Annotated in this window: 53 protein-coding genes and 1 pseudogene (1 of these 54 only partly in view); 22 read left to right on the forward strand and 32 right to left on the reverse strand. The window is 72.4% G+C overall.

All coding sequences use genetic code 11. From position 1 onward, the window contains the following. The 4 genes from O7605_RS26760 to O7605_RS26775 all read left to right on the forward strand — a co-directional run. Positions 1-430, forward strand: the 3' portion of a protein-coding gene (locus tag O7605_RS26760) for an FtsX-like permease family protein (protein WP_269741733.1). It extends 2777 nt beyond the left edge of the window; 430 of the gene's 3207 nt are visible here — the last part of the coding sequence; its start codon lies off the left edge, out of view; its stop codon occupies positions 428-430. Positions 431-601: 171 nt separating this feature from the next. Continuing rightward, positions 602-3283: an FtsX-like permease family protein gene (locus O7605_RS26765; protein WP_269741734.1), complete on the forward strand. Its 2682-nt coding sequence runs from the start codon at positions 602-604 to the stop codon at positions 3281-3283. Between the two features lie 2 nt (positions 3284-3285). Further along, positions 3286-4248: an ABC transporter ATP-binding protein gene (locus tag O7605_RS26770; RefSeq protein WP_269742758.1), complete on the forward strand. Its 963-nt coding sequence runs from the start codon at positions 3286-3288 to the stop codon at positions 4246-4248. After that, a complete protein-coding gene (locus O7605_RS26775) occupies positions 4245-4946 on the forward strand; it encodes an ABC transporter ATP-binding protein (RefSeq protein WP_269741735.1) in 702 nt (233 codons plus the stop codon). The genes O7605_RS26770 and O7605_RS26775 overlap by 4 nt, the downstream gene beginning before the upstream one ends. Positions 4947-4949: 3 nt before the next feature. Here O7605_RS26775 and O7605_RS26780 read toward each other — a convergent pair whose 3' ends face one another. The 4 genes from O7605_RS26780 to O7605_RS26795 form a co-directional block, all read right to left on the reverse strand. Next, positions 4950-5408 carry an Rv0361 family membrane protein gene (locus O7605_RS26780; protein WP_269741736.1) on the reverse strand — a complete coding sequence of 153 codons (459 nt, stop codon included), beginning with the start codon at positions 5406-5408 and terminating at the stop codon, positions 4950-4952. A 107-nt stretch (positions 5409-5515) separates the two neighbouring features. After that, a complete protein-coding gene (locus O7605_RS26785; RefSeq protein WP_164449863.1) occupies positions 5516-5941 on the reverse strand; it encodes an Hsp20/alpha crystallin family protein in 426 nt (141 codons plus the stop codon). A 114-nt stretch (positions 5942-6055) separates the two neighbouring features. Next, complete coding sequence (locus O7605_RS26790; protein WP_269741737.1) at positions 6056-6472, reverse strand: DUF6069 family protein; 417 nt, start codon at positions 6470-6472, stop codon at positions 6056-6058. 109 nt (positions 6473-6581) lie between these two features. Beyond that, positions 6582-7052: a MarR family winged helix-turn-helix transcriptional regulator gene (locus O7605_RS26795; protein ID WP_269741738.1), complete on the reverse strand. Its 471-nt coding sequence runs from the start codon at positions 7050-7052 to the stop codon at positions 6582-6584. A gap of 214 nt (positions 7053-7266) precedes the next feature. Here O7605_RS26795 and O7605_RS26800 point away from each other — a divergent pair, with 214 nt between their 5' ends. Next, positions 7267-8049 carry an FkbM family methyltransferase gene (locus tag O7605_RS26800; protein WP_269741739.1) on the forward strand — a complete coding sequence of 261 codons (783 nt, stop codon included), beginning with the start codon at positions 7267-7269 and terminating at the stop codon, positions 8047-8049. 8 nt (positions 8050-8057) lie between these two features. On the opposite strand, the gene O7605_RS26805 is transcribed toward O7605_RS26800, so the two are convergent. After that, the gene (locus tag O7605_RS26805) at positions 8058-9056 is read right to left on the reverse strand and encodes a tyrosine-type recombinase/integrase (protein ID WP_269741740.1); all 999 of its coding nucleotides are present in this window, start codon (positions 9054-9056) and stop codon (positions 8058-8060) included. 106 nt (positions 9057-9162) lie between these two features. Between O7605_RS26805 and O7605_RS26810 the strand changes: the two genes are divergently transcribed. Then, a complete protein-coding gene (locus tag O7605_RS26810) occupies positions 9163-9630 on the forward strand; it encodes an HNH endonuclease (RefSeq protein ID WP_269741741.1) in 468 nt (155 codons plus the stop codon). 104 nt (positions 9631-9734) lie between these two features. On the opposite strand, the gene O7605_RS26815 is transcribed toward O7605_RS26810, so the two are convergent. The 4 genes from O7605_RS26815 to O7605_RS26830 all read right to left on the reverse strand — a co-directional run bounded on the left by O7605_RS26815 (position 9735) and on the right by O7605_RS26830 (position 13864). Beyond that, entirely contained in the window at positions 9735-10274 is a 540-nt protein-coding gene (locus tag O7605_RS26815) for a DUF1062 domain-containing protein (RefSeq protein ID WP_269741742.1), read from the reverse strand. Positions 10275-10768: 494 nt separating this feature from the next. After that, the gene (locus O7605_RS26820; protein ID WP_269741743.1) at positions 10769-11998 is read right to left on the reverse strand and encodes an MFS transporter; all 1230 of its coding nucleotides are present in this window, start codon (positions 11996-11998) and stop codon (positions 10769-10771) included. After that, positions 11998-13272, reverse strand: a complete 1275-nt coding sequence (locus O7605_RS26825) for an FAD-dependent oxidoreductase (RefSeq protein ID WP_269741744.1) — start codon at positions 13270-13272, stop codon at positions 11998-12000. Before O7605_RS26825 ends, O7605_RS26820 begins: the two co-directional genes overlap by 1 nt. A gap of 361 nt (positions 13273-13633) precedes the next feature. Further along, positions 13634-13864 (reverse strand): hypothetical protein, encoded by a 231-nt coding sequence (locus O7605_RS26830; protein WP_269741745.1) that lies wholly within the window; start codon positions 13862-13864, stop codon positions 13634-13636. A gap of 90 nt (positions 13865-13954) precedes the next feature. Between O7605_RS26830 and O7605_RS26835 the strand changes: the two are divergent. Beyond that, positions 13955-14331: pseudogene (locus tag O7605_RS26835) on the forward strand (ArsR/SmtB family transcription factor). A 9-nt stretch (positions 14332-14340) separates the two neighbouring features. Here O7605_RS26835 and O7605_RS26840 read toward each other — a convergent pair. Further along, positions 14341-15435, reverse strand: coding sequence for a flavin-containing monooxygenase (locus tag O7605_RS26840; RefSeq protein ID WP_269741746.1), 1095 nt, complete (start codon positions 15433-15435; stop codon positions 14341-14343). Between the two features lie 80 nt (positions 15436-15515). On the opposite strand from O7605_RS26840, the gene O7605_RS26845 reads away from it, so the two are divergent. Then, a complete protein-coding gene (locus O7605_RS26845) occupies positions 15516-15848 on the forward strand; it encodes an ArsR/SmtB family transcription factor (RefSeq protein WP_269741747.1) in 333 nt (110 codons plus the stop codon). A gap of 444 nt (positions 15849-16292) precedes the next feature. On the opposite strand, the gene O7605_RS26850 is transcribed toward O7605_RS26845, so the two are convergent. Both O7605_RS26850 and O7605_RS26855 read right to left on the reverse strand, forming a co-directional pair. Beyond that, entirely contained in the window at positions 16293-16550 is a 258-nt protein-coding gene (locus O7605_RS26850) for a glutaredoxin family protein (RefSeq protein WP_269741748.1), read from the reverse strand. Between the two features lie 91 nt (positions 16551-16641). Beyond that, entirely contained in the window at positions 16642-17097 is a 456-nt protein-coding gene (locus O7605_RS26855; protein ID WP_269742759.1) for a J-domain-containing protein, read from the reverse strand. Between the two features lie 129 nt (positions 17098-17226). Between O7605_RS26855 and O7605_RS26860 the strand changes: the two genes are divergently transcribed. Continuing rightward, the gene (locus O7605_RS26860; RefSeq protein ID WP_269741749.1) at positions 17227-17877 is read left to right on the forward strand and encodes a LysE family translocator; all 651 of its coding nucleotides are present in this window, start codon (positions 17227-17229) and stop codon (positions 17875-17877) included. A gap of 60 nt (positions 17878-17937) precedes the next feature. Here the strand turns inward: O7605_RS26860 and O7605_RS26865 are convergent, their stop codons facing one another. Together O7605_RS26865 and O7605_RS26870 are read right to left on the reverse strand one after the other, a co-directional pair. Next, positions 17938-19119 carry a phosphotransferase gene (locus tag O7605_RS26865; protein WP_269741750.1) on the reverse strand — a complete coding sequence of 394 codons (1182 nt, stop codon included), beginning with the start codon at positions 19117-19119 and terminating at the stop codon, positions 17938-17940. Positions 19120-19276: 157 nt separating this feature from the next. Continuing rightward, a complete protein-coding gene (locus O7605_RS26870) occupies positions 19277-21298 on the reverse strand; it encodes a beta-galactosidase (RefSeq protein ID WP_269741751.1) in 2022 nt (673 codons plus the stop codon). A 167-nt stretch (positions 21299-21465) separates the two neighbouring features. On the opposite strand from O7605_RS26870, the gene O7605_RS26875 reads away from it, so the two are divergent. Then, positions 21466-23814 (forward strand): TIM-barrel domain-containing protein, encoded by a 2349-nt coding sequence (locus tag O7605_RS26875; protein ID WP_269741752.1) that lies wholly within the window; start codon positions 21466-21468, stop codon positions 23812-23814. 68 nt (positions 23815-23882) lie between these two features. On the opposite strand, the gene O7605_RS26880 is transcribed toward O7605_RS26875, so the two are convergent. Genes O7605_RS26880 through O7605_RS26890 form a run of 3 tightly spaced genes read right to left on the reverse strand, consistent with a single transcriptional unit; the run spans position 23883 to position 27578 of the window. Then, positions 23883-24866, reverse strand: coding sequence for a carbohydrate ABC transporter permease (locus tag O7605_RS26880; protein ID WP_164449851.1), 984 nt, complete (start codon positions 24864-24866; stop codon positions 23883-23885). Continuing rightward, positions 24863-25870, reverse strand: coding sequence for an ABC transporter permease (locus tag O7605_RS26885; RefSeq protein WP_269741753.1), 1008 nt, complete (start codon positions 25868-25870; stop codon positions 24863-24865). Before O7605_RS26885 ends, O7605_RS26880 begins: the two co-directional genes overlap by 4 nt. A gap of 43 nt (positions 25871-25913) precedes the next feature. After that, a complete protein-coding gene (locus O7605_RS26890; RefSeq protein WP_269741754.1) occupies positions 25914-27578 on the reverse strand; it encodes an extracellular solute-binding protein in 1665 nt (554 codons plus the stop codon). A gap of 195 nt (positions 27579-27773) precedes the next feature. On the opposite strand from O7605_RS26890, the gene O7605_RS26895 reads away from it, so the two are divergent. The 7 genes from O7605_RS26895 (at position 27774) to O7605_RS26925 (ending at position 37549) form a co-directional block, all read left to right on the forward strand. Next, positions 27774-28991, forward strand: a complete 1218-nt coding sequence (locus O7605_RS26895; protein WP_269741755.1) for an ROK family transcriptional regulator — start codon at positions 27774-27776, stop codon at positions 28989-28991. Positions 28992-29244: 253 nt separating this feature from the next. Then, a complete protein-coding gene (locus O7605_RS26900; protein ID WP_269741756.1) occupies positions 29245-31689 on the forward strand; it encodes a beta-glucosidase family protein in 2445 nt (814 codons plus the stop codon). Further along, a complete protein-coding gene (locus O7605_RS26905) occupies positions 31686-32759 on the forward strand; it encodes a LacI family DNA-binding transcriptional regulator (RefSeq protein WP_269741757.1) in 1074 nt (357 codons plus the stop codon). The genes O7605_RS26900 and O7605_RS26905 overlap by 4 nt, the downstream gene beginning before the upstream one ends. Beyond that, complete coding sequence (locus O7605_RS26910) at positions 32756-34954, forward strand: glycosyl hydrolase family 95 catalytic domain-containing protein (protein WP_269741758.1); 2199 nt, start codon at positions 32756-32758, stop codon at positions 34952-34954. The genes O7605_RS26905 and O7605_RS26910 overlap by 4 nt, the downstream gene beginning before the upstream one ends. A 56-nt stretch (positions 34955-35010) precedes the next feature. Next, positions 35011-36210 carry a hypothetical protein gene (locus tag O7605_RS26915; RefSeq protein WP_269741759.1) on the forward strand — a complete coding sequence of 400 codons (1200 nt, stop codon included), beginning with the start codon at positions 35011-35013 and terminating at the stop codon, positions 36208-36210. A gap of 123 nt (positions 36211-36333) precedes the next feature. Beyond that, on the forward strand, positions 36334-36927 hold the full coding sequence (locus O7605_RS26920) for a pyridoxamine 5'-phosphate oxidase family protein (protein WP_269741760.1): 594 nt from the start codon (positions 36334-36336) through the stop codon (positions 36925-36927). Between the two features lie 280 nt (positions 36928-37207). Continuing rightward, positions 37208-37549 carry an RNA polymerase-binding protein RbpA gene (locus O7605_RS26925; protein ID WP_046564157.1) on the forward strand — a complete coding sequence of 114 codons (342 nt, stop codon included), beginning with the start codon at positions 37208-37210 and terminating at the stop codon, positions 37547-37549. 55 nt (positions 37550-37604) lie between these two features. Here the strand turns inward: O7605_RS26925 and O7605_RS26930 are convergent, their stop codons facing one another. From O7605_RS26930 to lnt, 3 genes are all read right to left on the reverse strand, one after another. Beyond that, positions 37605-38156: an FxsA family protein gene (locus tag O7605_RS26930; protein ID WP_269741761.1), complete on the reverse strand. Its 552-nt coding sequence runs from the start codon at positions 38154-38156 to the stop codon at positions 37605-37607. A gap of 148 nt (positions 38157-38304) precedes the next feature. Further along, positions 38305-39114 carry a polyprenol monophosphomannose synthase gene (locus tag O7605_RS26935; protein WP_269741762.1) on the reverse strand — a complete coding sequence of 270 codons (810 nt, stop codon included), beginning with the start codon at positions 39112-39114 and terminating at the stop codon, positions 38305-38307. A gap of 10 nt (positions 39115-39124) precedes the next feature. Then, on the reverse strand, positions 39125-40711 hold the full coding sequence (gene lnt / locus O7605_RS26940) for an apolipoprotein N-acyltransferase (protein ID WP_269742760.1): 1587 nt from the start codon (positions 40709-40711) through the stop codon (positions 39125-39127). A 215-nt stretch (positions 40712-40926) separates the two neighbouring features. Between lnt and O7605_RS26945 the strand changes: the two genes are divergently transcribed. After that, entirely contained in the window at positions 40927-41610 is a 684-nt protein-coding gene (locus O7605_RS26945; RefSeq protein ID WP_269741763.1) for a helix-turn-helix domain-containing protein, read from the forward strand. A gap of 322 nt (positions 41611-41932) precedes the next feature. On the opposite strand, the gene O7605_RS26950 is transcribed toward O7605_RS26945, so the two are convergent. Genes O7605_RS26950 through O7605_RS26975 form a run of 6 tightly spaced genes read right to left on the reverse strand, consistent with a single transcriptional unit; the run spans position 41933 to position 48598 of the window. Beyond that, positions 41933-43264, reverse strand: coding sequence for a glutamate mutase L (locus O7605_RS26950; RefSeq protein WP_269741764.1), 1332 nt, complete (start codon positions 43262-43264; stop codon positions 41933-41935). Further along, a complete protein-coding gene (locus tag O7605_RS26955; RefSeq protein WP_269741765.1) occupies positions 43261-43653 on the reverse strand; it encodes a hotdog domain-containing protein in 393 nt (130 codons plus the stop codon). Before O7605_RS26955 ends, O7605_RS26950 begins: the two co-directional genes overlap by 4 nt. Beyond that, positions 43650-44405: an OAM dimerization domain-containing protein gene (locus O7605_RS26960; RefSeq protein WP_269741766.1), complete on the reverse strand. Its 756-nt coding sequence runs from the start codon at positions 44403-44405 to the stop codon at positions 43650-43652. Before O7605_RS26960 ends, O7605_RS26955 begins: the two co-directional genes overlap by 4 nt. Next, positions 44402-45979 (reverse strand): lysine 5,6-aminomutase subunit alpha TIM-barrel domain-containing protein, encoded by a 1578-nt coding sequence (locus O7605_RS26965; RefSeq protein WP_269741767.1) that lies wholly within the window; start codon positions 45977-45979, stop codon positions 44402-44404. The genes O7605_RS26960 and O7605_RS26965 overlap by 4 nt, the downstream gene beginning before the upstream one ends. Further along, positions 45976-47544, reverse strand: coding sequence for an amidohydrolase (locus O7605_RS26970; RefSeq protein WP_269741768.1), 1569 nt, complete (start codon positions 47542-47544; stop codon positions 45976-45978). The genes O7605_RS26965 and O7605_RS26970 overlap by 4 nt, the downstream gene beginning before the upstream one ends. A 4-nt stretch (positions 47545-47548) precedes the next feature. Beyond that, positions 47549-48598: a zinc-binding alcohol dehydrogenase gene (locus O7605_RS26975; RefSeq protein WP_269742761.1), complete on the reverse strand. Its 1050-nt coding sequence runs from the start codon at positions 48596-48598 to the stop codon at positions 47549-47551. Positions 48599-48751: 153 nt separating this feature from the next. On the opposite strand from O7605_RS26975, the gene O7605_RS26980 reads away from it, so the two are divergent. Beyond that, positions 48752-50155 carry a KamA family radical SAM protein gene (locus O7605_RS26980; protein ID WP_269741769.1) on the forward strand — a complete coding sequence of 468 codons (1404 nt, stop codon included), beginning with the start codon at positions 48752-48754 and terminating at the stop codon, positions 50153-50155. Positions 50156-50246: 91 nt separating this feature from the next. Here O7605_RS26980 and O7605_RS26985 read toward each other — a convergent pair whose 3' ends face one another. After that, positions 50247-50441 carry a CsbD family protein gene (locus O7605_RS26985; RefSeq protein ID WP_269741770.1) on the reverse strand — a complete coding sequence of 65 codons (195 nt, stop codon included), beginning with the start codon at positions 50439-50441 and terminating at the stop codon, positions 50247-50249. 335 nt (positions 50442-50776) lie between these two features. On the opposite strand from O7605_RS26985, the gene O7605_RS26990 reads away from it, so the two are divergent. After that, on the forward strand, positions 50777-51391 hold the full coding sequence (locus O7605_RS26990) for a histidine phosphatase family protein (RefSeq protein WP_269741771.1): 615 nt from the start codon (positions 50777-50779) through the stop codon (positions 51389-51391). Between the two features lie 38 nt (positions 51392-51429). On the opposite strand, the gene O7605_RS26995 is transcribed toward O7605_RS26990, so the two are convergent. From O7605_RS26995 to O7605_RS27005, 3 genes are all read right to left on the reverse strand, one after another. Continuing rightward, positions 51430-51903: an Lrp/AsnC family transcriptional regulator gene (locus O7605_RS26995; protein ID WP_269741772.1), complete on the reverse strand. Its 474-nt coding sequence runs from the start codon at positions 51901-51903 to the stop codon at positions 51430-51432. Between the two features lie 86 nt (positions 51904-51989). Further along, complete coding sequence (locus tag O7605_RS27000) at positions 51990-53132, reverse strand: acyl-CoA dehydrogenase family protein (protein ID WP_269741773.1); 1143 nt, start codon at positions 53130-53132, stop codon at positions 51990-51992. Then, positions 53129-54244 (reverse strand): M24 family metallopeptidase, encoded by a 1116-nt coding sequence (locus tag O7605_RS27005; protein ID WP_269741774.1) that lies wholly within the window; start codon positions 54242-54244, stop codon positions 53129-53131. Before O7605_RS27005 ends, O7605_RS27000 begins: the two co-directional genes overlap by 4 nt. Positions 54245-54419: 175 nt before the next feature. On the opposite strand from O7605_RS27005, the gene O7605_RS27010 reads away from it, so the two are divergent. After that, complete coding sequence (locus tag O7605_RS27010; RefSeq protein ID WP_269741775.1) at positions 54420-54647, forward strand: hypothetical protein; 228 nt, start codon at positions 54420-54422, stop codon at positions 54645-54647. A 13-nt stretch (positions 54648-54660) separates the two neighbouring features. Here the strand turns inward: O7605_RS27010 and O7605_RS27015 are convergent, their stop codons facing one another. Then, complete coding sequence (locus tag O7605_RS27015; RefSeq protein ID WP_269741776.1) at positions 54661-55041, reverse strand: VOC family protein; 381 nt, start codon at positions 55039-55041, stop codon at positions 54661-54663. 107 nt (positions 55042-55148) lie between these two features. On the opposite strand from O7605_RS27015, the gene O7605_RS27020 reads away from it, so the two are divergent. Then, on the forward strand, positions 55149-56057 hold the full coding sequence (locus O7605_RS27020) for a 5'-3' exonuclease (protein ID WP_269742762.1): 909 nt from the start codon (positions 55149-55151) through the stop codon (positions 56055-56057). A 16-nt stretch (positions 56058-56073) separates the two neighbouring features. On the opposite strand, the gene O7605_RS27025 is transcribed toward O7605_RS27020, so the two are convergent. Further along, on the reverse strand, positions 56074-57606 hold the full coding sequence (locus O7605_RS27025) for a cell wall anchor protein (RefSeq protein ID WP_269741777.1): 1533 nt from the start codon (positions 57604-57606) through the stop codon (positions 56074-56076). Positions 57607-57671 lie beyond the last annotated feature (65 nt).

Consider the following 57671-nt stretch of genomic DNA (forward strand, 5'->3'; position numbering starts at 1 on the left):
GGGTGCCCGTGGTGCCCTCTTCGTCGCCGCCCTCGCGGCGGTGCTGCTGGCCGCGGTGGGGGTAGCCGTGGACGTCAGCGCCACGGCGCGGCGCCGGGCCGGCGAACTGGCCGTGTTGCACACCCTCGGCGCGGGCCACCGCCTGGTGGCCCGGTCGCTGCTGGCCGAGCAGTCGTTGCTCGCCGGCATGGGTGTGCTGGTGGGGTTGGCCGTGGGCATCGGTGTGGCGGCGACGATGGCCCCGCTTGTCATCCTCACCCCGGCGGCGGACCGCCCCGATCCGCCGCCGCTGCTGAGCGTCGACTGGATGCCGGTGCTGGGCACCGGCGTCGGACTGCTGGCGCTGGCGCTGGCGTTCAGCGCCGCGGTGTCGGTGAACGTGCGGCGACGACTCACCGCCGCACACCTTCGTGCCGGGGAGTCCCAGTGAGCGCGAGGAGTGCAGCGCAGCGGAGCCCCGCAGTCGCGAACGAAAGGCTGGTCCCAGTGAGCGCGAGGAGTGAGCTTGCGAGCCCCGCAGCCGCGAACGAAAGGCCAGCACCGTGAGCGCGAGGAGTGCAGCGCAGCGGAGCCCCGCAGTCGCGAACGAAAGGCTGGTCCCGTGAGCGCGAGACGGATCCGGGCGTACGGCGGTCAGGTGGGCCTGTTGGCGGTGCTGGGGTTGGTGGCGGCGCTGCTGCTGACCGCCGCACCCCGGCTGACCGGGGAGTACGCCGACCGGGGGTTGCGCGCGGACGTGGCCCGGCTGCCGCACCTGGTGCGGGACGTGTCGCTGGCCGGGCCGCGGTCCGCGCCGGCCGCGGCCGGGCAGGCCGATCTGGACCGTTACGCCGCCGAGTTGCCGCGGCCGCTGCCCGGCCTGGTGGAGCGCCGGTGGTACGCGGCGTCGTTGGACGAGGAGCAGCTGTTCGCCGTCGGCGACGAGCCGCCGATGGACGGTGGTGCCCGCAAGCTGTTCGGCCTGCGCGCCCAGACCGGTGTCGCGGAGGCGGCCGAGCTGACCGCCGGACGCTGGCCCCGCACCCGTCCGGGCGGCCCGGCTGAGGTGGTGGTGTCGGGGGCGGTGGCCGAGACGCTGTCCCTGCGCGCCGGCCAGCGGCTGCGGTTCGCCGGACGCGACGGTCAGGCGGACGCGCGCGTCGTCGGGGTGTTCGAGCCGCGCGACGCCGGTGACCCGGTCTGGGACGACCTGGGCTACGCGCTGGAGGCGGTGGTCCCGGTGCTGGACGGCGAGCCGTACGTCGTGGCGGGGGTCACCGACTGGGCCGGGGTGGACGTCGTCGCCGCCGGCAGTGGTGTCGCGGCCGTCAGCGGTTGGCGGTACCGCCTCGACGAGCAGCGGCTGAACGCGGCGGGGCTGGAGTCGGTGACGGCGGCGGTGGCCGAGGCCCGACGCATGTCGTGGAGTTCGGGCGCGACGGTGCAGACGTCGCTGGACGGCGCGTTGTCGCGGTTCGCCGGGCAGTTGCGCGCCGTGCAGGCCCTGCTCGCGGTGGTGCAGGCGGGGCTGGTCGCCAGCCTGCTCGGTTTGATCGTGCTGGCGGCGCGGTTGACGGTGCTGCGGCGACGTGACGAGTTCGCCCTGCTGCGGGCCCGGGGCGCCGCCCTGAGCGCCGTCGGGCTGCGGGCCCTGGCCGAGTCGGCGCCGGTGCAGCCGTTGGCGGTGCTCGTCGGTTGGTTCGTCGGCAGCCGCGTGCCGGGGCACGACGGGGGTTTCCCCTGGGCGGTGCTGGTGTTGGCGGTGCTCACCACCGCGGTGGTGCCGGTGCTGGCGATGTATTCGCAGCGGCGGGTCGGGGTGGTCGGCGGGCGTGCCGATGTGGCGTGGCGTCGTCCGTCGGCGCGGCGGCTGACGGTCGAGGCGGGTGTGCTGGTGCTGGCCGTGCTCGGGGTGGTGTTGCTGCGCCGGCGTGGTCTCGACCCGGGTGCCGGTGTCGACGCGTACCTCAGTTCGGTGCCGGTGCTGGTCGCGGTCGCCGCCGCGTTGGTGGCGGTGCGGCTGGTGCCGTGGCCGCTGCGGGCGGCCGGTCGGTTGGCCGCGCGGGCCCGGGGTGCGGTGCTGTTTCTCGGTGTGGCCCGCGCCGCACGGGGTGCGCCGGTGGCGTTGGGTCCGCTGGCGGTGCTGATCGTCGCGGTCAGCACCGGGGTGTTCGGCGGGGTGGTCACCTCCACCGTCTCGGCGGCTCGGGACCGGGCGGCCACGTTGACGGTGCCGGCGGACGCCTGGCTGACCGGGTACACCTTCTCCCCCGACGCGCAGGACGCGTTGTCCGGGGTGGCCGGGGTGTCGGCGGTGGCTCGGGTGTGGGTGGACTCGAACCGGCGGCTGGTGCCGCAGGCGGGGTCGCCGGCGCGGCAGATCGGCACGGCCCGGGTGCTGGTGGTGGACGCTCCGGCCTTCGCGGAGGTGGTGGCGCGCAGCGGTGTCGAGGTGGACGTGCCGGCGGCCCTGCGGGCTGCCGCGCGGGGTGACGGGCCGGTGCCGGCGGTGGTGTCGGCGGCGGTGGCCAGGCAGGTCGGTGACCAGGCCGCGGTGGACGTGCAGGGCAGGTGGTACGAGTTCCGGGTCGCCGAGGTGGCCGAGGCCTTCCCGGGTGTGGGGTTGGGCACCGAACGGTTCGTGGTGCTGCCGTGGCAGGCGCTTCCGGAGTACGAGTACACGCCGATCATCCCGAACCGCTATCTGGTGGCCGGTGACGACATCGACGAGGCGGACCTGCTGGGGGTGGCCGACGACGCGCAGCGGCGGCGGCAGTCGGCGGTGCTCGGCGTGGCGGTGACGCGGACGCAGGTGCCGGCGTCGTTGCAGACCTGGCGGGGGTACCGCGAGGACCTGGACCGCACCGGCGCCAACGACGTGCTGACCCTGGCGTTCACCGCCGGCGCGGCCGGCGGCACCGCGCTGGCGGTGCTGGCCGTCGGGTTCGCGGTGGTCGCCGACGCCGCCGGGCGGGGCCGGATGCTGTCCCGCCTGCGCACCCTGGGCCTGTCCGCCGGCCGTGGCCGGCGGCTGCTGATGTACGAGCTGGTGCCGCTGGTCCTGGTCGCGGCGCTGACCGGGGCGGCGGTGGGTGCGGCCCTGCCCCGGATCCTGGGGCCGACGCTCGGGCTGTCCGCGTTCGTGCCCGAGGTGCCGGTCCGCGATCACCTGGATCCGTTGGTGCTGGCCTCGGTGCTGGGGCTGGTGGTCCTGGGCCTGGCGACCGGGCTGGTGGTGGAGAACCTGATGAACCGGCGGATGCGCCTCGGTGAGGTGCTGCGGCTGGGAGAGGAGAACCCGTGACGATGGTGTCTGATGGTCCCGACCTGGCGACGCTGCAACGACGGGCGGCGGAGCGGGCCGCCGCGCGGGCCGGTGGCGCCGACCGGCTGCGTGGACACATCGTCTGCGACGGGCTGGTACGCATCTTCACCAGCGAGGGGGTGGAGGTCGTCGCGTTGCAGGGCCTCGATCTGGTCGTGGACCGTGGTGAGCTCGTCGCCATCGTGGGCGCGTCCGGCTCCGGCAAGTCGACGGTGCTGAACATCCTGTCCGGGCTGGACACCCCGACCGCGGGCATCGCCCGGGTGGCCGGGTACGACCTGCTGACCATGTCGGCGGCCAAGCGGCTGCGGTACCGGCGGCACACCGTCGGGTTCGTGTGGCAGCAGACCGCACGCAACCTGCTGCCGTACCTGACCGCCCGGGAGAACGTGGAGTTGCCGATGCGGCTGGCGCGCCGGGGTGGGCGGGCCGCGCGGCGGCGGGCGGCGGAGCTGCTGGAGATGGTCGGCGTCGGCTACTGCGCGGACCGTCGGCCGGGGCAGATGAGCGGCGGCGAACAGCAGCGCTGTGCCGTCGCGGTGGCGGTGGCCAACGACCCGGAGGTGCTCTTCGCCGACGAGCCGACCGGTGAGCTGGACGAGGCGACGGCCGGGGAGGTCTTCGCCGCGCTGCGCACCATCAACGCCGAGCTGGGGGTGACCGTGATGGTGGTGACCCATGACCCGCAGGTCGCCTCGCAGGTGCGCCGGACCGTGTCGATCCGCGACGGCCGCACCGCCTCGGAGGTGCACCGCACCGCGCGGGTCGGCGCCGACGGCGTCGAGGAGTTGGTGACCGAGGAGTACGCGGTGCTGGACCGGGCCGGGCGGATGCAGCTGCCGGCGGGTTTCGTCGACGCGTTGGCGTTGCGCGACCGGGTGCGGTTGACCCTGGAGCCGGACCACGTGCAGGTCCGTCCCGGTGACGAGAGGAGTGCGCGGTGAGCGAGCAGGAGCTGATCCGGGTCGAGGGGCTCAGCCGCGACTACGGCGGTGGTGACCGGGTCGTCCATGCGCTGCGGGAGGTGTCGTTTCGGGCCGGTCGCGGTGAGCTGGTCGCGGTGCGAGGCCGGTCCGGGGCGGGGAAGACCACGTTGCTGAACCTGATCGGTGGCCTGGACCGGCCCACCTCGGGGCGGGTGTGGGTGGCCGGGCAGGAGGTGACGGCGGCCAGCGAGAAGGAGCTGCTGCGGCTGCGTCGGGACACCATCGGGTTCGTGTTCCAGTCCTTCGGACTGGTGCCGATCCTGTCCGCGGCGGAGAACGTGGGGGTGCCGATGCGGCTGGCGAAGGTGCCGGCGGCGGATCGTGAGCAGCGCGTGTCGGTGCTGCTGGAACTGGTCGGGTTGGGTGGGCACGCCGCGCAGCGGCCGTACGAGATGTCCGGCGGCCAGCAGCAGCGGGTGGCGATCGCCCGGTCGTTGGCCAACGATCCGGCGCTGCTGATCGCCGACGAGCCGACCGGCCAGTTGGACTCGGAGACCGGCCGGGCGGTGATGGACCTGCTGCGGGCGGTCGTGCGTGCCCGGGGGATGACGGCCCTGGTCGCCACGCACGACCCGACGCTCGTGGAGTTGGCCGACCGGGTGCTGGTGCTGCGTGACGGCCGGCTGGTCGAAGCGACCGAGCCGGTTCCGGCATGACCGTCAGTACGGGTCGCCGCAGACGCGCCAGCCACCGTCCTCCCGTACCACCGACAGGTCCCGTTGTTCGGTGCTGCCGCTGTCGCGGGTCAGCAGCACGGTGACCTTGCCGTGGGGTCGGCCGCCGCGGGTGGCCACGGACACGTCCACGATCTCGTAGTCGCGCACCACCGGTGGGGTGCGTACCCAGCTGGTGAAGCCGAGTTCGCTCCACCGGGTACGCGCGTCGGCGCAGAGCCGCTCGTAGGCGCTGCCGGTGTCACCCGTGGTGACCTCGCGCAGGAATCCCTCGGCGGTCTGGCGCACCGGGGCGGCGGCCTGGGTGACCAGTTGCAGGTTCCAGGCGCCCAGGCCGGCGACCCCGACACAGCACAGCGCCGTCCCGGCCGCGGCGACGACGAGGCCGACCCGCATCGGGTGGCGTCGCCGGGCCGGTCTGCTCCACGGCTGCGCAGCGCCCACACCAGTCGACGGTAGAGAATCGGCCGCCGCGGCGGGCGGAAAAGGGGACGTGGCCGGGCGGGGCGGCTACCGCGTCCCGTCCGGCCACGCCCTGGGCAGGTCGTCGATCAGGGCTTGATCTCCTTGCGGCCGTTGCCGGTCGCACTGATGGTGACCCGGCGGGGCTTGGCCCGCTCGGCCACCGGGATTCGCAGCGTCAACACGCCGTTGTCGTAGCCGGCTTCGAGCTTGTCGGTGTCGAGGGTGTCGCCGAGGAACAGCTGGCGGCTGAAGACGCCCATCGGGCGCTCGGCGGCGACGAGTTCGACGTTGTCGCCGGCGGGACGGCGCCGCTCGGCGCGCACGGTCAGCACGTTGCGCTGCACCGTGCAGTCGATGCTCTCCGGGTCGACTCCGGGCAGGTCGAAGGCGGCGTAGAAGAAGTCGCCGTCGCGGTAGGCGTCCATGTGCATGACGGCCGGGCGGCTGGTGCTGCCGAAGAACTGCTCGGCGAGCCGGTCGATCTCACGGAACGGGTCGGTACGCATCAGCATCGTGTGCCTCCTCGGTTCTCCTGGCCGAAGGTCCCTAGTTGAGTCCAGTCGACTCAACTTCCACTTCCTATTTAGCGCGCCCAGCCGCCACCCGTCAAGTCGTCCGGCGCGTGGTCAGTGACCGCGCTTCGGCAGCAGGGCGACCAGGGCGGCCGGTACCGCCAGGTGCATCAGACCAAGGGCGATCTTGGCTCCGCCGGTGGCATCGACCTGGAACAGTGGCACGAACGACAACAGCGTCACCACCACCACCAGACCGAACCAGATGGTGGTGGCCCGTCGCCCGGCGAACCGCTCCAGCACGGCCAGCGCCGCCCAGCCCAGCAGGGCCGAACCGAGGGAGACGACGACGACCGGAACGAGGTTGACCACCACCTCGGGTTGCCCCGGGCTGCGGACCGCGTAGTCGACGCCGCCGAGCGCGCCGACGAGCCAGATCGCGACGCAGGTCGCGACGGCCACCAGCGGGCCGAGGGCGCGACGGCGCAGGGAGGTGGCGGTGCTGACGGAATGCGCGGCGGTGCTGCTCATGGACCACTCCTCAAAACAAGGGGATACCCGAGCAGCGACCGTACCAGATAATCCCGTACGAGACTATCTGATACGGAACAAAATGCGGGCTCGCCAGCGCGAGGGATCCTCAGCAGACGGAGCCGGCCACTCCGGACGTGTGGGCACCGGAGAGCCGCTCGTCCACCAGCCGGCGGATGGCCCGGAGGAACACCTCGCGTTCGGCCTCCGGCAGTGTCGCGAGCACATCCGTTTCGAGGCGGGCGGCGACCTGCCGGGCCTGGTCGAGCACCCGCTCCCCCTGGGGTGTCACCTCGACCAGCCGGGCTCGGCGATCGCTCGGCGCGGGCACGCGTCGGGCCAGTCCGTTGGCCTCCAACTGGTCCAGGGTCACCACCATGGTGGTCTTGTCCACGCCGCACAACTCGCCGATCTGGCGCTGGGTCAGGTCACCACCGCGGGCGCGCAGCAGCACCCCGTACGCCCTGGGCGAGATCCCCAACTCGGCCAGGCCGGCGGCGTGTTCCGCGCGCAGCGCATGACTGGCCCAGCTGAGCAGGAACATCAGGTCAGACGGACGACCCGGCGACGGGGATTCCATACACCGAGGCTAACAAGATCCTCCGGATCGGGATCATCACCCGCCCGCCGGCCGGCGGGCGGTGTCCGACCTGGTGGAAGCCGCTGCGGCGAGCGTCGCACGGGTGCGGACGTCGGTGGGCCGACAGCCGGCGGCACCGGAGTGCGTCACCAGGGGTGACCGGCGGGCGCGCGGATCGCCACGCCGGGCGCGGCACGCGGGTTAGGGTGCTGCGATGGGTACCCATACCGCCGCGGTCGAGGCGCTCAAGACCGACCCGCGCACCGCCTCACTGCGCCGATCGCTCGAGGTCTACTACGGCAACCCGGACCGGGACGCGGCGATGGACGCCTTCTACGCCCGCTTCGTCGGCCCCGGCGACCTGGTCTTCGACATCGGGTCGCACGTCGGGGACCACATCGGCACCTTCCGTCGGCTCGGCGCCCGGGTCATCGCCGTCGAGCCACAACCGCTGTGCCTGCGGGCGTTGCGCGCCATCTACGCCGACGACGACCAGGTCACCCTGATCGAGGCGGCCTGCGGCGCCCAACCCGGCCGGATCGGTTTCCTGGTCAACTCGGCCAACCCCACCGTCTCCACCGCCTCCACCGACTTCGTCACCGCCGCCACCGGCGCGGGTGGTTGGGAGGACCAGGTCTGGGACGGCCAGATCGAGGTACCGGTGACCACCGTCGACACGCTGATCGCCGAACACGGCACGCCGGCCTTCGTCAAGATCGACGTCGAGGGCTTCGAGGACGCCGTGCTCGCCGGGCTGAGCCATCCCCTGCCCGCCCTGTCCTTCGAGTTCACCACGATCGGACGGGCGGTCGCGGTGCGCTGCCTGGACCGGCTCGCCGCGCTCGGCTTCGACGGCTTCGACGTGGCCCTCGGCGACGACAAGACGCTGACCCTCGGGCGCTGGGTCGATGCCGAGGCGATGGCCGCGCACCTGCTCGCGCTGCCGCACGAGGCCAACGCCGGCGACGTGTACTGCGTCCGCACGACGCGCGGCTGACCGGCGGGTCAGCCGCGGCGGCGGGCCCGGGCCGCCCAGATGGCGTACGCCGGATCCCGGTCCAGGTTGTGCCGGTCCCGGTCGTAACGCCGGGTGGTACGCGGATCGGCGTGGCCCATCGCGTCCTGCACGTCCTCCAGCGGCACCCCCTCGGACCGGGCGGTGGTGGCGAAGGCGTGCCGCAGCGAGTGCGGTGACAGCCGGGCCCACGCGGCGATCCCGGCGCTCCGGGCGAGCCGCCGGACCAGCCGGAACACCGAGTGCCGGTCGAGCCGGGCACCGCTGGCGGTGACCAGCAGCGGACCGGTCAACTCCGCCACCGGCACCCGCTGCGCGGCGGCCCGCTCGGTCAGGTACGCGTCGACGGCGTACGCCGTGCCCGGGGTCAACGCCCGGCGGCGCGACCGCCCACCCTTGCCGACGAAGCGCACGCTGCGGTGTCCCCGCTCGGCGCCCAGGTCGTCCAGGTTCAGCGACACCAGCTCCCCCACCCGCAGTCCCAGATCGGCGAGCAGCGCGACCGCGGCCCGGTTGCGGGCGGCGGTCGGCCCGGTCTCGGCCTCGGCCACCGCGAGCAGCGCGTCCACCTCGTCGGGCGCCAGACCGACCGTGGCCGAGTGGTCCCGGTCGACCCGGGGCCGGTCGGCGCCGGCCACCGGGTTCAGCTCCACCGCCCGCAGCTTGACCAGGAAGTCGTACCAGCTCGACAGCGCGGACAGCTTCCGGGCCACCGTCGCCGGGGTCAACGGACGGCCGGTCCGGGCGGCGACGGTGCTCTCCAACGCCCGCCCGTACTCGTTGACGTGCAGGAAGTTCGCCCGCAGCGGGTCCAGCCCCCGGGCGGCGCACCAGGCCAGCCAGCCGGCGACGTCCCGGCGGTACGCGTCACGGGTGTGCTCGCTCAACCGTCGGTTGCGCAACCACGCGTCGGTGACGGCCATCGGTCCGTCGGGCAGGGCCGGATAGGCCGACGGGTGGTACTGCACCGGAGTGTCGTGCGGACGCATGTGAAAAATGCTCTCAGTCCTGTGATGGGTAGACGATCAGGCGCGCCGACACATCATGATCGGCCGGACGGTACATCGCGTCGCACCCGACCCCTACGCTGGCCCGGTGCTGTCTCAGGTCACCGGTCTGTCCCGACACTTCACCGAGGACACCCTGCGGGCGTATCTGCTCGCCCGCTCGACACGGGCCGGCAACGGATGCCTGATCGTGCGCGGATACGGCAGCCGGCGCGGCGGGTACCAGAAACTCGCCGGACGGGCCTGGGCGCACATCGCGGCGTACGTGGTGTTCGTCGGCGGCTACGACCCCACCCTCGAAGTCCGCCACGACTGCGGCGCACCGGACTGCATCGAGCCGACCCATCTGCGCCAGCTCAGCCATGCGGACAACTGCCGGGAACGGACCCAGCGGCCACGCTGCCGCAACGGGCACGACCGGGAGACCGATCCGGCGACGGGGCGCTACCGGCGGGTCTGCCGGACCTGCAACCGGCTGGCGCAGCAACGCTGGCGCGAGCGTCAGGCGGCGGAGGTCGCCACAGCCCGTGCGGCGTACGGGCGAACACCCTGCTGACCCGGCCGTCCCCGCCGCCTGCCGGGGCGGTGACGGCCGCGCCTGTCGCACCAGGTTGGCTCCGCGGCCGGGCGGGTCGAGTGGGTCCCGCCCGGCCGCTTGCGTCAGTCCCCGGCCGTCACCGTGAAGGTGAACCCGGTACTCCGCGGACGGCGCAACGGAATGTCGCACTTGATCCGACGCAGTACCTCGCCCCTGCTGAGGCCGAGCCCGTGCGCGATGAGCCGCTCCGGACGCACCGGAACCGGATCGTCGAAGGCGACCGCCACCTGGACCGGCCACGTCTGGTCGGGCCACTCCGACGGGGTGTGCAGCCGCCACGCCCCCGTCCAGTCGAGAGCGAACCGGTTGCGGCGGGCCAACTGCGGATCCAACAGCCGGGACGCCACAAGTGCCGGATCGTTGAGGCGGTATCCGCGCAACTCCGCCGGATCGAAGGATCTGACCGGGGTGCGTTCGTACACGGTGAGCTTGCTGGTCCGGTCGCAGGACACGCAGCGGACCAGCAGCCACACGTCGAGCAGTTTGTGGTTGGCGTTGACGCGGAACCTGCCGGGACCGGTGGTGGCCGACCCCGACGGGCAGTCCACGCAGCGCAGCGACAGCAGCGGCAGCCTGGTCCGACGCACGACCCAGGGCAGCACGATATGAGGTTGTGAAGACATGATTGCTCCGAAAGACCTGACCCGAGGCCGATTGAGCGCGGCCTCACACGCGGTACGACCGGGCGCACAGACGCAGCCCGGCAGAGCCGACGGGAGCGTCGGCCACCAGTGAGCGGTGAATGTCAGGTCTAGAGAGCAGGTGGGGTCACGCGGTTAGTCCTCTGTCCTCACTACCGCGGGTCGCAGGCAACCTACGGGGACGACAAGGAGGGCTCAACCGAATTCGACGGTCGTCGGTTGGTCGGTGCGGGCCGGCGGCGACGGTGGCACCGAGTGTCTCCATCGGGGCCCGGCTCCACCAGGTCCTCAACCCCGGCGCGCGCCGGAACAGCAGGTACGGCCCGACGCCCTTGGCCTGCTGTCCGCCAGGCCCGCGCGGCAGCAGCACGCGGGTACGGGCGTCGCCGTCCCCGAGTGCACCGCCGACCAGAAGTACCTGATCTCTCTGAACGGGCTCGTTGCGATGCTTGCCGCTATCGATCCCTTTCCTGCCCCACTGCCCGCATGCCGATGGCGGCGAAGAGGCATGTGGTGCTCACAGCGGCCAGCAAGACGTGATACCCGCCGTGCACTAGGAGCATGGCGGCAAGCAGGGGTGCGGCGGCCTTGGCCGCGGTAACCGGTGCGGCGAGTCGTCCGGCGATGGTGGCGTAGGCGGTGGTGCCGTAGCTCTCGGCGAGGAGGGCGGGGGCGGCGAGGCTGGCGATGCCGAAGCCGAGCCCGAATCCGGTGACGGTGACCAGGGCACCCACCCTGTTGCCCGCGGTGAGGGGCATGGCGAGGACGGCGGCGGCCTGGATGGCGAACACCGTGGCGACGATGGTGGTGACCGGAAGCCGGCGGCGGGCGCCGGTGAGGACGAGTCGTCCGGTGACGGACAGGACGCCGAGGAGGCCGGCGGCGGTGGCGGCGAAGGCGGCGGGGTGGCCGCGGCTGATGAGGTAGCCGACGAGGTGGACGCCGATTGTGCTGGTGGTGGCACCGTGGGCGGTGAGGGTGGCGGCGAGGATCCAGAACCGGGGGTCGCGCATCGCCGCGCGCGAGGCGATGCGACGCGAGGTGTGATCCGGTCGCCCCGCGGGCCTGGAAGTCCTGACACGCGGCGGCTTACGGATGGCGAGGGCGTGCAGCGGTACGGTCACGACGCCGTGGACGGCGGCGAGCGTGAGCAGCGCGCCGCGCCAGCCAAACTGCGCGACGAGCAGGCCGGTGAGCGGCATGAATATGGTGCTGGCGAACCCGGCGACGATGGTGACAGCGAGCAGCGCCTTGGGTCGTCGGTCGGCGGTGAACCAGGAGACGATGACGGCGAAGGCGGGTTCGTAGAGGACCAGTGCGCCGGCGACGCCTATGCCGATCATGACGGCGTAGAGCTGCGCGGTGGTCTGGACCTGGGACCAGGCGATCAGGAGGACGGTGGCGGTGATCGAGCCAGTGGTCATGAGGGCGCGTCCGCCGTGCCGGTCGAGCCACCGGCCGACGGGAACGGCCATCAGGGCGCCGGCGAGGACGCTGGCGGTCAGCGCCCCGGTGACCGCCGTGGTGGAGGCATCGAGGCTGGCGGCCATGGGGCTGAGAAGGACAGCGTAGGCGTAGTAGAGGGTGCCGTAGCCAACAGTGGAGCTGATGGCGAGGGCGGCGACGATTCGCCACCCGTGGCGCCCGCCGACCCGACCCTCGGCGAGCGCCATCGTGGTGGTCATCAGCCGTCGGTGCCGGTGGAGTCGGCGGGGTTGCTGTTGCAGACCCCCGTCTCGGGCAGGTCGAGCTGTACGTCCCGGGCCGCCTGCCAGTCGCCGGCGAGTGCGGCGACGATGGAGCGGACCTGCTCGTAGCCGGTGGCCATGAGGAACGTCGGCGCGCGGCCGTAGCTCTTCATCCCGACGGCGAAGTAGCCGACCTCCGGGTGGGCGAGTTGGTCTACGCCGTGCGGGGGCACCGTGCCGCAGGAGTGCTCGTTCGGGTCGATCAGCGGGGCGAGCGCGCGGGTGGCCCCCATGACCGGGTCGAGGTCCAGACGCAGCTCGGCGGCGATGGAGTGGTCGGGGCGGAAACCGGTGGCGGCGACGATCCAATCCACCACAGTCGACTGCTCACCACCGTCAGCGTGCCGGACCACCACGGCGACCCTGCCGTCTGCCGGAGTGAGCGCGTGCACGGAGAAGCCACTGAGCAACCGGATCCGACCGGCGTCGACGTGCTCTCGCAGCCGGGAACCGAGCGCCCCGCGGGCGGGCAACGCGTCAGCGTCGCCGCCACCGTAGGTACGGGTCGGGCTGGCCGAGCGGATCGCCCAGGTCACCTCCGTGCCCGGCTCCTCGGTGGCCAGCTTCGCCAGGGAGAGCAGCGTGTTCGCGGCCGAGTGGCCGGCGCCGACGACGAGGACGTGCCGGCCGGCGAAGCGGTCCCGGTCGGCGCCGAGCACGTCGGGCAGGGCGTGCTCCAGGTACGCGGCCACGTTCTTCTCGCCTCGCCCGGGGAGGCCGGAGGCGCCGAGGACGTTGGGGGTGCCCCAGGTTCCGGAGGCGTCGATGACCGCGCGGGCCAGCAGCTCGTCGCCGTCGGCGAGGCGGATCAGGAACGGCGTGTGCTCGCGGCCGGCAGTGCGCAGCCGGTCCAGGCCGAGGCGGCTGATCGCCTCCACCCGCGCGTCGTAGCGCAGGTGCGGCTTGAGCTCCGGCAGTTGCGAGAGGGGCTGGAGGTAGTCGGCGACCAGCTCTGCTCCGGTGGGCAGGGCGTCCTCGGCCGGGGCGATCCAGCCGGCGTCGTCGAGCAGCCGGCGGGCAGCCCGGTCGACGTTGTACCGCCACGGGGAGAACACCCGCACGTGCCCCCACTGCCGCACTGCTGCGCCAGCGGTGTCACCGGCCTCCAGAACAAGAAAGGGCAGGCCACGCTCGCGCAGATGGGCGGCGGCGGCCAGACCCACCGGGCCCGCGCCGATCACCACGACGGGCAGCTCGTTCGGGATGCTCATCGAACAACTCCTCTGTGTTGGAAACTGTCGAATCAAGAACGTGCAGTTGTGTTGGCGCAGATGGGACACCGAAGGGGTTCAGGTGATGACGGGGCTGCGGCGCTCGCAGCACGACGTGGCGCCGCCGCCCCTGGTGTGCCGACCGACCCGCTCGCGGATGCCGGTGACAGGGACCCGGCGCGCTGGTGTAGGACGAGACTGCGGTGTCATCCGGGAAGACTCCGCCTGGTCGAGCACGACCATGCGGGGGCCGGGCCCGCCGACCTCCACGCCAGGGGGTCCGACGCGAGGATCACGATGGTGGCGGCCATCCGGTCGGCGCTGACCTGATCGAGCAGGTCCGTGAGATCGGTGCGGGTGTTCATGAGCAGCATCCCCGTCCGGCGGCGACGGCGTCGGCCTTCGCCTGCGTGTCGCAGCAGGAGCCGGCGGCCTCGGCTGCCTGGCGGGTGCCGCAGCACGGGTAGTCGGTGGCGCCGACCGGCGGGAGGCTTCCGCCTGCGGCCTGGGCGGGGCTGCCGCAGCAGGCGCTGGAGCCGGTGACCTGCAGGGCGGCGGTGGGGTCGCCGGTGACGCTCGTGTTCTCGCTCATGTCGGCCCTCTCATTCCTTCGAAACGCCTGTCTTGACGTTTGTCGAATCAGAGACTTGCACGCTGATTAGATGAATGTCAACCTAGAGGCATGTCGAATCAACAGGTCTCGCTTCCGGTCATCGACCTCAACGCCGACGCGCCGTGCTGCCCCCCACTGGCGCAGAGCCCGGTCCCAGCCGAGACGGCCGCGGTGCTCGCGCCCGCGTTCAAGGCCCTCGGTGACCCGGTGCGGCTGCAGTTGACGTCGATGATCGCCTCAGCCGAGGGCGGAGAGGTTTGCGTGTGCGACCTGACGCCGGCGTTCGACCTGACCGGGCCGACGATCTCGCACCACCTCAAGACGCTGCGCGAGGCGGGCCTGGTGGACGCCGAGCGGCGGGCACCTGGGTCTACTACCGGGCTCGACCGCAGATCCTGCGCCAGCTAGCCGCCCTGCTGTCGATCGAGGCGGCGCCCCGAGCCTGACCAGCTCCCCTACCACCGCCGCCCACTGTCTGTGGCTTGGTCCGTCCACAGCAGCTTCTGGCGGAACACGCGGGGACGGTGTGCGGCGAGTGCGGCCATGACGTGCACGGCGTCGCGTCCCACGCCGCGCAGGGTATTCGAGGCGAAGGAACGCTGGAACTCCAGGCCCAGGTAGACCAGGCCTGGATGGGTGGTGGAGACTCCGCCGACCTGCTGGGGCACGCCGCGGTTGAGAGTGGCGAGGGGTGCGAGGTAGGCGAGGTCCGGCCGGTAACCGGTGGCGAAGATGACCGCGTCGACCGCTTCGTGCCTCCCGTCGCTCCAGACGACGCCATCGGGGGTGAAGCGGGTGAACATGTCTTGCCGGGCAAGTTCGCCTGAGATGACGGCGTCGCGGTAGCGGCCGGTGTCGAGCACGGTGGCATGGTGGATGAGACGGGTGACGACCGCGCGCGGCAGCCGGTCGGCGCCGGTGAAGCGCAGCCAGTGGTGCAGATCCCGGCCCCGGATGCGCTGCGGTAGAAACCGGACTGGTTCGCGGGTCGCCAGGGTCACCCGGGCGTGCACGGTGAGCTCGTAGGCGACCTGGACGGCGGAGTTGCCGGCTCCCACGATCACGATCCGCTTGCCGGTATACGCGTCGGCGCGGTGATAGTGGGCGACGTGCCGCAGGTCCCCGCCGTACTCGTCCTGCCCAGGCAGGGTCGGCATGTACGGGTTGCCGAAGGAGCCGGTGGCGGCGACGACCCCGCGCCCGGCCAACTCGTCGCCCGTGTCGGTGCGGACGAGATAGCCCCCACCCGGGCGCGTGTGCACGGCGACGGCGCGGGTGCGGGTGCGGGTCTCGATGTCGAGGGAGTCCGCGTAGCGGCGGAGGTAGGCGACCACATCGTCACGGCGGGGGTAACGGTCCGGGTCGCCGTCGAAGGGCATACCGGGCAGGGCGCTGTAACGGGCGGGTGAAAAGAGTGTGAGGCTGTCGTAGTAGCGCGGCCACGAGCCTACCGGCTCGGCCCCGTCGTGCAGGACGACGGGTCGCAGACCGGCGTCCAAGGCGCTGCGGGCGGCGGCGAGACCGGACTGGCCGCCGCCAATGACGATCACAGGATCAGCTCTGTCCTCGTCGCAATCATATTGTCATTTCGCTTAATGACAATATGATTGCGACGAGGAAAGGTGTGACCATGAGCCAGACCGCCGACCAGCCGACCGGTCCGCAGAGCGTCCCCGCGCCAGGTCTCACGCCGCAGGCGCAGGAGTTCCTCAAGGCTCTCGGCAGTCCCACCCGACAGCGGATCATGATCCTGTTCGCCGGTGGCGCCGAGATGTCCGTAGGCGAGGTGGCCGAGCGGGTCGGCATCAGCCAGGCCACTGCGTCGCAACAGTTGACCCTGCTGCGACGCGGCGGTGTGGTCACCTCGCGACGGGACGGCAAGACCGTGTTCTACCGGGCCGACCGCGACGGCGTCCTCGCCTCCCTGGCTGATTTGCAGTCCTACCTGGCGACCTGCTGCTGACCAGCTCGCCACGATGGCAGCAGGTCGAGGCGAGCCCGCGCGGACGCAGGACAACTGCGGGATCGATGTGCAGTTGCTCGTCGCCAACTTCAGCCCGACACGTTCAACTCCATGTCAAATGCCTGCTGGCGCCCCGTGGCGGCACCAGTGACATCGAGAGGTCGCTCGACAGGACCAGCCGGCCGTCTACAACAGCCTGAGCGCTTACGCACCTTAACAGTCATTATGATGCACGCACGTAATGTCCGATTGCTCCACAGTAATTATCGGATTCGTGTAAACGGAAATTCGATAAATCACGAGGAGAGTGCCGCGACAATCCGTGGGATAGAGGATCGAGTGACCGGCGGCGGCTCGGATCCGAGCCGCCGCCGGGAACCGGTCCGGCGATCTGACGATGCGTGGCAGGCGCAGACGCGGGGCCGAGCCGACTGGTGCCCGGAGTCAGGGCCGGGCGAGGGTGGCGACGAGCGCCGCACGCGGGTTGACCAACCACTGCCCGGCGACGTGCACGGTGGGGACGGTTTCGTTGCCGTCGGCCACCGCCCGTACCGCTGCCGCTGCGGCCGGGTCCGCCCAGATGTCGACCTCGGTGAAGGCGAGCTTGCGACGCTTGAGGCTACGGCGCAGCAGGTAGCAGTAGGGGCAGCCAGGCCGGCTGTAGACGGTGATCGGCAACTGCTCCCCGGCGGTGGTGTTCATGGGCGGTCCTGTCTGGTCTCGGCGAATCGGTCGGCTCGTTGGTGGTCGACCTGCTCAGCGGACGTGCCGCGCCGGACGCGCGGCGTTGCCGTCACCTGGCCCGGCGACGGAACCAGGAACGCCGACGTGGTGCCGGCGACTGGGCGGCAGGTGCCGACGGTGGGGCGTTTCGCCGTTGCTCCTGCCAGCGGCGCACCACCGCGTCGGCGTCCACCGGGCGCACCACCACCCGGGGGCCGGACGGATTACGTAGCCAGGCCAGCACCTCGGCGTTGAGATCGGCCACGACCGCCCGCACCGCCTGCTCGGTGGGCAGATCCCGGACCTCGTCGGGTAGTTGCTCGATGCGCCGACGCAGCAGCAACGGGGTGGGCAGCAACAGGTTGGTCGGAACCTGTTCGCGCTCCAGGAAACTCTTGATCCACCAGGACTCGTCGTAGGGCAGACCCCGACCGGCGATCGGCTTGCCCGCACCGGGCAGGTTGTCGAACTCGCCGCGTTCCTGCGCCGCCCGGATCTGCGCCTCGACCGACGCCTCCCACCGCATCTCCACCCTCGCCACCTCCCCGGACAACCGTAACGTGACCACCGTCTCCCGATGGCGCAGCGTCACGGGCCCGGCCGGCATTTCCCGGTGCCCTAGGCTCAGGTGCACGGTGGGACGGGGGTCACGGACATGGTCGGTACAGCCGGGATTGTCGGCATAGCGCTTGTCGCCCTCGGGATGGTGCTGACACCGGGGCCGAACATGGTCTACCTGGTGTCGCGGTCGGTGACCCAGGGCCGACGAGCCGGGCTGATCTCGCTGCTCGGGGTCGCCGCCGGCTTCGCGGTCTACCTGGCGGCAGCGGTCGCCGGCATCGCCACCGTGTTCGTGCTGGTACCGGCGCTGTACACGGCGGTCAAGCTGGCCGGCGCGGCGTACCTGCTGTGGCTGGCGTGGCAGGCGTTGCGTCCGGGCGGGCAGTCCCCGTTCGACCCGGCGCCGCTGCCACCGGATCCGGCCCGCCGGCTGTTCACCATGGGACTGGTCACCAACCTGCTCAACCCGAAGATCGCCATCCTGTACGTGTCGCTGCTGCCGCAGTTCATCGACCCGGCACGCGGCAACGTCGCCGGGCAGAGCCTGCTGCTCGGTCTCACCCAGATCGCCGTGGCGCTGACCGTGAACACGTTGATCGTGCTCACCGCCGGTGGCATCGCCGGTTTCCTCAGCCGGCGGCCACTGTGGCTACGCGTCCAGCGGATGCTGATGGGCACGGTGCTGGCGGCGATGGCGGTGCGGATCGCCGCCGACCGTTCCCGCGCCGCCGTCGCCACCGGCTGAGCCCGCCGTCCCGCACCACCATCGACCTCAGCCGTGACCGGCTGAACTGCCGGTCCACGCTCAGCGGCGTACCGCCGCGGTGGCCGCGTCCAGCAGCTGGTCCAGGACCGCCCGGGTGGGCAGGTGCGTCAGGAGGTGCGCGACGCTGCGGTCGGCGTACCGCCGCTCCTCGTCGTCGGCTGCCGCCAGGGCGGCGTCCACCTGCCCGAAGACGTAGTTGGCGAGGCTGGTGACCGCGCCACGGAACGCGGCCAGGTCCAGCGGCGGCAGGGTGCCCGCCGTCGCTCGGTACCCGTCGAGCAACGCGCGTGCGCCTGCCACGTTGACCGACCCACCGGGGACCACGGCCCAGTCCAGCAGCGCGTTGGCCAGCTCCCAACTCGGCGGTTGACCGCCGGCATGTTCCCAGCCGACGACGACGAGGCGACCGTCGGCGGCCAGCCGGGTGCTCGCCGGACCGAGGGTGTTGTGGCACAGCACAGGTTCCGGCGTCCCGGTGTTCCCGCAGATGTCGTCGAGTTCCGTCAGGGTGCACACCGCGGCGCCGAGCGCCGCGGCCCAGCCGGCCTGGCGGGCCGCGGCGACGGCGGCGAGTTCGGGCCAGCTCCCGGTGGCCAACCGGGTGCCGTGCCACGGGCTGACCCGATCGACCGGCAGGCGCAGCCCGTGGATCGTGGCGAGGACACCGCCGAGGGCGCGGGTGACCGCCGAGCGGGCCGGGGCGAGCAGTGGTGGCCCGGAACGCAGCCCCTGGTAGACCCGCCAGCGGTGTCCGCCGATCGTCTCCACGATCCGGCCCGCACGGCTGCGCACCGGCGCGGGCAGCAGGACACCGGCGGCTGCGGCGGCCTGCTGCAACGCCACGTCGGTCTCGGCGTCGACGATGGGCCACCAGGTGTCCATCGTCCGCACCGCCCAGCGGCCCCGGTCCGTCACCAGCGACCAGCGACGCCCCATGTCGTCGGCACGGGCGACGGAGCGCATCTCGCCGACGACGTCACCGAGGCCGTAGCTGGCGGCGATCGCGTGGGCCAGGGATGCCTCGGCGGCCTCGGCCCGGCCCCGCATCCGGATGACCTCGGTCTTCAGGGCTGCCCAGGTGGGGAAGCCGTACTGGTCGGCGAGCCGTGCCTGAGCGGTGGTCAGCGTCGCGGCCGGGTCGATGTCACGCAGGCCGGCGAGCAGGTTCTTGGCCTGTTGACGCAGGTGGTCGAGGCTGGGGTTGTCGGGCAGGTCCTTCACGGGGCACCTCACTCCTCGCCCGGACTCGCCCGGACGGAACTGAGCTTCGGTGTCCGTCGCTCGACAGGTGGTGTGCGGGGGTGGCTTCGAGCCTACCGGCGAGTCTCGGCGCGTTCCCGACGCGCAGCTGCGAGGTTAGCCAGTCGGTGCCGACGGATCAACCCTGGTGCTCGCGGAGCACCGCGACACCGCCGGGTGCCAGGGTGACCGCCCGGTCGATCGGTGTCGCGGTCAGCAGTTCCACTCCGCGTGCCGGCACGCGCTGCTCGTGCCCGGTGTGGTTGAGCAGGAACAGCCAGCTCGTCTCGCCGTCGCGGCGGCGTACCGCCTCGACCCCCTCGGGTGCGTCCGGGCAGACGGTGGTGACGCCGGCCGCCCGGGCGACGGTGCCGAGCAGCCGCCGGTAGGTCGTGTCGTCGAGGCGGGTGGACAGGTACCAGGCGGTGCCGGCGCCGGCCCGGTGCCGGGTGACGGCGGGCATCGCGTCGAGTACGCCCCCGGCGTAGGAGACGATCGTGTCGGCACCGGTCAGGCGCAGCGTCTCGGCCCAGATCCGTCCGGTGCCGCCGCCGTCGAGCAGGACGTGGTCGTCGGCGGCGAGGGGGTGGAACTCCTCGGCGTACACGCCCAGCAGGTCCCGTAGCGCGCCCGGATAGCCGCCGAGGCGTACCCGGGCGTGTTCGTCGGCGACGCCGCTGAGGTAGGTGACCAGCAGATGCCCGCCAGCATGGACGTAGCCGTGCAGCCAGTCGGCGGTGGCGTCGTCGATCAGGTAGACGGCGGGTAGGACGAGCAGCCGGTGACCGTCGAGCGGGTCGCCCGGGGTGACGGTGTCGCAGGCGTACCCGCTGCGCCACAGTGCCCGGTGCGCGGCGGCGAGTTCGTCGTGGTGGTCCGGCAGGGTCGACGGCAGGCCCGGATGGCGCAGCGCCCAGCCGCTCGCCGCGTCGACCACGAGCGCCACGGCCGCCTCGACGCGGCCACGAACCTCGCCGAGCTGCCGCAGCGCGACACCGAGGGCGACGGTCTCCCGGAACACCCGACTGTCCGGGCCGGCGTGCGGCACCAGGGCGGAGTGGAAGCGCTCGGCGCCGCCGACCGGTGCCCGCCACTGGAAGAACATCGCGCCGTGGGAGCCGCGGGCCACGTGGGCGAGGCTGTGCCGCAGCATCCGCCCCGGTTCCTTGGTGTGCATCCGTCCGGCCGTGTGGATCTGGTTGGGTGCGCTCTCCATCAGCAGCCACGCCGGCGCACCGTCGGCCGGCGGTGAGCCGGGGCGCCGGCGGGCGGCGGCGTGTCGGGCCCAACCACGGGCCAGGTCGGCGACCAGCGCGGTCTGCTCCTCGGCGCCGCCGTCCACCGCGGACGGGTAGTGGTCGACCGCGACCAGATCGACCTCGGTGGCCCAGCGGGCGTGGTCGACCGGCACCCAGTCGCCCAGGACGTAGTTGGTGGTGATGGTGAGCGCGGGGTTCGCCGCCCGCAGCAGGTCACGTTGCTCGGTGTACGCGGCGAGCAGGGTGTCCGACCAGAAGCGGCGGAAGTCGAGCAACTGGCCGGGGTTGGGCAGGTACTGGGTGGCCCGGGGGGTGCTGATCTGCGCCCAGTCGGAGTAGTGCTGGCTCCAGAAGCTGGTGACCCAGGCGTCGTTGAGGGCGGCCAGCTCACCGTGGCGGGTGGCCAGCCAGCGCCGGAAGGCCCGGGCGGTGTGCTCGCAGTGGCACGTGGTGCCGTACTCGTTGTGCACGTGCCAGCCGGCCAGCGCCGGATGGTGGGCGTACCGGTCGGCCAGGGCGGCGGTGATCCGCAGTGCGGCTTCGCGGTAGGCGGGGGTGGCGGCGCAGTAGGTGTCCCGGCTGCCGTGGTGCAGCCGGACCCCCTCGGCGGTGACCGGCAGCGCGCCCGGGTGGGCCAGGGAGAACCAGGGTGGTGGCGAGGCGGTGGGGGTGGCCAGGGCGACCCGTACGCCGGCGTCGTGCAGCAGGTCGAGCACCTGGTCGAGCCAGCCGAAGGTGTACCGGCCGGGTGCCGGTTCGAGCCGGGACCAGGCGAACACCCCCACGGTGACGAGATTGACCCCGGCCTGGCGCATCAACGCGACGTCCTCGGACCAGACCTGCGCCGGCCACTGCTCGGGGTTGTAGTCACCGCCGTGGCAGAGCGGGCCGTCGGTCCACATCACCATCACCAGCCCGCCGGTTTAGTTGGGGATGCGTCCAAACTATGGATCACCCAGACCCATGTCAACAGCCCATCACCCGCTCATATCAACGATCGTCGTTGACAGTTCGTTGGATAGTTAAAGAAACTGTCGGTACCGCCGCGACCCGCCGCTGAGGAGAGCTGATGCCGTACCGACCGCCGTTGGTGCCCTACGAGACCTTCGTCGCCGACCCACCCGACCTGCCGGTGCGCACCCCCGGCGAGGGTGGCCCGGCCGTGGTGAGCCGGGCCGAGGTCGCCGGCACCGACGCACACGGCGCCACCGTCAAGGCGGTGCTGGCCGACGGGATGACCGCGGTGGTGCGCGTCGACGCGGCCGGCGACGGCGTGATCCGGGTACGGCTGGCCGAGGATCCGCAGGCCCGCAGCCGGTCGGCCCGCCTGATGCCGCTGGTGCACCCCGGTACCCACCCGGCCACCGTCACCGTCGACGACCGGCACCTGCGGATCGACGCCGGCGCGCTGGTCGCCGAGATCCGGCTCGACCCGTGGCACATCCGGTTCCTGCGTCCCGACGGCTCGCTGCTGCTGGAGCAGGATCCGGGCACGGTCGACATCAGTGGCCGGCAACGCACCCTCCCGTTCGGCCACTCCACCACCGACGGCGTCCGGGTCGCCTGGCACGAGAGCTTCGTCGCCCCCGGCGACGAGCGGTTCGTCGGCTTCGGTGAGAAGTTCACCCCGCTGGACAAGCGCGGCCAGCGGGCTCTGATGTGGAACTTCGACGCCTTCGGCAGCGAGTCCGACCGGGCGCACAAGAACGTGCCGTTCTACCTGTCCAACCGGGGCTACGGGGTGCTTGTCGACAGCGGGCTGCCGGTGCAGTTCGACGTCTGCCAGTCCACCCACAGCGCGGTGCAGATCCTGGTCCCCGACGACCTGCTCGACTACTACGTGCTGGCCGGGCCGACCCCGGCCGAGGTGTTGGACCGGCTGCGACAGTTGACCGGGCAGCCGTACCTGCCGCCGCGCTGGGCCTTCGGCACCTGGGTCTCCTCGGGCTTCTACCCGGACAGCCAGGAGCGGGTGCTGGAGCGGGCCCGGCGCCTGCGCGAGGGCGACGTCCCCTGCGACGTGCTGCACCTGGACTGCTACTGGCAGGTCGCCGGCAACTGGTCGGACCTGCGCTGGGACAACGAGGCGTTTCCCGACCCGGCCGGGATGCTGCGAACCCTGTCCGAGCAGGGCTTCCGGGTCTGCCTGTGGATGAATCCCTATCTGATGACGGCCAGTCCGCTCTACGCCGAGGCCGACGCGGCGGGCTACTTCCTGCGGCGACCCGACGGCAGCACGTACGTCGCCGACGTGTGGCACGGCAGCTACCCGGCCTCGGCCATCGTGGACCTGACCAACCCGGCGGCGGTCGACTGGTTCACCGGGCTGCTGCGGCCGCTGCTGCGACAGGGCGTGGCGGTGTTCAAGACCGACTTCGCCGAGGGGGTGCCCGCCGACGCGGTGGCCCACAACGGGATGAGCGGCGTCGAGCTGCACAACGTGTACGCCCTGCTGTTCAACGACGTGGTCGCCGGCGTCACCGAGGAGGTGGCCGGCCACCGGGCGGTGTGGGCGCGCTCGTCGTACCTGGGCGGGCAACGGCACAGCGCGCAGTGGAGCGGCGACGTCAACGCCACCTGGCCGGCCCTGGCCAGCACCCTGCGTGGGGGCCTGTCGCACGGCCTGTCGGGGGTGCCGTTCTGGAGCCACGACACCGGCGGCTTCCACGGCACCCCGGAACCCGACCTGTACGTACGCTGGTCGCAGTTCGGCGCGCTGTCGCCGCTGGTCCGGCTGCACGGCACCACCAGCCGACTGCCGTGGGAGTTCCCGGCCGAGGCGGAACAACTCGCGGTGGCCGCGCTGCGGCTGCGCTACCGGCTGATGCCGTACCTGTGGTCGGCGGCGGTACAGGCGGCCCGCACCGGCGTACCGATGATGCGGGCCCTGCTTGTCGACACCCCGCAGGATCCGACGGCCTGGACGACCGACCTGCAGTACCGGCTCGGGACCGACCTGCTGGTCGCGCCGGTCACCGACACGTCCGGGGTACGCGACGTGTACCTGCCCGTCGGCGACGACTGGTTCGACGCCGCCACCGGCGAACGGCATGCCGGTGGCCGGCATCTTCGGGTTCGCACGCCGCTGGCCCGGATGCCGCTGTACGTGCGTCGGGGCGCGCTGCTGCCGCTGGTCACGCCGGGGGCCACCGTCGGCGACGGGCCCTTCCGGGAGGTCACCCTGGTCTGCTGGGGAGCGGTGGACGGGCGCGCCGTCGTGCACGACGTGGACGGGGACACGATCATCGAGGCGGTCCGCGACGGCGACGAGTTGCGGATCGAGACCCGAGGGCCGCTGCTGGTGGGGCAGTTGGCGCTCGCGGGGGTCGGCGACGCCGACCGACCGACCCGGTCACTGCTCAACGGTGCGGCGGTGACCGTCGTGCCCTTCGCGGGGCTCTTCCCCGCGTCGGGCTGACCGTGGCCGCGCGGCGCCCGACTGGACGGAGTCGGGCACCGCGCGGCCACGGGGTCGCGGAACGGGGGTCAGCCCTTCACCGCGCCGGTGATCACGCCCTTGGTGAAGTGCCGCTGCACGAACGGGTAGATGATCACCGCCGGGATGACCGTCACCACCACCACCGCCATCTTGACCGCGAGCGTCGGCGGGTACGCGGTGACCCCGGGCAGGCTCACCGACGCGCCGGAGACGTTCGGTGACTGGCCGGCCAGGATGTAACTCTGCAGCACCCGCTGAATCGGGAACTTGTCGTTGGAGTCGATGTAGAGCACCGCGTTGAAGTACACGTTCCAGTAGCCGACCGCGTAGAAGAGCCCGACCACGGCGATCACCGCCTTGGACAGCGGCAGCACGATCCGGGTGAGGATGCGCAACTCCCCCGCGCCGTCGATGCGGGCGCTGTCGAGCAGTTCCGCCGGCACATTCATGAAGAACGCGCGGATCACCACCAGGTTGAACACGCTTATCGCGCTGGGCAGGATCAGCGACCAGAGGCTGTCCTTGAGGCCCAGCCCGGTCACCACCAGGTAGCTCGGCACCAGCCCCGGGAAGATCAGGAACGTCAGCAGGAAATAGAACAGCAGCCCCCGGTGGGCCACCGAGCCCGGTCGGGACAGCCCGTACGCGGCCAGCACGGTGAGCACCAGGCTGACCGTGGTGCCGAACACCGTGACCAGGGTGCTGACCCACACCGCCCGGGTGACGTCGCCGCCGCTGAAGATGGTGATGTACGCCGACGGGTCGAACTCCCGGGGGATCATCACCATGCCACCCGCGTCGTCGATGGTGCCGCGTGAGGCGAGGCTGGTGACCAGCACCGCCCAGAGCGGCACCAGCACCGCCGCCACCAGCAGCGTGAGCACGACCCCCTTGCCGATGGTCAGCGACGTCGACGGGCGGCCCGCCCACACCGGACGGCCGGGGTGGCGTCGCCGCGGCGGTGGCGCGGGTGGCCCTGCCGTGGTCGGTGCCGCCGGCACCGGCCCGGCACCACTGAGCTGTGCGGTCATGATTTCGCGTACACCCCCTGCTCACCGAGCCGATGGGCGACCTTGTTCGCGGTGAGGATGAGCACCAGCCCGACCACCGCCTTGAACAGGCCCGCCGCGGCGCCGAGCCCCCACTGCTGGGTGCTGATCGCCTGGTAGTAGACGAACGTGTCGAGCACCTCGGCGGCCTGCCGGCCGACCGCTTCCCGTTGCAGGATGAACTGCTCGAACCCGACCGAGAGCGCGTCGCCGAGCCGCATGATGAGCAGCAGCACGATCACCGGACGCAGGCCGGGCAGGGTGATGTGCCACAACCGCCGCCACCGGCCGGCCCCGTCGGCCGCCGCCGCCTCGTACAGGTTCTGGTCGATGGCGGACAGCGCGGCCAGGAAGACGATCGCGCCCCACCCCAGGTCCTTCCAGACCGCCTCGGCGGTGACCAGCACGATGAACGTGTCCGGGTTGGTCATGATCCCCCAGGGCTCCAGACCGGCCTGGCGCATCTCCTGGGCCAGCAGTCCGGCCCCGCCGAACATCTGCACGAAGAACGTCACCACAAGCACCCAGCTGAAGAAGTGCGGTAGGTACACGACGCTCTGCACGAAGCCACGCAGCCGCCCGGAGACGACGCTGTTGAGGATGAGCGCCAGCAGGATCGGCAGCGGGAAGAAGAACACCAGCTGGAAGGCGGTGATGCTCAGGGTGTTGCGGACCGCGTCCCAGAACAGCGGGTCGCGGAAGAGGGCCTCGAAGTTGCCGAAGCCGATCCACTCGCTGTTGAGGAACGCGTCCAGCGGGTCGTCGCCGACGAACGGGTTGTAGTCCTGGAAGGCGATGATGTTGCCGAGCGTGGGCAGGTAGTGGAAGACCAGCAGCAGCACCGCCGCCGGCGCGGCCATCGCCAGCAGCGGCCAGTCGCGGCGCAGCCGGACCCGCAGGCTGCGCCGCCCACGCCGCCGGGTGCGCCGGGGTGACGGCGTACGCCCGGCGGGTGGCCGCGTGTCCACGGCGCCGGGGGCACTCACGGCCGCACCCCGGCACCGGTCGGCGGCGCGCTCGCCTGCCCGCTCATCGGCCGTTGTCGGCGAGCGCCTTCTCGTGGAACGCGCGGCCCTCCTCGCCACCGGTGTCGAGGAACTCCTTGCGCACCTGGGCCAGGTCGCTGACCGGGCGACGGCCGCGCAGGATGTCGCGGATCTTGTCGTCGGTCGGCTGGATGATCTTCGACCAGTTCGCCGGCAGCTCCAGCTTGATCCCGGCGAACAGGTCCGGCTCCATCTGGCCGATGTGCTTGCGGTAGTACCCGATGTAGTCCTGCACGTAGTTCGGGGTGTCGCCGCTGCGCACCTTGACCGGCACCCGGCCACCGATGTGGGTGTACTGCGCGCCGAGTTCCTTACGGCCCAGCTCGGTGAGCGCCGGCGTACCGTCGGAGCCCCGGGTGAAGTGTTGTCCCTCCACGCCGTACTCGCGCAGCTCGAACTCCCGGCTGCCGAACGGGGCGGCACACCAGTTGAGCACCCGCAGCACCTCGTCGACCCGCTCGGCGGGCAGGTCCTTCTTGAGGAAGGTGTAGAAGATCGGCTTCTCGCTGCCCCAGATGACCGGCTGGGCGCCCTGCGCGCCGAAGACCGGCAGCGGCTGCATGTCGAAGGTGGGCAGCTCCTTGACCCGTTCGCTCTGCATGCCCTGCCAGGCGCCGAGGCCGTCACGGTACATGAGGATCTTGCCGGAGTTGAACAGTTGCTTCTCGTCCTCGCCCTTGCTCTCCGCCGTGTCCGGGTGTACCAGGCCCTCGGCGAACAGCCGGGCGGTGAACGCCAGCGCCGCCTCGAACGCCGGGTCCTCGAACTTGTGCTGCAGACCGCCGTCGGGCTTCTTGCGCCAGGTCTGATGGCAGCCGAAGTACTGCTGGATCATCTCGAAGACACTGCCGAAGGCCCACACGCCCTTGGCCGGGTCGGTGGCCTTCTTGCCGAACTCGTACAGCTCGTCGGGGCTGGTGGGGGTGGCCAGCCCGGCGGCGCCCAGCAGATCCTTGCGGTAGAACATGGCCCAGGCGAACGGACCGTCGGTGGGAAACGGCACGGCGTAGAGCCGCCCGCCCCAGACCGAGTATTCCCAGGCACCGCTGGGCAGCGCCGCCAGGTACGGGTACTTCGCCGCGTTGTCGCCCTGAAGGTGGTCGGTCAGGTCGGTGAACAACGCCTTGACCGCGTCGGAGAACCGGGCGACCTTGTCCACCTCCCAGTTCGGCGCGGACAGCAGCTCCGGCACGTCGCGCGCGCCGAGCATCGCGTTGAGTTTGTCGGCGTAGGTCAGGCCGTCCTGCAGGCTCGGGTTGACCTCCACGCCGAGCTTGCCGTTCACCGCGCCCAGGTAGGAGTTGCGGCCCAGCGGCGGTGGGGTCGGACCCCACCAGGGGCTCATCGTCTGGATCGGCGGGCCACCCCGCCCGGGCGGCTCGGTGACCGCGTCGACGAGTTCGCGCGGATAGCTGAGGTAGCCGTGCGGGATCGGGCCCTCGCCGGGGATGTCCGGCTTGAGCAGCTCGGCCGGCTGGTAGGTGGGCAGCACCGCCTTGATGGCGTCGGCGTTCGTGGCGCTGCCCTGGCTGCCGGCTTCCTTGCTGCAACCGGCCAGCGCACCGCCGCCCACGGTCGCGGCGGCGCCGAGGCCGATCAGCCGCAGCATGGTCCGGCGGTCGGTGGATGTGCGCGCAGCAGGCGTCACGGCGCACTCCCTTCGTCGTCGATAGCGGTTTGCGGAGCGGGGGACTCCGGCTAGGATTAGTTGGGGTTCTAGCCGAACAAACTAATCGACGGCAATGCGTCCCACAAGACAGCGCGGGCGGCCTGGTCGGTCCCGTCAGCGCGGTACGCGATGATGGACGCGCGCCACGACACCGGCGCAGGGAGCGGGCAGAGCGTGATCAGCATCCACAACGAACCGCAGCCGACCGACCTCGGTGACGTCCGCGTCGCCAACCGGGCGGTGGTGCTGCGGCACGTACGTCTGCACGCCCCCTGCTCGCGTGCCGACATCGCCGCGCGGACCGGCCTGAACAAGGCCACCGTCTCCAGCCTGGTGACCGAGCTGATCGACCAGCGGCTGGTCCGCGAGACCGGGCTCACCGAGAACCGGGTCGGCCGACCGGCCACGATGCTGGTCCTCGACGGTGAGCCGTACGCCGCGCTGGGTTTGCAGATCGGCGCCGACGAGCTGGTGGCCGTCGCCGTCGACCTCGGCGGCAACCGGCTGCTGACCTGGCGGCGGGCCTTCGCCGCCAGCACCGTCACCCCCACCGAGACACTGCGCGCGCTGACCGCGCTCGCCCGACGGGCGATCGGGCGGGTCACCGCCCAGGGCCGCACCGTCCTGGGCCTCACCGTCGGCGTACCCGGCCTTGTCGACCCGTCCGGCGCGGTACCGCTGGCCGGCGCCCTGGGCTGGCGTGACGTACCACTCGCGGCGCAACTGCGCGCCGCCCTGCGGGATCCGGAGTTCGCCGTGGGGGTCGACAGCGTCGCCAACCTCGCCGTCCTCGCCGAGCAACGGCACGGCGGACACGCGGCCACGAGCGACCTGGTGCACCTGACCGGCGGGCTCACCGTCGGCGCGGGCATCATCGCCGCCGGACGACTGCTGCGGGGCGGGCGCGGCTTCGCCGGCGAGATCGGACACCTGGCGGTGGATCCCGCCGGGCCGCCCTGCCGCTGCGGCATCCAGGGCTGCCTGACCGCACTGGTCGGCCTGCCCGCCGTGGTACGCCGGCTGCTGCCCGACGTCGAGGCCGACGGCCCGGTCGTCGACTACCTGCCGGAACTGACCCGGATCGTGGCGCTCGCCCAGCAGGACGACCCCGGCGTGTGCAGCGGCCTGGCGGAGACCGGGCGGCACCTCGGTCGTGGTGTCGCCGTCCTGGCCGACCTGCTGAACCCGGAGACCGTCGTGCTCGGTGACCACTTCGCCACCCTGGCACCCTGGCTGCTGCCGGCGGCCCGGTCGGAACTGGCCGCCCGGGCGCACGCCCCGGGTGCCGGCGGCTGCCGGCTGGAAGCCTCCACCCTGGACACCGCGGGTGCGCTCGGCGGCGCCACCGCCGCCCTGGCCACCATCGAGGCCGGGCGGCTACCCGCCCGCTGAACGACCGCAGCGTTGCCGGTCGATGTGTGCCCAGCCGGTCGGAGTCTTGACCCGACCCGCCGAGGGTGCCAACCTCGAAGCGAGCCGCTCCGCACGGGCACCCGGGGCGGCTTGCTTTCCACGGTTTGTCGAAGCGCTTCGCCAGCGTCCGGGCCGACGACCGTCACCCCACCATGACCTGCGAGGCCGCTCGGCCATCCGCCGTCGAAGCGCTTCGACCTCCGGCGCGCCGGGCACTGGAAGGCGATCCACCATGACCGACCGCACCACACCCCCGACCCGGGACCGGGTCGAGGACCTGCTGACCCGGCTCACCGTGCCGGAGAAGATCGGACTGCTGCACCAGTGGCAGGCCCCCGTCCCCCGGCTCGGCCTGCCCGGCTTCCGCACCGGCACCGAGGCGCTGCACGGCGTCGCCTGGCTCGGCCCGGCGACCGTCTTCCCCCAGGCCGTCGGCCTGGCCAGCACCTGGAACCCCGAGCTGGTACGCGCCGTCGGTGACGCCGTCGGCGACGAGGTACGCGCCAAGCACCACGCCGACCCGCAGCACGTCGGCCTCAACGTGTGGGCGCCGGTGGTCAACCCGCTGCGCGACCCACGCTGGGGACGCAACGAGGAAGGCTGGTCGGAGGACCCGTGGCTGACCGGTCGGCTCGCCACCGCCTACGCGCAGGGGCTGCGCGGCGGGCATCCCGAGCGGCTGCGCACCGCTCCGACGGTCAAGCACTTCCTCGGCTACAACAACGAGACCGACCGGGCCACCACCTCCAGCGACCTGCCACCCCGGGTGCTGCACGAGTACGAGCTGCCGGCGTTCCGCGCCCCGCTCGCCGCCGACGCGGCGGTCGCCGCGATGGCCAGCTACAACCTGGTCGACGGGGTGCCGGCGCACCTGAGCCCGCTGATCGACGGCGAGCTGCGCCGGTGGGCACCCGGCGAGGTCCTGGTCGTCGGCGACGCGGGGGCGGTGAGCAACATCGCCGGGGTGCAGGGCCACCTGCCCGACCACGTCGAGGGGTTCGCCGCGGCGCTGCGCGCCGGAATCGACAGCTTCACCGAGCACGACGCCGACAGTGAGCCCACCCGGCGATACCTCACCGAGGCCCTGAACCGTGGGCTGATCACCGAGTCCGACCTGGACCGGGCGGTCCGTCGGGTGCTCACCGTCCGGCTGCGGCTGGGCGATCTCGATCCACCGCACACCGACCCGTACGCCGGGACCGGACCGGAGGTCGTCGACTGCCCGGCGCACCGGCACCTGGCCCGGGAGGCCGCCCGGCAGTCCATCGTGCTGCTGCGCAACCGTGGCCTGCTGCCACTGTCGCCCGGCCTGCGGATCGCGGTGCTCGGTCCGCTCGCCGACGCTGTGCACACCGACTGGTACAGCGGCACGCTGCCCTATGCGACAAGCGTTGTCCAGGGGTTGGCGCGGCGGCTGCCGGAGCTCACCAGCGACCCCGGAACCGACCGGATCACCCTGCGGGTGGGTGACCGTTACGTGGGATGCACCGACGAGGCCGACGGTGGTCCGTTGACCGTCGGTGCCGACCCGACCTCGTTCGACGTGTTCGACTGGGGTCGGGACACGGTCGCGTTGCGGGCCGTCGGCAACGGCCGTCACGTCGGAGTCGACGACGACGGCGCGCTGGTCAACGACCGTTCCGGGCCCGGCGGCTGGGTGGTCCGGGAGACCTTCCAGTTCGATCCGCTGCCCGACGGCAGCGTGCTGCTGCGCCACCTGGCCACCGACCGCTACGTCACCGTCGACGAGCACGGCCGGCTGCGGGTCGACGGCGACGACCGGGCCGGCACCGGCTTCGGCATCGACGTGGTCACCGACGGTGCCGCGCGGGCCGCCGAGCTGGCCGCCGCCGCCGACGTGGCGGTGGTGACCGTGGGCAACCACCCGATGGTCAACGGACGCGAGACCGAGGACCGCCTCGACCTGGCCCTGCCGGCCCGGCAGGAGGCGATGCTGCGCGCCGTGCACGCCGCCAACCCGCGCACCGTGCTGGTGGTCACCAGCAGTTACCCGTACGCGCTGGGCTGGGCTGGGCGCCACCTGCCGGCGGTGCTCTGGTCGGCGCACGGCGGGCAGGAGCACGGCAACGCCCTCGCCGACGTGCTCCTCGGCGACGCCGACCCGGGCGGTCGGCTCACCCAGACCTGGTACGCCGACACCGCCGAACTGCCCGACCTGCTCGACTACGACGTGATCGGCTCGGACTTCACCTACCTGTACTACCGGGGCGAACCGCTGTACCCGTTCGGGCACGGGTTGTCCTACGCCGAGTTCGACTACCGCGATCTCCGGTTGAGCGCCACGTCGGTCGACGTCGGCGACGATGTCGAGGTGAGCGTGGACGTCACCAACACCAGCGACCGGCCCGGGGTGGAGGTGGTGCAGCTCTACACCCGGCAACGGCGGTCCCGGGTGAAGCAGCCACTGCGGCAACTGCGCGACTTCGCCCGGGTCGTGCTCGCGCCGGGGGAACGGCGTACCGTCACGCTGCGGCTGCGCAGCGCCGAGCTGAGCTGGTGGGACGCCGACCGGGAGGGTTTCGTGGTGGAGGACGCCACCCATACCGTGCTGGTCGGGCGGTCGGCCACCGACGTGCGGCTGGTCGGCGCGGTGGCCGTACGCGGTGCGCCGCCGGCCCGGCCGGCCCGGCCGCACGCCACCAGCGGGGTCCGGTGAGCGGGCGGGGCCGGGTGCCGTCCGGTCAACCCACCATCGCCGACGTGGCCCGGCACGCCGGTGTCGCGGTGAGCACCGTGTCGTACGTGCTCAGCGGCAAGCGGGCCATCTCGGAGCTGACCCGCAACCGGGTGCTGGCCAGCGTCCGGCTGCTCAACTACCACCCGAACGCGGGCGCCCGGGCCCTGGCCAGCCGACGCGCCAACGTCATCGCGTTGGTGCTGCCGCTGCGCTCGGGCATCCAGGTGCCGGTGGTGATGCAGTTCGCCACGGCGGTGGTGACCGCCGCCCGCGGTCACGACCACGACGTGCTGCTGCTGACCTCCGACGAGGGCCCGCAGGGGTTGCACCGCATCGCCGCCGGCGCCCTGGTCGACGGGGTGCTGGTGATGGACGTGGAACTGCACGACGCCCGGGTGCCGCTGCTGCGGACGCTGGGCCGGCCCAGCGTGCTGATCGGGCTACCCGCCGACACCGACGGGCTGACCTGTGTGGACCTGGACTTCCACCGCGCCGGGCAGGTCTGCGTGGAGCATCTGGCGGGGCTCGGACACCGCCGCGTCGCGCTGCTCGGCGCGCCGGCCGCCGTCTACGAACGCGGCACCGGGTTCGCCCACCGCACCCGCGCGGGCGTGGTCGAGGCGGCGGCCCGGCACGGCGTCGAGGCGGTCACGTTGCCCTGCGAGGAGAACGCCGCGCAGGTGCACGCCCGGGTGGTCGAACTGTTCGCCCGGCAGCCGGAACTGTCCGCTCTGGTGGTGCAGAACGAGGCGGCGGTGGGCCCGGTGCAGGCGGCGCTGGCCGCGCTGGGGCGGCGGGTGCCCGACGACGTGTCGGTGGTGGCCGTCTGCCCGGACCAGTTCGCCGAACACGCCAGCCCGCGCCTGACCTCGGTGCCGGTACCCGCCGAGGAGATCGGTCGACAGGCCGTGTCGCTGCTCATGCGTCACCTGCGGGACGAGCCGACCCCGCAGGTGACGCTGCTGGAACCCCGGCTGACCGTGCGGGACAGCACCGCCGCGGCGACCGGCGCGACGGCACCGCACGACGACCGGGCGGCGGCCCGGTGACCGGTCCGGTGCACCGGATCTGGGACACCGCACCGGCGGACGACTGGCCGGACGCCCTGCTCGCCGGCAACGGCGAGTACGGGATCATGGTGCACGGCCGGCCGTGGGCGGAACGCATCGTGGTCAACCATCACCGGTTCGTGCTGCCCAACGGCACCCACGACGCCCGCCCGCCCCGGCTGGCCGCGCTGCTGCCCCGGATCCGGCGGTTGATCCTGGCCGACCGCCGCGCGGAGGCGAGCCGGCTGCTGGCCGGTGACGGCGTGCTGCGCTGGACGCAGTCGTTCCATCCCGGCTTCGTGTTGACCGTCGACGCCGACGGCGGGCCGGTGGACGACTACCGCCGGTACACCGACTTCGACACCGGCGAGGTCGTGGTGCGGTGGGCCGGCGGGAGCCGCCGGTCGTTCGTCTCGCGCACCGACCGGCTGATCGTCACCCGGCTGGACATGGGTGCCTGTCGGGTCGGCGTGACCGGCGACCTGCCCGGCCGCCCCGCGGGGCTGCGCTACGCGGTGTCGGCGTACCGCCGCGACGGGTTGGTCTTCCTGCGGGCGCGGGCCCGCTACCCGACGGCCGGCACCGCGTACGGCTTCGAGGGGTTGACGTTGCTGCATGGCGCGGTCGAGATCGACGGCGACGAGGTGCGGGTCGACGGGCCCACCCTGCTGGTGACGGTCCTCGCCCGCCCGCACGGCCGGTGGCGTACCGGGGCGTTGCAGCGTCGGCTGACCGGCCACCGCGACGCCCGGTACGACGATCTGCTGGCCCGGCACACGGCCCGGCACACCCCGGCGTACCGGCGGGTGGAGCTGGACCTGGCGGTGCCGGCGGCGCAGCGGGAGTTGCCCGTCGGTGAGCTGCTGGCCCGGCAGGCCGCCGCACCGCACACGCTGGACGCGGCGCTGCTGGAGCGGCTGTTCCACGCCGGGCGTTACCTGCTGCTCAGCGCCAGCGGCGTGCTGCCGCCCCGGCTGACCGGGCTGTGGCTCGGTTCGTGGGACGCCGCCTGGGCCGGTGACTTCACCACCGACGCCAACCTGAACCTGCAACTGGCCTCGGCCAATCTGGCCGCCCTGCCGGAGGTCACGCAGGCGCACGCCCGGCTGGTGCGCGCCCAGGTCGGGCACTGGCGGCGCAACGCCCACGCGATCTACGGGGCGCGCGGGCTGTTGGCCCCGAGCCGCACCGACGGGGAGCACGGTCACCTGTTCCACCTGCATCCGGACTGGCCGTTCGCGGCGTGGTTGCCGGGCGCGCACTGGCTGCTGTTCCCGCTGCACGAACGGCATCTGGTCACCGGGGAGCCGTTGGGTGAGGTGGCGGGTTGGCTGGTGGAGGTGGCCGAGTTCCTCGCCGACGTGCTGACCACCACCGGCGACGACGGGACGTGGGGGTTCGTGCCGTCGTACTCGGCGGAGACCGGGCCGCTGGACGCCTCGGGTACGGCGGTGCACGTGGCGGTCAACGCCACGATGGACATCGCCGCGGCGCGGCACGCGTTCACCGTCGCCGCCGCGCTGACCGGCGACCGGCGGTGGACGCGGTTGGCGGCGCGGCTGCCGCCGTACCGGGTCGACGCCGGCGGGGCGTTGACCGAGTGGGCCTGGCCCGGTTACCGGGCCGACGACAACCACCGCCACGTCAGCCACCTGTATCCGGTGTGGCCGCTCGATGAGATCAACCCCGAGGACACCCCGGAGCTGGCCACCGCCGCGCACCGGGCGCTGCGCCGCCGGGGCGACGAGAACCTGTCCGCGCACGGCAGCCTGCACCGGGCGCTGGCCGCCGCCCGGCTGCACGACGGGTCGCTGGTCGAGGCGAACCTACTCAAGATCATCGGCAACGACATGTTCTTCCGGTCGCTGATGAGCGCCCACAACCCGGGTCGGGTCACCTACAACGCCGATGCCGCGCACGCGCTGCCGGCGGTGCTGATCGAGTCACTGGTGCAGGGTCGACCCGGCCGGCTGCGCCTGTTGCCGGCACCGTTGCCGGGGCTGCCGCGCGGCACCCTGCGCGGGGTGCGTTGTCCCGGGCGGGTCACCGTCGAGGAGTTGGCCTGGCGGCCGGGTGCGGTGCGGGCCCGGCTGGTCTCGGCGGTCCCCCGACGGCTGCGGGTCCGCAGCCCGTACGGCGAGACGGTCCGGCAGGTGGCCGCCGGCGTACCGGTCGAGGTGTCGTTCACCGGGTAGCCGGCGTCGCCGCGACCCGGTCGGCGGCGCTGGGCGGGCACTAGACTGCCCGCTCGATGGACGTTGAGTCGACTTCAGCCGCCGAGACCCGCCCCTGCGCCCACTGTGGGCGCGACGTGCCGCAGCGGGCCGGCGCCGGCCGCCCGTTCCGGTACTGCCGGGACAACGACGGTGCCTGCCAGCGGGCCTCCCGTAACAGCCGGATGCGGCACCGCAACGCCCCGGGCCTGCCCGGGCAGGTGGCCCGGACCTGGGAGGCGGTGGACCGGCTCGACCAGATCGTGGCCACCCTGACCGAGGCGCTGCACGCCGAGTTGTCTCCCGCCGGGGTGCAGCGGCAGCTGTCACAGCTGCGTGCGGAGACCGCCGGGGAGATCGCGGCGGCGCAGACCGAACGCGACGAGGCGCTGCGGGCCGCCGAGGACGCCACCGCCCAGGCCGAGCGGCAGCGTCGGCAGGCCCAGGCGGCGACCGTCGAGCGCGACAGCGCCCGCGACGAGGCCACCCGCGCGGCCGAGCAGGCCGAAGCAGCGGTGAACCGGGCGCAGGATGCGCAGACCGCCCGGGACGAGGCGCGGCGGGAGGCCGCCGCCGCGCAGGCGTTGCGGATCCAGGCCGAGGCGGACCGGGACGCCGCCCGCGCCCAGGTCAGCTCGGCACGGTCCGACCTGGCCGCCGAACGCCGTCGCGGTGGCGACCTGACCGCGGAACGCGACGCCGCCCGTACCGACGCGCAGCGGGCCGCCGACACCGCCGCGGCGGCCCTCGCCGAGGTCGACCGGCTGCGGGCCGAGATGGACCAGACGCGGGCCGCGGCCGAGCGAGCCCACGCGCAGGCCGAGCAGGCCCGGACGGAGACCGAGCAGGCCCGGACGGAGACCGAGCAGGCGCGGGCCGAGGCTGCGCAGGCTCGGGCGGAGGCTGCGCAGGCCCAGACGGAGACTGAGCGGGCCCGGGCCGAGGCCGAGCGGGCGGAGCAGGCCCGGGCGCAGGCCGACGCCGACCGGGAGCACGCGCAGACGCAGGCCCGGCAGGCCGGCAAGGAGCAGGCCGCGCTGGCCGCCCGCGTCGAGCAGTTGGGTGCGGAGCTGACCGGCCTGCGGGCGGCCCTCGGCACCGCCGAGAGCCGGGTGAGTGAGCTCACGGTACGCCTTCGCGCCACCGAGGCCGACCGCGACGACGCCCGCGAGCGGGTGGCCCAACTCGCCGCCAAGGTCGCCGACCTGGCCACCGCCCTCACCCGCCCCACCCGCTGACCTCCGCCCTCCCCCGTCCCGCGCCGATCACGCAGTTGCGGCACCCCAGAAAGCGCCCAGGTCGGACAAATCGACCGCCATAACTGCATGATCGGCGGGGCGTGGGTGGGGGAGGATGGCGGCATGGGTAAGACGCATGAGCGCATCGAAGGGCGGCTGCGGGAGTTCATCGAGGCACAGCCGATGTTCTTCACCGCGACCGCGCCGCTGGCCGGCGACGGCACCGTCAACCTCTCCCCGAAGGGCCTGCGCGGCTGCCTCGCCGTCCTCGACGAGCAGACGGTGGCCTATCTGGACTTCGCCGGCAGCAACGCCGAGACCATCGCCCACCTGCGGGAGAACGGCAGGATCACGCTGATGTGGTGCGCCTTCGCCGGCCCGCCGAACATCGTGCGGATACACGGCCAGGGTGAACCGGTGTTCCGCGACGACCCCCGCTTCCCGGACCTGCTGACGCACTTCCCGGACATCGACACCACTGCGCACGGCCTGCGGGCGGTCATCGTGGTGCGCGCCCGGCTGATCCGCGACACCTGCGGCTACGCGGTGCCGTTCATGACCTACGACAGTGACCGGGACCTGCACGCCCGCCGGTTCGCCCGGGAGGACGACACCTCACTGGACGCCTACTTCGCCGGCAAGGACGACATCGCCACCAGCATCGACGGCCTGCCGGGCCTGCCGTTGCCGCTGCCGCCGACGCCGCGGACCGGCTGACCGCACCGGGTGCACCACGACACCGCAGCAGCCCCCGCCCGGCGCGTCGACCCGCCGCGTCGCCGCACCGAGACCTCGGCCGGTTACCATTCCCGCTGGCGGTGACGGTCCGCCGAGACGACCCGGCCGGGACGACCCCCGCCGGGCGTACGTGATGGCCGGCTACCCTGGACTGCGCACCCGGGTGTACGGGTTGTCGAGACCCGGGATCGGGAATGACCCGGCGGAGACGGACCGTTACACCGTTAGGACCTGCACCACCGAAGAGGGGAAGTCGATCATGGGCGAGCGTATGCTGCGCGGAAGCCGGCTGGGCGCGGTCAGCTACGAATCCGACCGCAACACGGAGCTCGCGCCGCGGCAGACCCGCGAGTACCTGTGCGCCAAGGGTCACCAGTTCGAGGTGCCGTTCGCCGTCGACGCCGAGGTGCCGACCACCTGGGAGTGCAAGTTCGACGGCAGCGTGGCCCGGCTGGTCGACGGCAGCGAGCCGGAGCAGAAGAAGGCCAAGCCGCCGCGTACCCACTGGGACATGCTGCTGGAGCGACGTTCGATCGCCGAGCTGGAGGACATCCTGGCCGAACGGCTGCAGGAGGTTCGTACCCGTCGCGGTCGCGCCTGACCCGATACGTCAACGGTGCCCCCGGGAATCCCGGGGGCACCGTTTCGTTTGTGCGTCAGCGTGGTTCGACGATCTCACCCTCGATGGCCTCGCCCTCCGCCGGACGCGTCCCCGTGGCAGACGTCCGCGGCGACGTCGTCGGTGCCTGCGGCGGCGGAGCCTGCCCCGGCTGCTGCGGCCCACCCCGGTACACCCGCACCCGGCGAGGGCCGAACAGGTCACCGGCGGTCATCGACGACACCCGGCGCTCCGCGGCCCGCTGCACCCCACCCCGGGCCAACCGGCGCACCGGCGGCACCAGCAGCAGCACCCCCACCAGGCCGCTGACCAGACCCGGGGTCGCCAGCAGCAGCGCACCGAGCAGCCCCACCAGCCCGTCGGTCACCTGCCGACCCGGCGGCCGACCCGACTGCGCGGCCTCCCGGAAACCCCGCCACGCCCGCACACCCTCCCGGCGCAGCAAGACCAGGCCCAGCAGCGAGGCCGCGAACACCAGCAGCGTCGCCGCACCGAACCCGAGCGCCCGACCCACCACCACGAACACGGCGATCTCCACGGCCGCGGACACCAGCAGAGCCAACGGTACGAACCTCAGTGTTCGGCGCATCTCACCCCAACCGCCTCACGGCGCCTCGTCATCTCGGCCCCGCCCGGCGGGCGCAGCCGTCCCGTCCGTCCAGCATGACACGCCGCCGCTCAGCGCAGGCTCGCGGAGCCGCACCGGCAGCGTCGCCGCCGACCCGGCCGGGTCGCTCTCAGGGCCACCGCGCCTGCCCGGCCGTGGCCGCCCGCATGCCACGCCGCACCGCCGTACGCCGGTCGCGCACCGCCCAGCCGGTGATGCGCCACAGCGCCTCGACGACGATCAGCGGGCTCATCTTGCTGGCACCACGCTCCCGCTCGGCGAAGGTGATCGGCACCTCCACGATCCGCGCTCCCGCCCTATGCGCCAGCCGCGACAACTCCACCTGGAACGAGTACCCCTGCGAACACACCGAGTCCAGGTCCAGGGCGTCCAGCACCCCGGCCCGGTAGACCCGGTAGCCGCCGGTGGCGTCGGCGACCGGCATCCCCAACGCCAGCCGTGCGTACAGGTTGCCGCACCGCGACAGCAGCAGCCGCCGCAGCGGCCAGTTCACCACCCGGGCACCCCGGGTCCACCGCGATCCGATCACCACGTCGGCGTCCCGGGCCGCGGCCAGCAACGCCGGCAGGTCCTCCGGGGCGTGCGAGCCGTCGGCGTCCATCTCGACCACCGCGTCGAAGCCACGCCGCCGCGCCCACGCGAACCCCGCCAGATACGCCGCACCGAGTCCCTGCTTCCCCTCCCGGTGCAGCACGTGCACCCGCGCGTCGGCGCGGGCGATGCCCTCGGCGATCGCACCCGTGCCGTCGGGGCTGTTGTCGTCGGCGACGAGAATCTCCACCTGCGGCGCGGCCCGCCGGACCCGCCGCACGATCGCCGTGACGTTGTCGGCTTCGTTGTAGGTGGGAATCACCACCAGCACCCGACCCACACCGGGCACCCCGGTCGTCACCGGACGGATGTCGGTTCCGCGTACCACCGTTGCCCCCTCACCCCGGGTGGGCGGCCCCCGGTACGGGCCGGCCGTCCCGCCGACGCCGCAGCACCGCCGCGCCGACCACCGCGGCCACGGCCAGCCCCGCCAGCACCACCTCCGGCAGCACCCCGACCCGGGTGGCCAGCGTGCGTCCCTCGGTCAGCCGCAGCTGCCGCACCACGACCGCGCGGGTGTTGAACCCGGTGGCGTCGCTTACCCGCCCATCCGGGGTGACGAACCCGGACACCCCGACCGTGGAGGCCATCAACGCCGCACGCCCGTGCTCGACCGCCCGCAGCCGCACCATGGCCAGCTGCTGACGCGCCTCGGCCTCGTCGAAGGTGGCGTTGTTCGTCTGCACCACCAGCAGCTGCGCCCCACCGACGACGGTGTCGCGGACCAGCCCGTCGTAGGCGACCTCGAAGCAGATCACGTCCCCGAGCACCGCCGGCCCGCTGTCGATCACTCCCGGCTCGGTACCGGCCACGAAGTCGGCCCGCACCCGGTCGACCTGGTCGCTGACCATCCGGGCGATCCGGCGCAGCGGCACGTACTCGGCGAACGGCACCGGATGACGCTTGACGTACAGCTGCTCCAGGTCGGCGCCGCTGCCCGGACGCCACAGCACCCCGGCGTTGCGCACCTGCCCCCGCTCCGGCCCGCGCAGCACGGCACCGACCAGGATCGGCACCCCGACGGCGTCCGCGGCAGCGGAGATCCGCGCCCCCGCCGAGGGGTTGCGCAGCGGGTCGATGTCGCTGGAGTTCTCCGGCCACACCACCAGGTCCGGTCGGGGCCGGGTGCCGGCGGCGACCTCACCGGCCAGCGCGATGGTGGCCTCGACGTGGTTGTCGAGCACGGCCTGCCGCTGGGCGTTGAAGTCCAACCCGAGTCGCGGCACGTTGCCCTGCACGATCGCCACCGTCACGCCCGCCGCGTCACGGGTGCTGGACACCGGCACCGCCAGCCCACCGGCGAGCAGCAGCAGCACCGCCGCGGCGCACCCGGCCGCCGGCACCCACCGCCGGGCACCGCCGCCGCCACGGCGCGCCCGGACCGTCCACCACGCCCCGGCGACCAGCGATCCACCGGCCAGCGCCACCGCGAACGTCACCAGCGGCGCACCGCCGAGCGCGGCCAGCCGCAGCAGCGGCGACTCGTCCTGGCCGAACGCCAACCGGCCCCACGGGAACCCGCCGAACGGTGTCCGGTCGCGCAGCGCCTCCTGCCCCACCCACAGCACGCCGGTCACCACCGGCCACATCACCGCAAACCGGTCGACCAGCGGCGACACCCACGCCGTGGCCAGCCCCAGCACCGCCAGGTAGCCGGCCTGCAACAGCGACAGCAGCACCCACGGCAGGTAGCCGGTGTGCAGGTTCGTCCAGGCCAGCAGCGGCGCGAACAGGGTCAGACCGGTCAGGAAACCCAGACCGGCGCCGGCCCGCAGCCGCCGCCGGTGGGTCGCGGCGGCCAGCAGCGCCACCCCGACCGGCGCCAGCGGCCACCACCCGTACGGCGGAAAGGCCAGCAGCAACGCCAGGCCGGCGACCACCGCCATGGCGACGGCCACCGGCAGGCGCACCAGGCCCGCCGGCACCGGACCGGGCGGCGGCGGTTCGGGCCCGGCGGCGCGGTCCACGGTCGTCACGGGCGGGTCGGACGCGATCACGCGCCGAAGGCTACCCGCCCGCCGGCACCACCCGCCCGCCCGCCTGCCCGGATGGCCGGTCGGTGGCAGGCGACCGTCAGCGGCGGCCGGCCTGCCGCACAGCCCGCGGACAGCCGCGACAATCGACAAGTAATGTTGCCGATGTGGCAAACGAGGAGGCGGCGGTGCTGGCAGCGGTCGGACCCCGACTGCGAGCCCTCCGCAAACAACGCGGCACCACCCTGAACGAACTCGCCGACACCACCGGCATCTCGGTGAGCACCCTGTCCCGGCTCGAATCCGGGCAGCGCCGCCCCACCCTGGAACTGCTGCTACCCCTGGCCCGCGCCCACCAGGTGCCCCTGGACGAACTGGTCGGCACCCCCGCCGTCGGCGACCCCCGGGTCCGCCCCCGCCCCATCGTCCGAAACGGCATGACATTCCTGCCGCTGACCCGCCGCACCGGCGGCCCGCAGGCGTTCAAACAGATCCTGCCGCCACACACCCCCACCGACGCGCAACCACAGTCCCACGAGGGCTACGAATGGCTGTACGTGCTCTCCGGCCAGCTACGCCTGCGCCTCGGCGACCACGACCTGCTCCTCAGCCCCGGCGAGGTCGCCGAGTTCGACACCCGGGTGCCGCACTGCGTCACCAACCCCGGCCCCGAACCCACCGAAGTGCTCAACCTGTACGGCCCGCAGGGCGAACACCTGCACGTACGTGCCCGCCCCAGCGGCCACGACGAAGTCGGGGCGCGGCATACGCCGCGCCCCGATGCTCCCAGGCCCCTCCCGGCCGGTGCGGCGGAATGCGGCACGCCGACCTTCGGACCGACCCGACGGTGACTGGCTGTCCCCGCCTGGCCGTTGTCTACTGGCCGTGCACCCCATCCTGCCCGTACACCGGTAACCGCGGCCGGTTCGCGCCGCCCCGCCGACCCCCGCCCGCTGGACCTGGCCGCCGCGACTGAACATGCACCGTGTCGCTCGGCCAGCGGACGAAGGGACGAAGCGAACAACAGCCGCTTCCCGTGGTAGGACTCAAAGACGGTACGTGGCCCACCCCCGACCTTGTCAACCCGCCCCCGACGAGTCGTCGCCCCGATCCGGCGTGTCGGGGCGCCACCACCTCGCCGCCACCCCCGGCCACCGCGACCATCCACCCCGGTCAACCGAGCAACGAGCGCAGCAACCCCCGGGCCGCCACCTCATGCTCCTCGGCCAGCATCCCGGCCGCGGCCAGCACATAGTCGGTGTCCACCACCGGCCGGGCCGCCCTCGGCAACGCCCACCCACCGGCATGATCGGTCAACACCGCGTCCAACACCCCGGCCGCGTCGTTGTCCGAGGCGTGCCGCAGCACCCCACCCGAGCCGACCAGCAGCCGCACGTCCCGCAGATCCCGACCGGCCCGCTCACCGGTGCCCACCCCACGGGCGTGGCGACGCAACGCCACCGTCGCCGCCAACGCCGCGATCCGCGCGTCGACCACCCGACCGGCGGCATCCGCCGGCAGGAACCCGGGATCGGCGGCCCGCACCGCGGCCTCGGCCGCCAACCCGTCAGCCTCCCCCACCGCGACCAGCCGTTCCTCCACGGCCGCCCGCACCACCCCCGGCGCGCTCCACCGCACACCCAGATCCCCCTCGACCGTCCGGGCCCGCCACAACGCACCGGCCACCTCCCGGCCCGGCCCACCGGCCCGCTCGTCCGGAGTGAGCACCGAGTACACGTCCGTGGTCGCACCACCCACGTCGACGACCACCAGGTCACCGCCGGCCACGTCGGCGAGCACCTCCACCCCCGACAACACCGCGTCCGGCGTCGCCGCCCGCACCAGCCGGGTGAACCGGCCACCCCGCGACAACCCCTTACCACCGATCACGTGCCGCAGAAACACCTGCCGGATCGCCGCACGCGCCGACACCGGCGCCAACACCCCGATGCGGGGCAGCACATTGTCGGCCACCGTCACCGGCACCCCCGCCCCGGCCAACAGCACCCGCAGGTCATCGCGGACATCACCGTTGCCGGCGAGCACCACCGGCACCCGCCACCGGGCCCGCGCCAACCGCGTCGCATTGTGCGCGAGCGTCTCCGCGTCCCCGCCGTCGGTGCCACCGACCAGCAGCACCACATCCGGGCGGGCCGCCCGCAACGCCGCCAACTCCGCCCGACCCAACCGCCCCGCCGCCACGTGCACCACGTCCGCACCCGCCGACAGGCCGACCCGCCGACCCGCCTGCGCGGTCACCAGCGGCTCGTAGCCGATCACCGCCAGCCGCAACCCACCACCCGCCGACGAGCACACCAACCACGGCACCTCACCCGAAATGAGCCCGGCCGTCGCCGCACCCACCGCCGCGTCCAGGCCGTGCAGCACATCCGACCCCACCGTGGTCGGCGCCGCCGCCGCCGACACCAGCCCACCACCGTCGAGGTCGACCACCGCCACCTTCGTGTACGTCGAACCGACGTCGGCGCAGACCGCGACGTTCACACCGCAGCGGGCACGACCACCGTGCCGGTCGCCGTCACCGCCACCAACGGCTCAGCCAACACCTCCGCCGCCGACCCACCCCGATCCGGCCGCCCCCGGCACACCACCCGGGCCTCGAAGTCGATGGTGCGACTACGGGCACCCACCCGAGTCACCGTCGCCACCACCTCCACCACGTCACCGGCCCGCACCGGCGCCTTGAACTGCACATCCGAGTACGACGCGAACAACCCCTCGTCACCGTCGGTACGGATACACACCTCGGTGGCCACATCCCCGAACAGCCCCAACGCGTACGCCCCGTCGACGAGATCACCCGCATAGTGCGCGTGCGCGTACGGCACATACCGCCGATGCGTCACCGTCACACCCAACCGACGGTCAGTCATGCCACCCTCGCCCTCCTACCCGTGATCAACGCATGGACCAGATAGGACGCCACCTCACCCGGCGTCGTACCCCGACCGAAGATCCGATCCACCCCCAGCTCGGCGGCCTGCGACTCGTCGAACCGCGGCCCACCCACGATCAACAACGGTCGCCGGGCCGCCGGCAACGCCTCCCGGAACGCCGCCGACATCTCCCGCGTGTTGTGCAGATGCGCATCCCGCTGCGTCACCACCTGCGACACCAGCACCGCGTCCGCCCGCGCCACCCGCGCCGCCTCCACCAACTCCGGCACACTCACCTGCGCACCCAGGTTCGTCACCGACAACTCCCGGTAGTACTCCAGACCCTTCTCCCCCGCGATCCCCTTCACATTCAGGATCGCGTCGATGCCCACCGTGTGCGCGTCCGTGCCGATACACGCACCCACCACCGACAACTTCCGCCGCAACCGCCGCTTGACAACCGCATTGACCTCCTTGGCGCTCAGCAACGGAAAGTCCCGCTCCACCACCCGCACCGCCGACAGGTCCACCAGATGGTTCACCCGCCCGTACACCACGAAGAACGTGAACCCGTCACCGATCGGCTTCGCGTGCACCAGCAACGCCGGATCGATGCCCATCCTGTTCGCCAACTGCACCGCCGCACCCTCGGCCCGCTTGTCGTGCGGCACCGGCAACGTGAACGACACCTGCACCATGCCGTCACCGGTGGTGTCCCCGTACGGCCGCACCACACTGCCGCCCGTCACGGCCGGGCCTCCTCGGCTCGCGGCTGCTCCAGGATCTCCGTGGCCGGGTTGAAGTAACCCACCTCGTGCCGCGCCACACCGTCCAGACCCTTACCCCGATCCGCCGGCCGCTTCATGATCCCGAACGTGCCCTCGGCGATCGCCGTCAACAACGACTGCTCACCGATGCGCTCCAACAACTCCACCGCCTCGGCCAGCACCCGATTCGCCCGCTGCTGAATGAACCCACCCGCAGCCGGCACGAAATCCTCGTGCAACCCGCCCGCCGCGCCCAGCACGTACCGCACGTTCTGCAGGGCGATGTCCCGATCCGACAACCACGGCGTCACCACCGCCTCCGTCATCATCCCCACCAGCAGGATCCCCTGCCCGGTCATCGTGCCCACCAGATTGAAGAACCCGTCCAGCAGATTCCCCCGGAACACGTCCCCGGTCATGTGCTTCGTCGGCGGCATCCACTTCAACGGCGCATCCGGGAACAACTCCCGCGCCAGCAACGCGTGCGCCAACTCCAGGCGGAACGACTCCGGCACCTCAGGGTTGATCTCGAAAGCGTGCCCCAGCCCCAACTGCCAGTCCGCCAACCCCGCCTCGTGCGCGAAGTACTCGTTGAGCAACTGCGACACCGTCACCGTGTGCGCCTCGTCCACCGCGTCCGCAGTGGTCAGATAGTTGTCCTCACCGGTGTTGATGATGATCCCCGCCCGCGCGTGCACCTGCCGCGAGAACCGCTGGTCGACGAACGTACGCACCGGATTGATGTCCCGGAACAAGATCCCGTACATCGAGTCGTTGAGCATCATGTCCAACCGCTCCAGGCCAGCGAGGGTCGCCATCTCCGGCATGCACAACCCCGACGCGTAGTTCGTCAGCCGCACATACCGCCCCAACTCCTTCGACGACACGTCCAACGCCGCCCGCATCAACCGGAAGTTCTCCTGCGTCGCATACGTGCCCGCGAACCCCTCCCGGGTAGCGCCCTCCGGCACGTAGTCCAGCAGCGACTGCCCCGTCGACCGGATCACCGCGATCACATCCGCACCCGCCCGCGCCGCCGCCTGCGCCTGCGGAATGTCCTCGTAGATGTCCCCGGTCGCCACGATCAGATAGATCCACGGCCGCCGCGGCGGATCACCGAACCGCCGCACCAGACGGTCCCGCTCCACGCGACGCCGATCGATGCGCCGAATCCCCGCACCAACCGCCCGCCGAGCCGCCCGCCGAGCCGCGGTAGCCGCCCGCCCAGCGGGAACGGCGAACCGCACCGAACCGGCGGCAGCCTTCTGCGCCAGCAGCGTCACGTCACTGATCTGCTCGCGCGCCAAAGCGTCGAACACCGGCAACGCCACCCCGTGACCCAGACCCACATCCGCCACCACCGCGTCCACCAGCCGGTTCACCCACGGAATGCCGTCCGGATCCGCACCGGCCACCCCGGCCAGCCGCAACACCGCCCGCTCCACCGACACCGTGGTGTGACCACGCGCCAACTCCACCACCGGTCGACCGGCCCGCCGCGCCAACTCCCGCGCCCGCGCCACCAGCACCGGATCCAGGTCAAGCTTCCCCGTCACGCGGACCCTTCCTCATAGATCACCTCACCGCGCAGCACCGTGCGCCGGCACACCGGCAACGGCGTCGGATCATCCGCACCACGCGCCTCCGGATCAGCGGCCTGCAACACCGGCAACCCCCGCTCCACCCCGGCCGGCGTGGACCACACCGCGAACGTCGCCGGCGCACCCAACGCCAGCACCCCCTCGCTGTCCAGATGCACCGCCCGCCAACCACCCCGGGTATGCGCCGCGAACGCCGCCCGCACACTCATCCGCTGAACCGGATTGTGATGCGCCACCGCCGCCCGCACCGACCCCCACGGATCCAACGGCGTCACCGGCGAATCCGACCCGAACGCCAACGCCACCCCGACACCATGCATCGCACCCATCGGATTCGACGCCAACGACCGCGCCAACCCCAACCGCGTCTCGTACATCCGCCCCGCGCCACCCCACAACCGGTCGAACGCCGGCTGCATCGACGCCACCACCCCGTACTCCACGAACCCGGCGATCAACCGCCGATCCACGATCTCCGCGTGCTCCACCCGATGCCGCGCCGCCCGCAACCGATCCGTGCCCACGCGCCGCGCCGCCCCCGCGAAACCCTCAAGCACCGTCGACACGGCCGCGTCACCGATCGCATGGAACCCGCCCTGCATCCCGTGCGCCGCACAGTCCAACAAATGATCACGAACCTGGTCCGCGCTCAGATAACCGTGACCACACCCGTCACCGTCGGCGTACGGCTGCGACAGATGCGCCGTCCGCGAACCCAACGCGCCATCGGCGAACAGATCACCACCGGCACCGACCGCCCCCAGCTCCCGCGCCCGCGCCGCACCACCCAACTCACCCCAGTACCCGTACACCTCCGGCACCCCCGCACCGGAGATCGCCAACAGGCCGGAGAAATCCTCCTCGTCGGAAATCTCCGGCCCACCGCACTCGTGCACCGCCGCGATCCCCACCGACGCCGCGTGCCCCAACGCCACCCGCTGCGCCGACACCCGCTGCGCCCGCGTCACCGACGCCCGCGCCACCGCCCGCACCACATGATGCGCGTCCCGACGCAGCCAACCCGACCCGTCGTACCCCGGCGCGGCCACCGCCTCCGGACACGCCGCCAGCAACGCCTCCGACACCAAAGCCGAATGGATCGACGCCTGCGACAGATACACCCGCCGACCGTCCGCCGCCCGCCCCAGCTGCCCAGCCGACGGCGGCTGCGCCACCGGCCACGTCGACTCGTCCCACCCGTGCCCCAGCACCACCGCGTCCACCGGCAGCCCCGCCGCGTACGCGGACACCGCGTCCAACAGCTCACCAGCCGAACGCACCCCGGACAGATCCAGCCCGGACAACACCAACCCGGTGTCGCTGACATGCACGTGCGCGTCCACGAAAGCCGGCGTCACCAACGCACCGTCCAGCTCCACCACCCGATCGGCCGGCGGCGCGTCGGCATCCGAACCCAGCCACACGATCCGCCCGTCACGGACCAGCAACGCCGTAGCGGACGGATCCGCCGGGCAGTGCAGCACACCGGCGCGGTACAACGTCGAGGGGATGTTCGTCATGGCCTCAGTCTGCCGCCAGCCGCGCCTCGAACAGCCCACGTACCCCCGGCTCGCCCCGCAACAACCCCAACGCCAACTCCGCGTGCCCCGGCACGTACCCGTTGCCGACGAGCATCGTCACGTCCGCAGCCAGACCCTCCGCACCCAACGCCGCCGCCGCGAAACTCGTCGCCATCGAGAAGAAGATCACCGTGCCGCCGTCCGCCGTCGCCAACACCGCGCCGTGCTCACAACCCGGCACATCCACGCACAGCACCGTCACGTCCGCCGGCACCCCGAGCGCCGAGGTCACCGCCGTCGACAACGCCACCGGATCACGGGCATCGGCCACCACCACCGCATCGGCCAGGCCCGCCGCCACCAGCGCGTCACGCTCCGCGGCCACCGGCACCACCCCGACCGTCCGGCCCGCACCGGCCCGCCGCGCCGCCGCCAGCGACAACGAACCGCTCTTGCCCGCGCCGCCGACCACCGCCACCGTCACCGGCCGGGGATCCCCCTCGGCCGCCCGCTCCGCCACGTGCCGGGACACCACCCGCGACGTCAACGCCGGCGCACCGCAGACGTCCAGCACCGCCAGGGACAGCTGCGGGTCCAGGTCCTCCGGCAGCACCGCGGCGACCGATCGGGCGAACAGGATCGCCCACCCCGCACACGGCACCTGCTCACTGCGCCCGTCCCAGCCGGCCAGCCCGTCGGTGGCCACCAGCGGGGTCAACGTCAACGACACGAGTGTGGCCACCCGCTCGCCCGCCTTGAGCCCCAACGGTGAACGCCGACCGGCCTCCTCGACCGTGCCGATCAACATGCCGCCCGACCCGGTCACCGGGTTCTGCATCTTTCCCCGGGCGGAGATGATGTCGAGCACCTCGGCCCGGATCGCGGCGCCGTCCCCGTCGTGCTTGACGGACAACTGCCGGAAACTCGCCGCGTCCAGATTCAGCCGCTCCACCCGGATCCGCACCTCGTTCGGCGCGATCTCCGGACGCGTGTCGAGCCGCCAGGCGGCCTGTGGCAACACGCCCGCAGGCTCCAAGACACGGTGCAGACCCACCGGTGACGTCACACCCACCTCCCCTGTCCGGCCGCCTGAAGCCTCGCCTTGGACTCGCACGGCGGGAAAACTTACGGCAGAATAATTTCTCTACCGAAATTTTTCCAGTAGCCTTCGGGTCGCTGATCACCCAGGCAGACCAGAGGAGGGGCCGTGACCCAGACCCGACCGCCGGTGCAGACCATCCCGGCACCCCCGCCGGCCCCCACCACCCGCACCGGCCAGCCCTACGAATACCGCCGCAGCCCCCTCGTCGAACCCGACTGGACCCGATTCCCCGGCTGGCGCGAGGTCACCCGCGACCAGTGGGAGAGCGCCCGGTGGCAACGCGTCAACTGCGTCAAGAACATCAAGCAACTGCGCACCGTGCTCGGTGACACCGTCGACGACACCTTCTACGCCGACCTCGAAGCCGACCAACGCGCCCTGGCCACCATGTCCATGCTGGTGACCCCACAGATGATCAACACAATGGCGCCGTACGGCCCACCCACCACCGAGACGTTGCTGGCCGACCCCATCCGGCGCTACATGATCCCGGTCGCCTCCGACCGCCGCACCGACTGGCCGTCCCACCCCTACGCCACCCGCGACTCACTGCACGAACACGACATGTGGGTCGCCGAAGGCCTCACCCACCGCTACCCCACGAAGGTCCTCGCCGAACTGCTCTCCACCTGCCCGCAGTACTGCGGGCACTGCACCCGCATGGACCTGGTCGGCAACTCCACCCCCACGGTGGACAAACTCAAGCTCAGCCTCAAGCCCGTCGACCGATACGACGCCCACATCAGCTATCTCAAGGCCCACCCCGGCGTCCGGGACGTCGTCGTCTCCGGCGGCGACGTGGCCAACGTGCCCTGGCGCAACCTCGAGTCATACCTGATGCGGCTGCTGGAGATCGAAACCATCCGGGACATCCGGCTCGCCACCAAGGCCCTGATGGGCCTGCCCCAGCACTGGCTGCAACCCGACGTCGTCGAGGGCCTGGAACGAGTCGCCCGCACCGCCGCCCGCCGCGGGGTCAACCTCGCCATCCACACCCACGTCAACCACGCCCAGTCGCTCACCCCGCTGGTCGCCAGGGCCGCCCAGACCGCCCTCGACATCGGCGTGCGCGACGTACGCAACCAGGGCGTCCTGATGCGCGGCGTCAACGCGACCAGCACCGACCTGCTCGACCTCTGCTTCGCTCTGCAGGGCGAGGCGGGCATCCTGCCGTACTACTTCTACATGTGCGACATGATCCCCAACGCCGAGCACTGGCGGGTCCCGGTCTGGCACGCCCAGCAGCTCCAGCACGACATCATGGGCTACCTGCCCGGCTACGCCACCCCACGGATCGTCTGCGACGTGCCCTTCGTCGGTAAGCGCTGGGTACACATGGTCACCGAGTACGACCGCGAGCGCGGCATCTCCTACTGGACGAAGAACTACCGCACCTCCATCGAATCCGCCGACCTGGCGGCGCTCAGCAAGCGCTACGCCTACTACGACCCGATCGACACCCTCCCCGAGGCCGGTCAGCAGTGGTGGCGCGTCCACCGCGACGACTGAGCCCGACCGGTCGGCGCCTCTTCGCCGACCTGGGCCACACCGCGAAGCGGGCCGCCGGAATGATCCGGCGGCCCGCTTGCGTACCGGGCGATCACTTCGTGAAAGCGTCCTTCGTGTTACGCCCGGCCTCCTTGACGTTCTCACCGGCCTGCCGGGCCCGGGCATCGCTCTGCTGGCTGGAGCCCTCGGCCCGCATGCGCTCGTTGTCGGTCATGTCGCCGATCCGCTCCCTGGCGGCGCCGCTCAGTTCCTCGACCTTGTTCTTCGCCTTGTCGGTGAAGCTCATGTCGCCTCCCTGCCTGTTCGGCGGTAGAGCGGAGCGGTCCGCTCCGCTCTTTCTTGAGTCCCCTCGTGCGGTGAGCTGAAACGGGTTGGTCTCCTCGTGCGGGACCGCACAACCGCTACAACATCCTAGGACACTAGGTGTATGGCGAAGCCTGGTCAGCGGTGCGGCGACCACGGGGCGAATCGCTGGACGGGCGTCGACCCGCGGATCGCCCGATCCGGTCGCCGCCCGACATCAAACCCGGTGTCCTGGTTGACTGAGGCCATGGATGAGCGAATTCTCCGGATCGGCGCCGTCAGAACGCACCGCGTCGCGCCGCACGGTGGTGCGACGCGGTGAACGAGATCCTGCTCGTCCGGCATGGCGAGACCACGTGGAGCGCCAGCCGCCGCCACACCTCGTACACCGATCTCAACCTGACCCCCGACGGTGAGCGGCAGGCCCGCGCACTCGGCCCGGCCCTCGCCGGACGACGGTTCGTCGCGGTGCTGACCAGCCCACGGATCAGGGCGCTGCGCACCGCGCAGCTGGCCGGGTTGCCGGTCACCGACTCCGACGACGACCTCGCCGAATGGCACTACGGTGACTACGAGGGCCGCACCACCGCGGAGATCCAGGACGAACGTCCCGGGTGGAGCGTCTGGACCGACGGATGCCCGGGCGGCGAGTCACCGAGCGAGGTCGGCGAACGCCTGGACCGACTGCTCGCCCGGCTGCACCCCCTGCTCGACCGAGGTCCCGTCGCCGTGGTCGGGCACGCGCACGCGCTCCGCGTGCTGGGCGCCCGGTGGATCGGGCTGCCCCCGTCGGCCGGTGGGCTGTTCCGGCTGGACACCGCCACCCTCAGCCTGCTCGGGCACGAACACGGCCGGCGGGTGCTGCTCCGCTGGAACCAGCCGCCTCCCCCACCGCTCGACCCACCCACGGCGCGGTCGCCGGCCCGCCACTGACCAATCGCCGGGCCGGCGGTGACGGACCGCGGCGTCGATCAGCGGGCCGGCTGCTGCCGGGCCGGATCCTGCCCCACCTTCGGTGGCCGATGTTCGTACGGGGTGGACAGCACCACCGTCGTGCGGGTGGTGACGTTCGCCGACGTTCTGATCTCCTGGAGCACCCGCTCCAGATCCACCGGCCCGGCCACCCGGACCAGCAGCAGGTAGAAATCCTCCCCCGCCACCGAGTAGCAGGAGTCGATCTCCGGCAGGTGCGCCAGCCGCTCCGGCGCGTCGTCCGGCTGCGACGGATCGAACGGCCGGATCGCCACGAACGCCGTCAAGGGCAGATCCAGCGCCTCGAACGAGACCCGGGCGGCGTATCCCTTGATCACCCCGCGCTGCTCCAGCCGCCGTACCCGCTGGTGCACCGCGGAGACCGACAGGCCGACCTTCTCCGCCAGATCCGTGTACGACAGTCGGCCGTCCGCGGTCAGCGCCACCACGATGGCGCGGTCGATCTCCTCCACGGCGTGCAACCTACCGGGTACGACCGGTCGACGCGACCGACAAACCCGCCCGCCGTCGCGTTCGGCGGGCGGATGCTCGCGTACGGTCAGCCCTTCGCCAGTGCCCGGGAGATCACCAACCGTTGGATCTGGTTGGTCCCCTCCACGATCTGCAGCACCTTCGCCTCCCGCAGGTACCGCTCGACCGGATGGTCGGCGACGTAACCGGCGCCGCCGAGCACCTGCACCGCGTCGATGGTCACCCGCATCGCCACGTCCGTGGCGAACAGCTTCGCCTTGGCCGCCTCGATCGAGTACGGCCGACCGGCGTCGCGCAGCCGCGCCGCGGCCAGGGTCAACGCCCGGGCGGCGGAGATCTGGGTGGCGAGATCGGCCAGGGTGAACCCGAGCCCCTGGAAGTCGATGATCGACCGGCCGAACTGCTCGCGTTGCCGGGCGTAGTCCACCGCGTAGTCCAGCGCCGCCTGGGCCAACCCGACCGCGCAGGCCGCGATGCCCAGGCGACCCGAGTCCAGGGCCGACATGGCGATGGTGAACCCCGCCCCGGCGCCGCCGATCAGCCGGTCGGCCGGCACCCGGGCCTCGTCGAAGACGATCTGCGCCACCGGAGAGGAGCGCAGGCCCATGGTGCGCTCGGCGGCCTGCGGGTGCAGGCCCGGTGTGGCACGGTCGGCGAGCAGGCAGGAGATGCCCTTCGGGCCCGGGCCGCCGGTGCGGCAGAAGATGTTGTAGAAGTCGGCCACCCGGGCGTGGGTGATCCACGCCTTGGTGCCGGTGACCAGATAGCCGTCGCCGTCGCGCACCGCCCTGGTGGTCAGCGCCGCGGCGTCCGAACCACCCTGCGGCTCCGACAGGCAGTACGCCCCGAGCAACTCGCCGCCGATCATGTCCGGCAGCAGCTTGCGCTGTTCCTCGCTGCCGAAGGCGGCGACCGGGTAGCAGGACAGAGTGTGCACGCTCACCGCCTCGGCGACCGCGAGCCAGCGGCCGGCCAGGATCTCCAGCACCTGGAGATAGACCTCGTACGGCTGGGCGGCACCGCCGTACTCCTCCGGGTACGGCAGGCCGAGCAGACCAGCCCGGCCCAGCGTGCGCAGCACCTCCCGGGGGAACTCGGCCCGCTGCTCGTGCTCGACCACCTTCGGCGCGAGCTCCCGGTCAGCCAGTTCGGTGGTCAACTCCAGCAGGTCGCGAGCCTCGTCGGTGGGCAGGATCCGGTCGACAGTCATAGCGCGATGAGCTCCGTGGGGATGGTGTTCAGCCGTCGTACGCCGTCCGTCGTGCAGACGACGATGTCCTCGATCCGGGCGCCGTGCCGCCCGGCCAGGTAGATGCCCGGTTCGACGGAGAAGGCCATCCCCGCCGCCAACGCACGGTCGTTGCCGGCCACCACGTACGGCTCCTCGTGGCCGTCCAGACCGATGCCGTGGCCGGTGCGGTGCAGGAACGCGTCGCCGTAACCGGCCGCGGTGATCGGCGCGCGGGCGGCGGCGTCGACGGCCTCGGCGCTCACCCCGGGGCGGACCGCCGCCACGGCGGCGCGCTGCGCCTCGTGCAGCACCGCGTAGTAGTCGACGAACTCGGCGGGTGCCGGCCCACCGCAGACATAGGTGCGGGTGCAGTCGGAGCGGTAGCCCGAGGGCATGGTGCCGCCGATGTCCACCACGACCGGCTCGCCCGCGCCGATCGGCCGGTCGGCCGTGCCGTGATGCGGGCTGGCGGCGTTCGGGCCGGCCGCCACGATGACGAAGTCGACAGTGACATGGCCGGCCGCCCTGATCGCGGCGGCGATGTCGGCGGCCACCTCCACCTCGGTCCGTCCGGGTCGCAGCCACCGCCCCATCCGGGCGTGCACCGCGTCGATCGCCGCGCCGGCCTCGGCGAGCGCCGCCACCTCCGCGGCCGACTTGTGGACGCGCAGCTCCTTCAGGACCGTCGAGGCGAGCCGCTGCCGGGCGTCGGGCAGCAGCGCACGCAGTGCCAGCACCTGCTCGGCCCACATCCGGTCGGCCAGCCCGACCGCGCCGACCGGCCCGCCGAGCGCGGCGGTCACCAGTGGGTACGGGTCCGTGCCGTCCGCGTGGTCGACGATGCGTACCCCGGTGGCCGGCGCCGGCGACGCCTCGGCCGCCGGCCGTTCCAGGGTCGGCACGATCAGCGTCGGCTCGCCCTCGGCAGGCAGCACCAGCAGGGTCAGCCGCTCACCGGCGTGCGCGTCGTAACCGGTCAGGTAGCGCAGGTCGGAGCCCGGGCTGAGCAGCAGCGCGTCCAACCCGGCGGCGGCCACGGCACGCTGCGCGGCGGCCAGCCGCCCCGGCGGATACAGCTCCTCGAACCCCACACCGCTAGCTTAACGGTCGTTTGGGCCAGTCGGCGCCCACGGTGCCGGACCGTCACGACGCACCGGTCAGGAATCGAGAAGCACCGACCAGCCGGACGTCACTAGCTTGACCAGGGTAGATACCCGGCCGGGCAGCCGCTCGGGCCGGTGCGGAGAGGCACCCGGGAGGTTCGTGATGAGTGGAAGCAACTGGATCCGGCAGGCCCATCGGTGGCTGGCGATCGCGTTCACGGTGACCGTCGTCGTCACCTTCGTCGCGCTCGCGCAGGAGAATCCGGTCGAGTGGATCGCCTACCTGCCGCTGCTGCCGCTGGCCCTGCTGATGATCACCGGCCTGTACCTGTTCGTGCTGCCGTACGTCGCCAGGCGGCGCCGCGGGCGAGCCACGGCCGGCGCGAGCTGAGGGCGCCGCGAGGTCAGTCCGTCAGCCAGAGGCAGAACGGGTGGCCGTCCGGGTCCAGGCAGACCCGGACGTCCTCCTGGGGCTGAAAGGCGGCGAGCGTCGCCCCGCAGGCCAGCGCGTGCTCCAGCGCCGCCGGCAGGTCCTGCACACCGATCTCCAGGTGCATCATCATCTGCTGCCGGTCGGGCTGCGCCGGCCAGCTCGGCCGCACGTACGCGCGTTCCCGCTGAAAGGACAGCCCGACCCCACCGTCGGCGGCCCGCAGGATCACGTCGTCGGTCTCCTCGACCGCGATGTCCCAGCCGAGCAGGCGCGCGTAGAAGCGGGCCAGCGCCGCCGGGTCCGGGGTGTCGAGATTCACCGTGGTCAGTGTCAGCCGGGTCGGTACGGTCATCGGGCCCTCCCTCGTCGCGCCGGCGGAACGCACCGCCGACATGCCGTACGTCGTGAACGTCGGTGCGGTGTGCCAGGCTGTCGGGCGTGACAGCGCAGACCCCGATCATGCTCATCGACGCGCCCAGTCTCTACTTCCGGGCGTACTTCGGCATCCCCGAGTCCGCCGCGAAGACCGCCGACGGCCAGCCGGTGAACGCGGTGCGCGGGTTCCTGGACATGCTCGCTCACCTGGTGCGCACCCGACAGCCGGGACGGATGGTGTGCGCGATGGACCACGACTGGCGGCCCGACTGGCGGGTCGCGCTGCTGCCGTCGTACAAGGCGCACCGGGTGGCTCCGGAGGGTGGCGAGGTGGTGCCGGACACCCTCTCCCCGCAGGTGCCGATGATCCTGGAGGTGCTCGACGCGCTGGGGGTGACCGTGGTCGGCGCGACCGGCTACGAGGCCGACGACGTACTGGGCACCCTCTCGGTCACCCAGCCCGGTCCGGTGGAGGTGGTCTCCGGTGACCGGGACCTGTTCCAGCTGATCGACGACGCCCGGGGCGTGCGACTGCTCTACGTCGGGCGAGGGGTGGCCAAGCTGGAGGACTGCGACGACGCCGCCGTGCGCGCCCGCTACGGGGTGCCGGCCGACCGGTACGCCGAGTTCGCCGCGCTGCGCGGCGACCCGTCCGACGGGCTGCCCGGGGTGGCCGGCGTCGGCGAGAAGACCGCCGCCCGGCTGGTCGACAGGTACGGCGACATCGCCGGCATCCTCGCCGCCCTGGACGACCCGGCCGCCGGTTTCGCACCCGGGCTGCGCACCAAGCTCGCCGCGGCCCGGGACTACCTGGCCGTGGCGCCGAAGGTGGTCCGGGTGGCCCTGGACGTGCCGCTGCCACCGCTGTCCACCGAGTTGCCGGCATCGCCGGCCGACCCGCAACGGTTGCTCGACCTGGCCGAGCGGTGGAACCTCGCCGGCTCGACCCGGCGCCTGGTCGACGCGCTCGCCACCCGCACCGCGACGAGCTGACCCGTCCCGGGTCGGCTCAGACGATGAAGCGGAGCCGGCCGCGCCGGGCCAGCAGGTAGCCGAGGGCACCGGCGACGATCAGCACCAGACCGATGCCGACGAGCAGACCGGTCGGGGCACCGGTGATCGGCAGCGAGCCGCCGCCTCCGCCGCTGCCGGAGAGCTGCACCTGGATCTTCGCGGTGTCGTTGGCGGGGTCCAGATCCTTGACCGGGCCGGTGCCGTCGAAGGTGTGCAGCCGGACCGTGCCGCCCTTGCCACCGGCCCGGTCGATCCGTAGGTCGAACTCGAAGCTCAGCCGCTCACCGCGGCTGATCGTGCCGCGCGCCAGACACACGTAGACCCGCGCGCCCGGCTTGCCGGGCTGCCACTCGTCGGCGTCCCGGTCGACACAGGACTGCGGGGCGGTGACCGCGGTGACGTTTGTCGGCAGGGTCACGATGGTCTCGACGTTGAGCCCCCGCTGGCCGTTGGGTCCGGCGCTGGCCGGACCGTTGTTGAGGTACCCGACCCGCATCTCGACCGTGTCGCCGACCGCACCCGTGACGGTGGCCCCCTCGGCGGCCACGTCGCCACGCTGGTCGCCGTCGACGGTCAGCGTGATCCGGGTTTCGTTGTCGTGCGGGTTGGTGTCGGTCTGCCCGAGCGCGCGGGCCTGGGTACCGTCGAGCGGCACCAGCGTCAGCGCCTCGTCGTCGCCCGTCGGGCCGAGCGGCCCGGTCGAGCCCAACCCGGGACGGAACGCCGCCCAGTCGGCGGGGGTGAACCAGACCGCGTTGCTGAGGTGCAGGTTCGGCGCCCAACTGTCGGCCGGGACGGTTCCGCCGAACGTCGGGTCCACCCGCAGCGACTGACCGGGCTCCAGCGAATTGCCGAACGTGCAGGCGAAGCTGCTGTCGTCGAGATCAAGGTCGCTGTACTCGCAGTTCGCGTACCGCTTCGACGGGGTGAACCCGTAGGAGCCGGAGAGGTACAGCACCAACCCGCGCGCGGTCTTCGGACCCCGGTTCAGCACCGTCAGCGGTACCTCGACCCGGCCGCCCAGGCTGCTGTCCAGATCCAGCTTCGGCTCGGCGGCGAGGTCGACCCCTTCGCCGACGGTGACGGTGGACCGGTAGGTCCCGGTGCTCCCGTCGGGCGTGGTGACGGTGAACACCAGTTCACCCTGCTGGCCCGGCTTCGCGTCCGCCGCCGCCCGGACGGCCAGGCTGAACAGCTCCGAACCCCAGTCACTGTCGGTCGTCACCGCGCAGTTGAGGACCGCGCCCGACGCCGTACAGACGTCCGGGTCGTCGCCCTGGTCGACGTCGGCGAAGGCCAGGACAGCGCTGCGGTCCACCCGCACGGTGTAGGTGCCGACCTGCGGGTCACCCTGCAGGCTGACCGAGACCCACTTCTGCGGACCGTCGGTGGCGACGATGACGTTGTTGACGCGTGCCACTGCCGTCGCGGCCGGTTCGGCGGCGGCCGGCACACTGAGGGCCACCGTGGCGAGCACACCGACGACGGCCACGCCGGCAAGCAACCGACGAACAACATGAGTCTGCATGGCTGGTCCCTCAGGAACATGGTGATACCACGACGGGAGCTGAGCCGGGTAAGACTCTCATGGAT

The sequence above is a fragment of the Verrucosispora sp. WMMA2121 genome (assembly GCF_027460185.1).
GTDB lineage: Bacteria > Actinomycetota > Actinomycetes > Mycobacteriales > Micromonosporaceae > Micromonospora > Micromonospora palythoicola.

Excerpts from the sequence above, each read along its gene's own strand:
- O7605_RS26930 (WP_269741761.1), bottom strand. The coding sequence starts at position 38,156 with ATGCGCCGAACACTGAGGTTCGTACCGTTGGCTCTGCTGGTGTCCGCG.
- O7605_RS26860 (WP_269741749.1), top strand. The coding sequence starts at position 17,227 with ATGGTCGGTACAGCCGGGATTGTCGGCATAGCGCTTGTCGCCCTCGGG.
- O7605_RS26915 (WP_269741759.1), top strand. The coding sequence starts at position 35,011 with ATGGACGTTGAGTCGACTTCAGCCGCCGAGACCCGCCCCTGCGCCCAC.
- O7605_RS26795 (WP_269741738.1), bottom strand. The coding sequence starts at position 7,052 with ATGGAATCCCCGTCGCCGGGTCGTCCGTCTGACCTGATGTTCCTGCTC.
- O7605_RS27000 (WP_269741773.1), bottom strand. The coding sequence starts at position 53,132 with ATGACTGTCGACCGGATCCTGCCCACCGACGAGGCTCGCGACCTGCTG.
- O7605_RS26900 (WP_269741756.1), top strand. The coding sequence starts at position 29,245 with ATGACCGACCGCACCACACCCCCGACCCGGGACCGGGTCGAGGACCTG.
- O7605_RS26805 (WP_269741740.1), bottom strand. The coding sequence starts at position 9,056 with ATGCGTCCGCACGACACTCCGGTGCAGTACCACCCGTCGGCCTATCCG.
- O7605_RS26875 (WP_269741752.1), top strand. The coding sequence starts at position 21,466 with ATGCCGTACCGACCGCCGTTGGTGCCCTACGAGACCTTCGTCGCCGAC.
- O7605_RS26985 (WP_269741770.1), bottom strand. The coding sequence starts at position 50,441 with ATGAGCTTCACCGACAAGGCGAAGAACAAGGTCGAGGAACTGAGCGGC.
- O7605_RS26770 (WP_269742758.1), top strand. The coding sequence starts at position 3,286 with ATGGTGTCTGATGGTCCCGACCTGGCGACGCTGCAACGACGGGCGGCG.
- O7605_RS26870 (WP_269741751.1), bottom strand. The coding sequence starts at position 21,298 with ATGTGGACCGACGGCCCGCTCTGCCACGGCGGTGACTACAACCCCGAG.
- O7605_RS26790 (WP_269741737.1), bottom strand. The coding sequence starts at position 6,472 with ATGAGCAGCACCGCCGCGCATTCCGTCAGCACCGCCACCTCCCTGCGC.
- O7605_RS26955 (WP_269741765.1), bottom strand. The coding sequence starts at position 43,653 with ATGACTGACCGTCGGTTGGGTGTGACGGTGACGCATCGGCGGTATGTG.
- O7605_RS26820 (WP_269741743.1), bottom strand. The coding sequence starts at position 11,998 with ATGACCACCACGATGGCGCTCGCCGAGGGTCGGGTCGGCGGGCGCCAC.
- O7605_RS26845 (WP_269741747.1), top strand. The coding sequence starts at position 15,516 with ATGAGCCAGACCGCCGACCAGCCGACCGGTCCGCAGAGCGTCCCCGCG.
- O7605_RS26920 (WP_269741760.1), top strand. The coding sequence starts at position 36,334 with ATGGGTAAGACGCATGAGCGCATCGAAGGGCGGCTGCGGGAGTTCATC.
- O7605_RS26855 (WP_269742759.1), bottom strand. The coding sequence starts at position 17,097 with ATGCGGTGGGAGGCGTCGGTCGAGGCGCAGATCCGGGCGGCGCAGGAA.
- O7605_RS26970 (WP_269741768.1), bottom strand. The coding sequence starts at position 47,544 with ATGACGAACATCCCCTCGACGTTGTACCGCGCCGGTGTGCTGCACTGC.
- O7605_RS26800 (WP_269741739.1), top strand. The coding sequence starts at position 7,267 with ATGGGTACCCATACCGCCGCGGTCGAGGCGCTCAAGACCGACCCGCGC.
- O7605_RS26785 (WP_164449863.1), bottom strand. The coding sequence starts at position 5,941 with ATGCTGATGCGTACCGACCCGTTCCGTGAGATCGACCGGCTCGCCGAG.
- O7605_RS27020 (WP_269742762.1), top strand. The coding sequence starts at position 55,149 with ATGCTCATCGACGCGCCCAGTCTCTACTTCCGGGCGTACTTCGGCATC.
- O7605_RS26850 (WP_269741748.1), bottom strand. The coding sequence starts at position 16,550 with ATGAACACCACCGCCGGGGAGCAGTTGCCGATCACCGTCTACAGCCGG.
- O7605_RS27010 (WP_269741775.1), top strand. The coding sequence starts at position 54,420 with ATGAGTGGAAGCAACTGGATCCGGCAGGCCCATCGGTGGCTGGCGATC.
- O7605_RS27025 (WP_269741777.1), bottom strand. The coding sequence starts at position 57,606 with ATGCAGACTCATGTTGTTCGTCGGTTGCTTGCCGGCGTGGCCGTCGTC.
- O7605_RS27015 (WP_269741776.1), bottom strand. The coding sequence starts at position 55,041 with ATGACCGTACCGACCCGGCTGACACTGACCACGGTGAATCTCGACACC.
- O7605_RS26830 (WP_269741745.1), bottom strand. The coding sequence starts at position 13,864 with ATGAGCGAGAACACGAGCGTCACCGGCGACCCCACCGCCGCCCTGCAG.
- O7605_RS26880 (WP_164449851.1), bottom strand. The coding sequence starts at position 24,866 with ATGACCGCACAGCTCAGTGGTGCCGGGCCGGTGCCGGCGGCACCGACC.
- O7605_RS26825 (WP_269741744.1), bottom strand. The coding sequence starts at position 13,272 with ATGAGCATCCCGAACGAGCTGCCCGTCGTGGTGATCGGCGCGGGCCCG.
- O7605_RS26925 (WP_046564157.1), top strand. The coding sequence starts at position 37,208 with ATGGGCGAGCGTATGCTGCGCGGAAGCCGGCTGGGCGCGGTCAGCTAC.